This window comes from Photobacterium indicum (assembly GCF_003026215.1).
GTDB classification, from domain to species: Bacteria; Pseudomonadota; Gammaproteobacteria; order Enterobacterales; family Vibrionaceae; genus Photobacterium; species Photobacterium indicum.
In genome coordinates, this window is record NZ_PYOC01000001.1 from 288,358 (window position 1) to 346,028 (window position 57,671).

50 protein-coding genes, 1 tRNA gene and 2 pseudogenes (2 of these 53 only partly in view) are annotated in these 57,671 nt (G+C 44.0%); 31 read left to right on the forward strand and 22 right to left on the reverse strand.

Features of this window, described 5'->3' with window-relative positions; all coding sequences use genetic code 11:
- The 5 genes from C9J47_RS01190 to C9J47_RS01210 all read right to left on the reverse strand — a co-directional run.
- A protein-coding gene (locus tag C9J47_RS01190; protein WP_107251876.1) for a methyl-accepting chemotaxis protein crosses the window boundary here: on the reverse strand, positions 1–444 show its 5' portion. Its footprint begins 1,593 nt before the window's first position; 444 of the gene's 2,037 nt are visible here — the first part of the coding sequence; it begins with the start codon at positions 442–444; its stop codon lies beyond the left edge, outside the window.
- A gap of 361 nt (positions 445–805) precedes the next feature.
- Entirely contained in the window at positions 806–1,195 is a 390-nt protein-coding gene (locus C9J47_RS01195; protein WP_107251877.1) for a GFA family protein, read from the reverse strand.
- 28 nt (positions 1,196–1,223) lie between these two features.
- Positions 1,224–2,387 (reverse strand): glutathionylspermidine synthase family protein, encoded by a 1,164-nt coding sequence (locus C9J47_RS01200; protein WP_006228719.1) that lies wholly within the window; start codon positions 2,385–2,387, stop codon positions 1,224–1,226.
- A 284-nt stretch (positions 2,388–2,671) separates the two neighbouring features.
- Positions 2,672–2,980 (reverse strand): hypothetical protein, encoded by a 309-nt coding sequence (locus C9J47_RS01205; protein WP_006228720.1) that lies wholly within the window; start codon positions 2,978–2,980, stop codon positions 2,672–2,674.
- 233 nt (positions 2,981–3,213) lie between these two features.
- Entirely contained in the window at positions 3,214–3,822 is a 609-nt protein-coding gene (locus tag C9J47_RS01210) for a TetR/AcrR family transcriptional regulator (protein ID WP_006228721.1), read from the reverse strand.
- 108 nt (positions 3,823–3,930) lie between these two features.
- Here C9J47_RS01210 and C9J47_RS01215 point away from each other — a divergent pair, with 108 nt between their 5' ends.
- Positions 3,931–5,094, forward strand: coding sequence for an MBL fold metallo-hydrolase (locus C9J47_RS01215; RefSeq protein ID WP_107251878.1), 1,164 nt, complete (start codon positions 3,931–3,933; stop codon positions 5,092–5,094).
- Between the two features lie 101 nt (positions 5,095–5,195).
- Positions 5,196–5,624, forward strand: a complete 429-nt coding sequence (locus tag C9J47_RS01220) for a GNAT family N-acetyltransferase (protein WP_006228723.1) — start codon at positions 5,196–5,198, stop codon at positions 5,622–5,624.
- Positions 5,625–5,721: 97 nt separating this feature from the next.
- Here C9J47_RS01220 and C9J47_RS01225 read toward each other — a convergent pair whose 3' ends face one another.
- Positions 5,722–6,675: a LysR family transcriptional regulator gene (locus tag C9J47_RS01225; protein WP_242610776.1), complete on the reverse strand. Its 954-nt coding sequence runs from the start codon at positions 6,673–6,675 to the stop codon at positions 5,722–5,724.
- 156 nt (positions 6,676–6,831) lie between these two features.
- Between C9J47_RS01225 and C9J47_RS01230 the strand changes: the two genes are divergently transcribed.
- The 5 genes from C9J47_RS01230 (at position 6,832) to C9J47_RS01250 (ending at position 14,079) form a co-directional block, all read left to right on the forward strand.
- Positions 6,832–8,304, forward strand: a complete 1,473-nt coding sequence (locus C9J47_RS01230; protein ID WP_245903237.1) for an aspartate ammonia-lyase — start codon at positions 6,832–6,834, stop codon at positions 8,302–8,304.
- Positions 8,304–9,662, forward strand: coding sequence for an MmgE/PrpD family protein (locus tag C9J47_RS01235; protein ID WP_107251880.1), 1,359 nt, complete (start codon positions 8,304–8,306; stop codon positions 9,660–9,662). Before C9J47_RS01230 ends, C9J47_RS01235 begins: the two co-directional genes overlap by 1 nt.
- Positions 9,663–9,687: 25 nt before the next feature.
- The gene (locus C9J47_RS01240; RefSeq protein WP_107251881.1) at positions 9,688–10,992 is read left to right on the forward strand and encodes an anaerobic C4-dicarboxylate transporter; all 1,305 of its coding nucleotides are present in this window, start codon (positions 9,688–9,690) and stop codon (positions 10,990–10,992) included.
- A gap of 220 nt (positions 10,993–11,212) precedes the next feature.
- A complete protein-coding gene (locus C9J47_RS01245; protein WP_245903239.1) occupies positions 11,213–12,415 on the forward strand; it encodes a hypothetical protein in 1,203 nt (400 codons plus the stop codon).
- A 302-nt stretch (positions 12,416–12,717) separates the two neighbouring features.
- Entirely contained in the window at positions 12,718–14,079 is a 1,362-nt protein-coding gene (locus C9J47_RS01250) for a cytochrome-c peroxidase (RefSeq protein WP_245903241.1), read from the forward strand.
- Positions 14,080–14,146: 67 nt separating this feature from the next.
- Here the strand turns inward: C9J47_RS01250 and C9J47_RS01255 are convergent, their stop codons facing one another.
- Genes C9J47_RS01255 through C9J47_RS01280 form a run of 6 tightly spaced genes read right to left on the reverse strand, consistent with a single transcriptional unit; the run spans position 14,147 to position 18,071 of the window.
- Positions 14,147–14,770: a DUF1190 family protein gene (locus C9J47_RS01255; RefSeq protein WP_006228730.1), complete on the reverse strand. Its 624-nt coding sequence runs from the start codon at positions 14,768–14,770 to the stop codon at positions 14,147–14,149.
- 11 nt (positions 14,771–14,781) lie between these two features.
- The gene (locus tag C9J47_RS01260) at positions 14,782–15,198 is read right to left on the reverse strand and encodes a DUF350 domain-containing protein (protein ID WP_006228731.1); all 417 of its coding nucleotides are present in this window, start codon (positions 15,196–15,198) and stop codon (positions 14,782–14,784) included.
- A 31-nt stretch (positions 15,199–15,229) separates the two neighbouring features.
- Positions 15,230–15,865, reverse strand: coding sequence for a YjfK family protein (locus C9J47_RS01265; RefSeq protein ID WP_107251883.1), 636 nt, complete (start codon positions 15,863–15,865; stop codon positions 15,230–15,232).
- 44 nt (positions 15,866–15,909) lie between these two features.
- Complete coding sequence (locus C9J47_RS01270; protein ID WP_107251884.1) at positions 15,910–16,935, reverse strand: ion channel; 1,026 nt, start codon at positions 16,933–16,935, stop codon at positions 15,910–15,912.
- A 51-nt stretch (positions 16,936–16,986) separates the two neighbouring features.
- Entirely contained in the window at positions 16,987–17,673 is a 687-nt protein-coding gene (locus tag C9J47_RS01275; protein WP_006228734.1) for a PspA/IM30 family protein, read from the reverse strand.
- Positions 17,673–18,071: a DUF2170 family protein gene (locus C9J47_RS01280; protein WP_107251885.1), complete on the reverse strand. Its 399-nt coding sequence runs from the start codon at positions 18,069–18,071 to the stop codon at positions 17,673–17,675. Before C9J47_RS01280 ends, C9J47_RS01275 begins: the two co-directional genes overlap by 1 nt.
- Before the next feature lie 495 nt (positions 18,072–18,566).
- On the opposite strand from C9J47_RS01280, the pseudogene C9J47_RS01285 reads away from it, so the two are divergent.
- Positions 18,567–18,677: pseudogene (locus C9J47_RS01285) on the forward strand (IS1595-like element ISCza1 family transposase); the annotation flags it as partial.
- A 38-nt stretch (positions 18,678–18,715) separates the two neighbouring features.
- On the opposite strand, the gene alr reads toward C9J47_RS01285, so the two are convergent.
- The 4 genes from alr to C9J47_RS01305 form a co-directional block, all read right to left on the reverse strand.
- A complete protein-coding gene (alr, locus tag C9J47_RS01290) occupies positions 18,716–19,933 on the reverse strand; it encodes an alanine racemase (protein WP_107251886.1) in 1,218 nt (405 codons plus the stop codon).
- A 28-nt stretch (positions 19,934–19,961) separates the two neighbouring features.
- A complete protein-coding gene (locus C9J47_RS01295; RefSeq protein WP_107251887.1) occupies positions 19,962–21,599 on the reverse strand; it encodes a methyl-accepting chemotaxis protein in 1,638 nt (545 codons plus the stop codon).
- 276 nt (positions 21,600–21,875) lie between these two features.
- A complete protein-coding gene (locus C9J47_RS01300) occupies positions 21,876–22,085 on the reverse strand; it encodes a hypothetical protein (protein WP_107251888.1) in 210 nt (69 codons plus the stop codon).
- A gap of 1,008 nt (positions 22,086–23,093) precedes the next feature.
- Positions 23,094–25,958 carry a C25 family cysteine peptidase gene (locus tag C9J47_RS01305; RefSeq protein ID WP_170107408.1) on the reverse strand — a complete coding sequence of 955 codons (2,865 nt, stop codon included), beginning with the start codon at positions 25,956–25,958 and terminating at the stop codon, positions 23,094–23,096.
- Between the two features lie 622 nt (positions 25,959–26,580).
- On the opposite strand from C9J47_RS01305, the gene C9J47_RS26965 reads away from it, so the two are divergent.
- From C9J47_RS26965 to hypB, 22 genes are all read left to right on the forward strand, one after another.
- Positions 26,581–26,672: transfer RNA gene (locus tag C9J47_RS26965), tRNA-Sec, on the forward strand.
- 94 nt (positions 26,673–26,766) lie between these two features.
- Positions 26,767–28,137 (forward strand): L-seryl-tRNA(Sec) selenium transferase, encoded by a 1,371-nt coding sequence (gene selA, locus C9J47_RS01315; RefSeq protein WP_107251890.1) that lies wholly within the window; start codon positions 26,767–26,769, stop codon positions 28,135–28,137.
- Positions 28,138–28,144: 7 nt separating this feature from the next.
- Positions 28,145–29,995: a SelB domain-containing protein gene (locus C9J47_RS01320; RefSeq protein WP_107251891.1), complete on the forward strand. Its 1,851-nt coding sequence runs from the start codon at positions 28,145–28,147 to the stop codon at positions 29,993–29,995.
- Positions 29,996–30,321: 326 nt separating this feature from the next.
- Entirely contained in the window at positions 30,322–30,936 is a 615-nt protein-coding gene (locus C9J47_RS01325; RefSeq protein ID WP_107251892.1) for a 4Fe-4S dicluster domain-containing protein, read from the forward strand.
- Complete coding sequence (locus tag C9J47_RS01330) at positions 30,933–32,873, forward strand: proton-conducting transporter transmembrane domain-containing protein (RefSeq protein WP_107251893.1); 1,941 nt, start codon at positions 30,933–30,935, stop codon at positions 32,871–32,873. Before C9J47_RS01325 ends, C9J47_RS01330 begins: the two co-directional genes overlap by 4 nt.
- A gap of 2 nt (positions 32,874–32,875) precedes the next feature.
- A complete protein-coding gene (locus tag C9J47_RS01335) occupies positions 32,876–33,829 on the forward strand; it encodes a respiratory chain complex I subunit 1 family protein (RefSeq protein WP_107251894.1) in 954 nt (317 codons plus the stop codon).
- A gap of 9 nt (positions 33,830–33,838) precedes the next feature.
- The gene (locus tag C9J47_RS01340) at positions 33,839–35,593 is read left to right on the forward strand and encodes a hydrogenase large subunit (RefSeq protein ID WP_107251895.1); all 1,755 of its coding nucleotides are present in this window, start codon (positions 33,839–33,841) and stop codon (positions 35,591–35,593) included.
- 11 nt (positions 35,594–35,604) lie between these two features.
- On the forward strand, positions 35,605–36,153 hold the full coding sequence (locus C9J47_RS01345) for a formate hydrogenlyase complex iron-sulfur subunit (RefSeq protein ID WP_107251896.1): 549 nt from the start codon (positions 35,605–35,607) through the stop codon (positions 36,151–36,153).
- Positions 36,150–36,983 carry an NADH-quinone oxidoreductase subunit B family protein gene (locus C9J47_RS01350; protein WP_107251897.1) on the forward strand — a complete coding sequence of 278 codons (834 nt, stop codon included), beginning with the start codon at positions 36,150–36,152 and terminating at the stop codon, positions 36,981–36,983. Before C9J47_RS01345 ends, C9J47_RS01350 begins: the two co-directional genes overlap by 4 nt.
- Complete coding sequence (locus tag C9J47_RS01355; protein WP_107251898.1) at positions 36,980–37,429, forward strand: formate hydrogenlyase maturation HycH family protein; 450 nt, start codon at positions 36,980–36,982, stop codon at positions 37,427–37,429. The genes C9J47_RS01350 and C9J47_RS01355 overlap by 4 nt, the downstream gene beginning before the upstream one ends.
- A 26-nt stretch (positions 37,430–37,455) precedes the next feature.
- Positions 37,456–37,914 carry a hydrogenase maturation peptidase HycI gene (hycI, locus tag C9J47_RS01360; RefSeq protein ID WP_107252687.1) on the forward strand — a complete coding sequence of 153 codons (459 nt, stop codon included), beginning with the start codon at positions 37,456–37,458 and terminating at the stop codon, positions 37,912–37,914.
- Positions 37,915–38,140: 226 nt separating this feature from the next.
- A complete protein-coding gene (locus tag C9J47_RS01365; RefSeq protein WP_107251899.1) occupies positions 38,141–38,689 on the forward strand; it encodes a 4Fe-4S dicluster domain-containing protein in 549 nt (182 codons plus the stop codon).
- 25 nt (positions 38,690–38,714) lie between these two features.
- Positions 38,715–40,859: a formate dehydrogenase subunit alpha gene (gene fdhF, locus C9J47_RS01370; RefSeq protein WP_107251900.1), complete on the forward strand. Its 2,145-nt coding sequence runs from the start codon at positions 38,715–38,717 to the stop codon at positions 40,857–40,859.
- 210 nt (positions 40,860–41,069) lie between these two features.
- Positions 41,070–43,139: a sigma 54-interacting transcriptional regulator gene (locus C9J47_RS01375; protein ID WP_107251901.1), complete on the forward strand. Its 2,070-nt coding sequence runs from the start codon at positions 41,070–41,072 to the stop codon at positions 43,137–43,139.
- Positions 43,140–43,215: 76 nt separating this feature from the next.
- A complete protein-coding gene (gene fdhD, locus C9J47_RS01380) occupies positions 43,216–44,040 on the forward strand; it encodes a formate dehydrogenase accessory sulfurtransferase FdhD (RefSeq protein ID WP_107251902.1) in 825 nt (274 codons plus the stop codon).
- A 36-nt stretch (positions 44,041–44,076) separates the two neighbouring features.
- Complete coding sequence (locus C9J47_RS01385) at positions 44,077–44,667, forward strand: HupE/UreJ family protein (protein WP_107251903.1); 591 nt, start codon at positions 44,077–44,079, stop codon at positions 44,665–44,667.
- A 52-nt stretch (positions 44,668–44,719) separates the two neighbouring features.
- Complete coding sequence (gene hypF, locus C9J47_RS01390; RefSeq protein ID WP_107251904.1) at positions 44,720–47,047, forward strand: carbamoyltransferase HypF; 2,328 nt, start codon at positions 44,720–44,722, stop codon at positions 47,045–47,047.
- A 36-nt stretch (positions 47,048–47,083) separates the two neighbouring features.
- Positions 47,084–47,341: a HypC/HybG/HupF family hydrogenase formation chaperone gene (locus tag C9J47_RS01395; RefSeq protein ID WP_107251905.1), complete on the forward strand. Its 258-nt coding sequence runs from the start codon at positions 47,084–47,086 to the stop codon at positions 47,339–47,341.
- Positions 47,338–48,456: a hydrogenase formation protein HypD gene (hypD, locus tag C9J47_RS01400; protein ID WP_107251906.1), complete on the forward strand. Its 1,119-nt coding sequence runs from the start codon at positions 47,338–47,340 to the stop codon at positions 48,454–48,456. Before C9J47_RS01395 ends, hypD begins: the two co-directional genes overlap by 4 nt.
- Positions 48,457–48,467: 11 nt before the next feature.
- Positions 48,468–49,460, forward strand: a complete 993-nt coding sequence (gene hypE / locus C9J47_RS01405) for a hydrogenase expression/formation protein HypE (protein ID WP_107251907.1) — start codon at positions 48,468–48,470, stop codon at positions 49,458–49,460.
- A 43-nt stretch (positions 49,461–49,503) separates the two neighbouring features.
- Positions 49,504–49,845 carry a hydrogenase maturation nickel metallochaperone HypA gene (hypA, locus tag C9J47_RS01410; RefSeq protein ID WP_107251908.1) on the forward strand — a complete coding sequence of 114 codons (342 nt, stop codon included), beginning with the start codon at positions 49,504–49,506 and terminating at the stop codon, positions 49,843–49,845.
- Between the two features lies 1 nt (position 49,846).
- Positions 49,847–50,818: a hydrogenase nickel incorporation protein HypB gene (gene hypB / locus C9J47_RS01415; protein ID WP_107251909.1), complete on the forward strand. Its 972-nt coding sequence runs from the start codon at positions 49,847–49,849 to the stop codon at positions 50,816–50,818.
- 112 nt (positions 50,819–50,930) lie between these two features.
- Here hypB and C9J47_RS01420 read toward each other — a convergent pair whose 3' ends face one another.
- The 6 genes and pseudogenes from C9J47_RS01420 to C9J47_RS01445 form a co-directional block, all read right to left on the reverse strand.
- Positions 50,931–52,232, reverse strand: coding sequence for a GMC family oxidoreductase N-terminal domain-containing protein (locus C9J47_RS01420; protein WP_107251910.1), 1,302 nt, complete (start codon positions 52,230–52,232; stop codon positions 50,931–50,933).
- A 129-nt stretch (positions 52,233–52,361) separates the two neighbouring features.
- A complete protein-coding gene (locus C9J47_RS01425; protein ID WP_107251911.1) occupies positions 52,362–52,664 on the reverse strand; it encodes an AzlD domain-containing protein in 303 nt (100 codons plus the stop codon).
- Positions 52,661–53,398 (reverse strand): AzlC family ABC transporter permease, encoded by a 738-nt coding sequence (locus C9J47_RS01430; RefSeq protein ID WP_107251912.1) that lies wholly within the window; start codon positions 53,396–53,398, stop codon positions 52,661–52,663. Before C9J47_RS01430 ends, C9J47_RS01425 begins: the two co-directional genes overlap by 4 nt.
- A 309-nt stretch (positions 53,399–53,707) precedes the next feature.
- A complete protein-coding gene (locus tag C9J47_RS01435) occupies positions 53,708–54,130 on the reverse strand; it encodes a sulfite exporter TauE/SafE family protein (protein WP_245903242.1) in 423 nt (140 codons plus the stop codon).
- Between the two features lie 301 nt (positions 54,131–54,431).
- Positions 54,432–55,316, reverse strand: coding sequence for an AraC family transcriptional regulator (locus C9J47_RS01440; protein WP_245903243.1), 885 nt, complete (start codon positions 55,314–55,316; stop codon positions 54,432–54,434).
- A 170-nt stretch (positions 55,317–55,486) separates the two neighbouring features.
- Positions 55,487–55,588: pseudogene (locus C9J47_RS01445) on the reverse strand (IS6 family transposase); the annotation flags it as partial.
- Between the two features lie 648 nt (positions 55,589–56,236).
- Here C9J47_RS01445 and C9J47_RS01450 point away from each other — a divergent pair.
- Positions 56,237–57,671: the 5' portion of an aerolysin family beta-barrel pore-forming toxin gene (locus C9J47_RS01450; protein ID WP_107251914.1), read on the forward strand. The gene runs 38 nt beyond the window's last position; only the first 1,435 of its 1,473 coding nucleotides appear in the window; the start codon lies at positions 56,237–56,239; the stop codon falls past the right edge of the window.

A 57,671-nucleotide genomic window follows, 5' to 3' on the forward strand; every position in this document is an offset into this window, starting at 1 on the left:
TTGAGTTTTTAGTGAGGTGGCTACTCGTAAGAAGTCACCTTGTGAGGCAAGGAATAAAGTTGCTACAGCACCGGTGTCTTGAGTGAAGCGATCAATCGTTGTTATGTTCCCCACCAAAGATTGATCATTGATAAAGGCATTAACGACCTGTTGGCCTTGATACTGGGTTAGTTCACCATTAAACGTAATCCCATGCAAATAACCATTACGAAAAGCACTTTCTAACTGCTTGGCATTGTCTAAATATATATCAAATTGACTCGCAATCGTGTCAGCCAGCGCATTAAGTTTTGACTGATGCTCTTCCATGGTTTCTTTTAACAACACATCAGAAGCGTTTTGATACACCATGGTTGCGATTGAAGAAAATGAAATAATCAAAAAGAGGCTAATCACCAACCGTAACTGGACGCTAATACTGCTATTTTTTATCTTTTTCCACATGTACATTCAGAGTAAGTCATAGTGACTTCTCCTCCACCGATAAATTTGAAAAAGAATGATGCATAGAATTTTTTGATGTGTAAATTACCAGACATGCATAAATCAAATAGAAATACAGTTACCTTGATCTAAGTTAGCTTAATGTGTGCCAATTTGGGTGATTTACGTGCGAGATGTAAAAAAATCCCCCATTCAATCATAACTAATTACCTTATATATAAGCCACTTAGCGCATATTGATTGTTTGATTAATAGGGGGGCTCTTTAGGAGAAGAATGTTTCACTGCAGGGTTTTATGGGCACTTTCGCCAATTGACGCAAGCAAAGCTGTTTCATGAAACCATGAATCGAATTGTTTACTCTATTTGCTCTGTGATTGACGATCTGCTGGGTGATTCACACCATCACTAACTGGCACTTCACCTAATTCATACGGGTTAATGCCGTCTAAACACCCTACATTGATCCCGAATTCCGTCGGATCTGAGCGGCGTTGGTGATGAGTGTAAATACCACAGTTAGAACAAAAGTAGTGTTTTGCCGTATGGGTATTGAACTGGTACAAACGTAGTACGTCTTCGCCAGCCGTGATAGTCAGGTTGGATAAGGTTACGGATGCCACGATAGCCCCTTTGCGTCGGCACATGGAACAGTCGCAGCGGCGTAATTTTTCTAGCCCATTAGGTAACTTCACGGTAAATTTCACGGCACCGCAATGGCATTGCCCGGTATGAATAGGTTTGAGATCCATTTCTTTTGTATTCCCTTGTTTGTGCTAACTACAAAATAATGTGTGGCAAATAACGAGACATATCTTGAGTGACTTTTGATTTGTCTTCTCTTATCGAGATCCCTCCCGGTTTGTCGTTAACCAGCCAACTGCCAATTAGGGTGTAATAATCACCAAATTTAGGCAAAGGGTGGTATGCCTGATAGATCACCCCTTCATCACCGTAAGGACCGTCAACTCGCAAGGTTTGCTTGCCATTTTGGACGATGGAAATGTTGGCACCTTCACGTGCAAATAACGGCTTGATAACGTAGTCCCGCAAGCTACTAAGCCCTTTGTCATCCGGGAAGTAGGCGGGCAATAGATTGGGGTGATTATGAAATTTTTGCCATAAAAGGGGCAATAGTGCTTTGTTGCTAATCACCGACTTCCACATGGGTTCCAACCAGTTAACCTTGGCATCGGTTAGGTTTTCTGCATAGTTTTCACGGAACATAAATTCCCAAGGGTACAGTTTGAACATCCAACGAATAGGGCGGCTTGCCATATCGGTGAATTCCCCTCTATTGTTCAAGCCAATATCTTCGATGTGAACAAAGGCAGTCGATAGTCCGGCTTCTTTTGCACAATCTTCCATGTATTGAACAGTGCCACGATCTTCTTCTGTATCATGACAACAAGAAAAGTGCAGTGTTTGGCCTGGCTGAGAATGCGCTAACTCTTTAAAGCGATTGATCAGCAGCTCTTGCAGTAAGTTAAATTGGTCTGCATCACGGCGAATAGCTCCGCTTTTAACTTGATCTTCAAGCCATAGCCATTGCCAGAACCCTGTTTCGAAAAGAGAGGTTGGCGTATCCGCATTGTTTTCATATAGCTTCGCATGCCCTGTACCGTCATAGGCAAAATCTAAGCGAGAATAAAGTGAGGGTTCTTTACGTTGCCATGAATCTAATACGTTTTGCCACATGGCTTCTGGTATTTGGAATTTACGTAACCAATATTCATCTCGTACGACAGTATCTACCACATCAAGACACATCTGGTGTATCTCTTCGGTTGGATCCTCGATATCACGTTCAATTTGCTCTAACGTGAATTGATAATAAGCGGTCTCATCCCAATAAGGGTCTTCATACATCGAGTGAAAGCCAAAGCCATATTCGGCGGCTAATTCACGCCAATGTTTACGTTCCTTACTGTCAATTCTGAGCATTCGTGATTGTCCTTACTGCATACAAAGGGTGTTATACACAAGTTACCTTGAGGTGGCTTGGGTATAAAGCGTTACGCTACTGAGAATATGACACTTTTCAGCGTGATAGCCAAACTTGAGTTGTAATATTTAAAGACGAATACCGAGGAGGAGCGAGTTAAACGAAGGGATCATTAAAAAGCCAAAGTAAAAGGATTTCCAATGGCTTTATGTACAGTGGTATTTCATACACCTAAATTGATTTAGAAAAGAGATACGGTGTTATGGAATATAAGAGAAGTCGGTTACATGATTTTTTGGTGCTTACTACTTACTACTGCACCATCTAGTATATTAAATTTATATACGGAGTTTTTATCTGTGCATTCAAGTGCCTTCTCCAAGAGGGTGCATGTTCCACCTGCACGGGTGAACATACTTTGAACGACCTTAACCTCGGTGCCTTTATCGATGGCATGTAATTCTTCTGTAGTCACTGGGGCAATACGACCAGATTTCACTAATTTAGGTATATCAAACATACTTGTTGTCTGGCAACCTGCCAATATAAATGGCGACAATGTTATTAGCGCAAGTAGTTTTGAGCATTTCATTTTTATTCCCTTTAAGTGTTGAACGGTGTTTTATATTTTCGTGGGAATTTACCGTCAATAGATTGGCGTGTAAACCTTTTTATATACCTATTGGGAATTTTAATCAGAAAGGTATTCAACGATTGAATGCTTACTTGCCTAAAGCTGGGATGAGGGAAAGGTATTTATTGAAATGTATTGCGGATGCGGCACTCACCAGAAGATGAGTACCGATTTTGAACTGATTTGAAATACTATTCTTTTAAATAGGTACATAAGAATTGTGTAACCGATGTTTCAATCGCTATTTGTTGTTCTTCTGCATTTGCTGGTGGAAGGTGGACTAATATTTGAGGCCAAAAGATAATCGCTTTGATTGAGGCAAAAAATTGTTCAGAAGCGACTTTTGGATAAGCGACATCAAGCTTATTGGCTGCAATCCCTGCTTCTATCCATTGAGTTAATCCAATACAACCTTCTAAATCTTGAATCTTTTCTTGCATGATGGTCGCAGATTTACTTGATCGCATACATTCAGATAAAACCATGCGTGCAAGCGAAAGAAATTCATCGCTGCAAAGCAATTTGACTTCTGTTTCTGCTATCGCGGTAAGCTGAGATTTTACCGATGTTGTGGTATTAAATTGAACGTCAGCAATGGTATGTATGTTTGAGAATAGACGCTCAATAATCATGCTAAATAGACTGTCTTTCGTTGGATAATATTTATAAAGCGTTCGCTTAGAGACTTCTGCTTTTTTGGATATTGCTTCCATGCTGGTTTGTTCTAGCCCTTTCTCAGTGAAAAGGGCTATAGCAGCCAGAATAATATTTTCTTGTTTTATTTCAGCAACTTTAACCATATATCACTCAATATTATAAATAAAAGTAAACGTATGTGTTTACTTTGTGGCGGTTCACGTTATCATTAAAAGTATACATCATCGTTTACTTTTGAGGCTAGCATAAATATGAATACCAAGTTGAAAACATCGTTGATTCCTTTAATGAGTGTACTTGGATTGGCTGCCTGTAATGATAATCCTATTACGGGGGAACATGTTCTGAGTGCTGATTTACGTCAAACGCGTATTGAACAATCAGCTCAATTCTTTGATGGCAAAGTTATTTCTCGTATTCCACAGGTTGAAAACCAAGAGGGTATTGTAAAAATGCTATGGAAATTTTTTGCCCAACGTAGCCAATATAAGCCTTCACAAGCATTACCGTATCAAGATGTTGATATTACACGATTACAAAACCCTAGTGAGCAATTACGTGTGACTTGGCTCGGGCATTCGTCATTATTTATAGAAGCCGACAAAACACGTATTTTAATTGATCCTGTATTTGAATATGCAGCCCCTGCTTTTTTTGCCCGAATGTTTCAGCGTAATGTTGCGGCCCCTGTAAGCCGTGAAGATTTACCATTACCTGATGTGATTGTGATTTCGCATGATCATTATGACCATTTAGAAGAAAATACAGCCCGATTTTATGCCAACAAAGATGTGATGTTTTTTGTGCCGCTAGGGGTTGGACGTCACCTTGAAAAATGGGGTGTTCCACCAACAAATATTAAAGAATTTGATTGGTGGGAAAGTCAGAAAATAAATTCAGTAACCATTACTGCGGCACCAGCCAACCACAATTCAGGTAGAGGGCTGTTTGATTCAAACAAAACGCTATGGGCTTCTTGGGCAATTCAGGCTGATACTGGTAGTGTATTTTTTAGTGGCGATACTGCTTATGGTGAGCATTTTAAGCAAATAGGCGAACGTTTAGGTCCGTTCGATTTGGCTTTTATTGAAGTTGCAGCCAACTTAAAAGAAGACAGTGGTTATCCTGTTGAAGGCTGGGGGCATATGCAAGCATCTCATACCATGCTGGCACATTTAGATGTTCAAGCTGATAAATTGTTTCCTGTCCATTGGTCAACGTATGAACTTTTTATTCATCAGTGGGATGAGCCTGTAAATGATTTGATTGCAGAAGCGGCTAAATATGATGTTGAGTTAGTGACACCGATGGTAGGTGCTTCTATTGATCTGCCTTTAGCAGAGAAAACGGCGTATTGGTGGCAAGATGTTTATGACAAAGGTGCAGCAATTCCATTGGTGTTTAACTCACAATAATAAGTAACGCTGAAATTGAGATAACAGATTCATTAAAACGTCAGAAACTGTAATTATGATAGTTGGTCTTATTGCTCTTATGAAGTTGACTGGAGGGAATCATGGAAGTACATATTGCTAAAACCCAACAAGAATTAGAAAGGGCTGCCACTGTTCTTGTGCAATTACGCCCTGCATTTAATATTGCTTCATTGTGTGAACAAATTATTCAACAGCAAAAGCAGGGATATCAAGTCGCTTACGTCGAACTCGATGGGCGAGTTGTTTGTGTGGCTGGCTTTACAGTTAACCTAAAATTGGCGTGGGGTAAATCAATATACGTTGATGATTTGGTTACCGATTCAGACACACGATCTGTTGGGGCGGGAAAGCACATGATTGAATGGCTAAAGATGTACGCTAAAAACGAAGGATGTAGAGAAATACATTTAGATTCAGGTGTACAGCGTTATGGTGCTCATCGCTTTTATCTTCGTGAAGGCTTTAATATAACATCTCATCATTTTATGCTGAACAACGTCAGTGACTGATTGTTAAGTGCTGGTTTGGTTGAAACGGTAAGATAGCATCCAATCATTCCGATGAGGAGAAGCTTGTTGACCGTTCTTCTTTATTTCATTATTGGCGCTAAAGCCCTTCGACGTTAATCCAATTCCAGCGCCTTTGCACTTCTTGTACTTTCTGGTTGAGAACAATATTCCTAATATCCTCAACAAATTCTTCAATCAAGCTGCCAAATTCCCCCTTTCGGCTGATGACGGCTAACTGTCGGGTGATGCCAGGAGCAGGTAATGGCTGGCATTCCAGTTTATCCAGTAGCTCAAGCTGTCGAGCCAAAAACGTGGGTGAGGAAAGCGACCACCCCAATCCTTCTGCCACCATACCCAGCACGTTATCGGCGCGATCAAGAGAGAATTGACTCTGTGGCTTGTAGTTACGCCAGCGTAGCCAATTGTTGGTTTGGGTTCCTGTTGGTGTCCAGTTTTCATAGGCGATATAAGGCTTGTTTCTTGCCAGCCATTGGATGTCTTTCGTTTCCCAGTTTGCAGGGGTAACAACGACGTATTGCTCTCCCAATAGTGGGAACATGGCGAGATCCTGTGGGATATCCTGATTAGCCATACTGATGATGATATCGGTTTTGCCTGACTGAAGTGAGGTTAGCAATTCTGGGGCGGTGCCAGTTATCTGGTTGATATGGGCAACTTTGGGTTGGAGATATTTGAGCAACTCTATACCCGCAATTTGGGTAACCGAATCGACCATGCCAATACGCAATCGGGGTAGCTTGCCTTTTTCTATCGAGTGCATCCAGTCTTGTAGTTTGCGCGATTCAGCCAGTAGTTTGCTGCCCTGTTCATACAGTTCACGTCCAGCCAGTGTCAGTTTGATTGGACGCTTACTTCTGTCTAGCAGTTTGCTGTCAAGTATCTGCTCTAGGCTCTGAACCAGCTGTGAAACCGCAGATTGGGTTTGATTAAGCTGTTGGGCCGCTTTGCTAAATGAGCCGGTCTCGACCACGGTAATGAAGGTTCTGAGTTGGCGAAGATCAAAGGCAATATTGTCCATATGTGGCTGCATTATAAGTTGAACTAATACTCTCTATTATATTCTCCACTGCTAGCTAAGTTCGGAGTTACGTCAAAAAATCAAACAAAGCCATGGCATAGAATCCTAGTTATTCCGAAAGTACTTAAAAAGTATTTCCAAAATATCTAAAAAATGCAGGGCTTAGCGATGAGAAAAGAAACGGATGTATTAGGCGAGATGATGTTACCCGATGAGGTTTACTACGGTATTCAGACTGTTCGTGCCCGTGATAACTTTGCTGTATCTGGTCGTACGGCGGTAGATGTACCGCATTATTTGTGGGCCGTAGCGGCTATCAAGCAAGCTGCAGCTAAAGCTAACTGCAAAATTGGTGCGCTAGACGCCACTGTGGCCAAAGCGATTGTACAGGCTTCACAGGAAATGATGGATCACCGTTTCGATGATCAGTTCCCGATTGACATTTTTCAAGGTGGCGGCGGAACCTCGACCAATATGAACGCCAACGAGGTGATAGCAAATCGCGCTAACGAAATTCTTACCGGAAAGAAAGGCTATGATGTTGTACATCCCAATACTCACGTCAATATGGGGCAGTCGACTAACGATGTGATCCCTGCAGCGATGAAGATGACTTGCCGTATTAACTTACATGCGCTGATCGCAGAGGTCGCAGCACTTGAAGTCATGCTGGAAGAGAAAACCCAAGCATTTGATCACGTGGTGAAGCTGGCGAGAACCTGCCTGCAAGATGCGGTGCCTATTACTCTTGGCCAGCAATTCAGCGGCTATTTACATCAAGTTCACCGTCTGCATCAATCGTTGAAAACAGCAAGCGAACAAACACTTGATTTACCGTTAGGTGCTACGGCGGTTGGTACGGGCTTGTCTACACATGAGGGCTACCTAGAGCAGGTATATATCGAGCTTCGGGAAATATCGGGTGAACAGTTTATTGCTGAAGATAACTTCTTCGACGGTTTGCAAAATGGCGATACCTACCTTGAAGTTGCAGCCCAACTGAAAAAGTTGGCTGCATTTTTATCTAAGATGGCAACTGATTTTCGTCTTCAGGGGAGTGGTCCGCGTGCTGGTTTCAACGAATTATTCTTACCCGCTGTTCAGCCCGGCTCTTCAATTATGCCGGGCAAAATTAACCCTGTGATGCCAGAACTGATCAATCAAATTGCCTATCAGGTAATTGGTAATGATGTGACTATCACGATGGCGGTTGAAGGTGGCGAGCTGGACCTCAATGTCTGGGAGCCGGTTATTATCAAGGCACTATTTGAGTCGTGTAACTTACTAACTAATGCTATTCCATTGTTTGTTGAAAAGTGCCTGAAAGACTTGTTACCCAACGAGCCTGTTTGCCGTGAATATGCGGAGAAAAGCACCGCATTAGCCACGGTGATAGCGACTCTGTTTGGCTACAAAGTAGGATGCCGTATTGCTGCGAAAGCCTTCGAACAAAACCTACGTGTGCGAGATGTAGTATTAGACGAGCAGTTGCTAACGCCAGAGCAGGCTGACTATTTGTTGGATCCGATGGTTATGACTGATCCCAAAGCCAGTGCGGCGGCAGTCACTCGTTATCAACAGGAAATAGCGACTCCTCAGAAAAACTTGAACTCTGAGGTTAATACTAAGGAGCCGGCATAATGGCTGACTCCTTAATACTGCAAATCGCACGTTGGTGCGTGGGTCTTCGGTTTGAAGATATTCCTGATGAAGTTATCGATATAGCCAAAACAGCATTGACCGATTATGTTGCCGTCACTATTGCCGGTAGCGATATGCCAGTTGCCAAAAATCTTCAACAGTTTGCCATTCAGCGTGCGCCACAGGGTAATTGTAGTGTGTTTGGCACTGAACAAAAAAGCAATATGGCTTATGCCAGTTATGCGAATGGGGCTGCATCTCACGCCCTTGATTTTGATGATGTGAGCTGGGCGACGATTGGTCACCCAACTGTGACTGTCGCTCCCGTGGCCTTTACTGTAGCCGAAGAGCGGAAGCTGGATGGTGCGAGCATTTTACGAGCTTATATCGCAGGCGTTGAAGCTCAACATCAGATAGCAAGATGGGTGATGCCGCAGTTGTCTGAGCAGGGATGGCATACCACCCCGACGATTGGTGTTTTTGGATCAACTGTTGCTGCTGGGATCCTGCTTGATCTTGATGAAGATACCTTAGCTCATGCGCTGGCGATTGCCGCGTCGTCGGCATCCGGCGTTCGAGGGAACTTCGGTAGTCAAACCAAAGCGATGCATGCAGGGTTGGCAGCGTTTAACGGTATCAATGCCGTTGAGTTGGCAATGATTGGTGTAACAGGGAAGCCCAATGTGATTGAGTCTGCTGATGGTTTCGCTCAGTGTTTCACCGGTATTACTACCCTCGAAGGGGCAGAGGTAACATTGGGTAAATACTGGGACCTGAAAGAAAACGGTCTGGTTTTTAAGCAATATCCGTGTTGTAGCGGCAGCCATCCTGCCATTGATTGTTGGGATGCTTTTTTGCAAGAAAGGTCACTAGGTGCTGATGACATTGAGTATTTACAGGTTGGCGTGAGCTTACTGGGGCCAAGAGAGCTGGTGTGTAATTGCCCCCAAAATGCCATTGAGGCTAAGTTTTCAATGCAATATGCCCTTGCTGCTCGATTGATTCATGGTGGGGTGGGTTTGACTGAATTTACCGATGAAGCGGTATTGGATCAGCGTATTCAGGCGCTGATGCTGAAGATTCAGATGCGTATTGATCCCGAACTCGAAGAACTGGGATTTATCGGTACGGCTCCTGTCAAAATCAGGGTTTATCTAAAAAATGGCGAGATGATCAGCCTCGATAACGATCTCGCGAAAGGTAACCCAGAAAAGCCCTTTTTACAGGAAGAAATAGACCGGAAGTTTATGGCCTGTGTTGTAGCCAAATATGGCGAAAATCGATGCCTGTACTGGCTAACAGTATTAGCGCATTTAGAAACTGCAACGTATGAAGAACTTAACCAACTCCTGAATTAATAACGGGAGTGGAAGGAGGTATCCAATGATTATATTTCAAATAGTATTGTTATTAAGCGCGATTATTCTTGCTGCTCGTTTAGGTGGTATCGGGGTAGGGTTGGCGGGGGGTTTAGGAATGGCGATTGCTGTTTTTGGGCTTGGCTTACCACCGGGAGATATTCCGGTCTCGGTGATTTTGATCATTATGTCCGTGATCTTGGCGCTATCGGTGATGCAGCAAGCGGGCGGTATGAACTACATGGTAAATTGCGCTGAAAAAATGCTGCGTAATAACCCTAAGTACATCAATATTCTGGCTCCAGCCACTACTTTTGTGCTAACGACACTTGCGGGCACGGGTTATACGGCAATGTCGGTATTGAATGTTATCCAGCAAGTCGCCAAGGAAAACGGGGTTCGTCCTAGCCAGCCGCTAAGCTCGGCAGTTGTTGCCTCTCAAATCGCGATTACCGCTTCGCCGATTTCGGCAGCGACCGCTGCGATGTACGTCGTGGTTGAAACGATGGGGGTAAGTTTTGGCACTGCGCTAAGCGTGATCATGCCTGCTGCCTTGTTTGGTACTGTTGTTGCCTCATTCGTAGCAAGTCGGCAGGGGTGTGAGCTGAAAGATGATCCAATCTTCAAAGAACGTGTCGAGAAAGGGTTGGTAAACTTTACGCCGGAAGAGCAGAAACAGATTGAACCGACGATTGAAGCCAAGCGTTCGGTGTGGTTGTTCCTTGGCGGTGTGTTATTTATTGTCGCCTTGTTGTTGTTTAAACCGCTGCTAGGTCATGCCTTGGGTTCTCGTGACATCATCGTTATTGTGATGCTGCTAACCAGCTTTATTATGGCAATGGTGTGTAAGGTTCAGCTTACTTCAATCAAGAAAGCGCCGATTTTTGCTGATGGTGCAGAAAGCTTAGTCGTGATCCTCGGTATTGTTTGGTTGAGCTCAACCATTATTGGGGTGCATATCCCTGAGATAAAAATACTGGCGGGTGATGTACTAAATGAGTATCCGGCGCTGCTGGCGGTCGTCTTCTTTGGTACATCGGCTTTGCTGTTTAGCCAAGGAGCAACCAGTGCTTTGTTAGTGCCAATTGCAGCGTCGCTAAATGTTGACCCAGCTACAATCTTGGCCAGTTTTGTTGCGGTGAGTGCGCTGTATATGACCAATATTTATCCAACAACGGCTTTCGCCATTGCAACGGATGACACTGGCTCTTTCCTCAGCAGTCGGTGGAATGGCTCCTTCATTGTTAACCATCCGTTCTTCCTGCCGGGCATGTTGGGTATCGTGGCTGCTGTACCGTTCGGTTTTATACTGGCGAATATTTTTGTCTAGCAGGCTCAAAAGATGGTGTTTGGCATTATTGCCTTTGTAAGGCTGGTTATGATAGTTAAACCCAGCCTTATATTAGTGGTAATGAAATGTTGAACGTTATTTGAGCGCTTCAAAAAAGCCCTAAATGCAAGTTTAGCTAACGACTTTTTTCTTATGTATTAGTCTTATCATACTCGAATTATTTTTAGGCTGAGAGTAAGTACATGCTGAGATGTAGAGTATGACTGGCGAACAAATAGGGTATTTTAGCGCTAAATATTTGTTAATCATTATCTTATTTTGTTCTCATGTTGGACATGCAGAAGATCGTGACCTTCGTGCTTTTCAGCATGGCTTAGATATTCTGCCGTTACCGAATGGCCACTATGTGTCAATTTGGTCTTCTGTTGTATCAGAGAAATTACAATTATCAAATAATGATAAGGAATGGAGCCATGACGTATATATGGCTTCATTTTCCAATCTCTCTACGCGACTCTCTCCTGAATTATTAATTTCTGCACCTGATCATACTGCTCAAGAGCCTGCAAGCTCAGCAATAAGCCGTGATGGTCATATCATGGTGACGATGGAAGATGCTTATCAGGCTAAGCATGAATTAATGCAATCTTATGCCGTGTTTGATACTCAATTTAAATCGATAGCCCCTTACCAACAAGTTGCTTTTGATGGCGGGCATTCGGGGCATGTTGCTGCTGTTGATAATCTCTTTGTTATATTCTTTTCTGAAGGGTGGGTAGACGGAGGCGGGGTTGATGATCTTGGCTCGGGTGATGATGTATTGCTTAAAACTTATAATTCAATAGGAAAAGAGCTAGGGCAGCTTTCTGTATCTGTTGGTGACAATCATCGTGATTGGTGGCCAATATTAGCGGGTTCTCAGCATGTTGCACTATTGCTATGGCAGAGATTTGTTGATGATAAAACAGATGCTCAATTAATGTATTCGATTTATGATCCAATAAAAAACACCTTGCTTAAGCAACCAGTGGCACTTCGTGACGATGTTCAGTACTACACGTATGATGTGCAATTTTTGCCTACCGTGAATCGATTCTTAATTACTGGCACGAAGGAAAATAATACAGGTTTCGCATACTTAATTGATGAGCAAGGGTCCGTTGTAAATGCACTCAGCATGTTACCTCCTTTTGTGCGTGAAGCTCAGCCTGCGATTATTGATTACCAAAATGAAGTGGAGCCACATAAGGTAGTGGAAAGAGTTGTCTATCCCATTGCCCCGTCGGGTTTGGTTGTACTTGATGTGAATAAAACCAGTATTAGTATCAAGCAGCGATTATACGATCCTTATTTATGGCAATACATCGGTACTGATGGGGTGTTTTTAGATGAGCAAACCGTTTATTTTCACACATTGTCGCAATATGGATTAAAAGAGCTACGTTGGCATATTCAAAAATAAAGCTTTGTTGATGAAGTATTGATTCTTCGATCTTTTTATCATTCTATTTTTATGCTGCGTAGATATATTACGCATCAATTACGACAACAGATACTAGCAACATATTGATACTGCTTTAACTATCTCATTAATCAGAATTAAGACCTGCCATTTAAATATACCCTGAATTATAGGGTAGCTACGGTAATAAATATCAGCGTTTTTGACTGTCTTTACAGTTAGAGGAAATATGCGACTTACCTTTGTTGAGGTAGTTACCTGTATAAATTAATAATAATGAGTTTGCTAGGTTTTGGTATCTTATGACTACTTCCAATGTATTGGTTATGGTCGTTATTTTGACTACTGTTGTTGCCTGCAATGATAGTTCTGATGACACATTGAATAACGACGAGCTAAACAATGAAACTCCCACTGTCGTTTCCGATAGTACTGTAAATGCAGAAGAAAGCACTGAAAATTCTGAGGAAAATAATACCTCACCGCCTGATGATACTATTGATCTATCACCAGCAGACCCTCCACCAGAAGATCCGACAGTACAGCTATTCGATAAGGATGGTTTACCACTGCCAGATTTGAGTATTCTCCACGACTACGAAGCTTATTTAAATGCGAGACCAAGCTATTACATGGACGCAGGTGCGCGTTTTGGTAATGTGGTCGATCAAGATAATACGCCTGCAGATAACAATGTTTCGAATGCGGGGGCAATGCTTGGTCGAGTGCTTTTCTACGATATTCGCTTGTCGGCTAACAATACTGTGGCTTGTGCGTCTTGCCATATTCAGCTACATGGGTTCTCTGATCCTGAAGTGCTGAGCAATGGCTTTGATGGCGGTAAAACAGGTCGTCATTCTATGGGGTTAACCAATGCCACTTATTATTCTAGAGGCCGTTTCTTCTGGGATGAGCGAGCGGGTACGCTAGAAGAGCAGGTGCTAATGCCCATTCAAGATAGTGTTGAAATGGGAATGAACTTACTCGATCTTGAAGTTAAGTTAGGACTAACCAGTTTTTATGCTCCTCTATTTTTAGCTGCATTCGGTGATGATGCAATTACCAGCGATCGTATATCAAGAGCACTAGCACAGTTTATTCGCTCTATGGTGAGTTATGGTTCTAAATATGACCAAGCCTTTACGGTAGGTGGCTCTGATACTCCGGATTTTAGCGCCGTTTTTTCTGAGCAAGAACTACGAGGCTTAGAGCTTTTTTCTGGTGTGCCAGATGATAATTCAGATTCACTTGGCTGTGATACTTGTCACCAGACATCAGCGCATGCGGCCGACAATAAACACGTAAATGGTTTAGATGCCAATACAAGTGCTGATCAAGGTGTGGGAGGTGGTTTCTTTAAAGTGCCCTCACTGCGTAATGTCGCGGTAAGAGCCCCCTATATGCATGATGGTCGTTTTAGTAACTTAGACGAAGTGATTGAATTTTATAATAGCGGTGTTCAGGCGCACCCTAATTTAGCCCCTGCGCTAAGGCGAAGGAATTCTTCTAATGGTCGTCCGGTACGTTTTGATCTTAACGAAGAAGAGAAAGAGGCGTTGGTCATGTTTCTTGAAGCATTAACTGACGAAGCGTTTTTAGTGAATCCCATTTTCAGTAACCCTTTTCCTGAGGTTATAAATGAAGAAAGCGAGCCTGAATCATAAATAATGACTCGACTCGCTAGTGTGCTATTAATGCTTCATTAATGACGTTTGGATTGCGGGGGAGGGTTTATCCACCCCATCCTTTACTACCGGATGATGATTTGCTGCTGTTCCAGCTCGACTTCGCTGAAACCGTTGAGCCAAACCCACCACGAGAGATCGTACGGTTGACTGTTGCCTTGGGTTTCATCTGATCTTTCGATACTCGGACTTTGGTTTTTTTATAGCTACTACGGCCGTAATCATTACCATCTGCCGTCGTCCAGCGATCATAAAAAATACTTCCTGGGTATGATGAGCGGAACATTGGCTGTGAATAATAGCCACGGTTGTTGTTGTTAATCATTCGGCTGAACATGAAGCCTGCCATTGCTGGCATAAACCAATTATTCTGTTGCGACTGTACACAAGCATTGTTACCAAACTCTGCTGCACAGTCGTATTGGGTTTGATATTTTGGTGCTGTGCGCTCTGCTTCTGCTAGCGCATTCTGATAGGCAGCTTGGCACTCACTGGTGTAGCTAGGGTTGTCATCGACACAGTCGTTTAACCCTTGATAAATGGATGCTTCACTGCTGTTATCAGTACATCCAGATAACACACCTGCAAAAGCGACAGTAACTGGCGCAACAGAATATGTGCGCCAATTTTTTCGCATACTGGCTAGTACAACCTGATTACTTCGTTTCATTTTGGCTGCTCCTAGTAAGTCATACAAGCGGCATTCAGTAGACCAACAGATACAGAGGTTGCCGCCATAAGAATACCTGCCGGTATTTCGCCAGCTTCAATACGTTCAACAATTTTTGGCATAAAACCAAAGCGAACGATAACGAAAGCAATAAGCTGAGCAAGAAGCGCCACAATGCCCCAAACGGCAAAGTCGACTAAGTTTACCGAGTTACTTGCAGCCCCAGCAATGGCAATGCTGTAACCAATAATTGAACCCGCCAACGCGATTGCAGCCGCGATATTTTTATCTTCTTTAACCAGTTTCCATTCGTCGTGTGGCGTAATGCGAACATAGACAAATTTAAACAACATCAAGAAAGCCAATGACATTGAGAAATAGAGAAGAAAAGAGCCAAGGCCTGCCAGCGAATTTGCTAAAACATCCATGTGGATTCCTAAATAAGTAAGTTATTACAAACTAGCCAATGAGCTTAAAGTCTGTAGGGGATAGATTTATACCAGTGCTCGTGGCTAAGCAGCGTTCGGCACGGTTATGGATTATCTTTTCTTCACCTGATACTAAAACAGATTCAAAAATGTCATTGCCCACTTCACGTTCATAGATCATAACAAATTGATCGGTCTCGCTAATTGAACCATTTTCGAGCCAGGTTTTTTCTGTCATCGCGACGGGTTTACTGTTGTCCCATACTTTATCAAACGTATGGCCTTCGAGTTCCCACGTTGGCTGTACAATTTGGTTATGGAGCAAATGCTTCCATTCCGATTCCGTATCAATCGGTTTGGTATCGTAGAAGTAATACAGTTTCACTTCACTGACATCGGCTTCTGTTTCACCTTGGGTTAGCACTTGAATAAAGCCTTCGTCATCCGTGTAGTAGCGGATTAAACGCGTTTGCTCATCAAGCTGAACGACGCCAACGGCTTTGATAAGCTGAGTACGTGATGCACCCTCGATAACAAGATCCGGTTCAATAAGGCGAAGTTTAAGATCATCTAGTTCAAACGCTCCACCAAGCCTTAATCCTAAGATTTCAGGGCTTTTAGGTACGCTAACTTCAGGCGTTGTTTTCTTTTTAAACCAATTAAACATGTTGCTTCCTAAACGGTTTCAGAAGAATATCAAATAGAGATTTATTATTTCCAATTGAACTTGTTAATACGTTCATCAGAGATATAAAAAAGTTTAGCCTCTGGTGGTACTTCACGCTGTAGCGAAGGGTTTAGCTCTACGCCATCCCCCGTATCAATCGCAATGAGAGTCGCCTCGTGTTCTTGCTTAAAGAGCGTGAATAAAATATCGATAGTCGTAATGGCTGAACCACTTGGGTAAGTAACAGAGTATTGAGTCATGCCCTGATCCGTACTCAGCAATTCGTGGTGTAACTCGCTTGAACCAGGGTCAACCGCTGCTTTTGCTAACATCTCTACCGCGACAGAGGGAATGCATTCAGCATTCGGACAATGCTGCTTAAGCAACTGGCTTAAGGATTCGTCATTGAAATAGGCAAGTAGGTGTGCGGTAGGGTTTTTATTGGCACAGTATAAAGCTGCCGATAGCGTTACGTCGTCTTCGGGATTATCAATCACAATACAGCTTGCTTGTTCAATGCTTGCTCGTGCCATCCCTTCATTATCGGTAAAGCTCGCCACACGGACAAACTCCACTTCACCCGGTAATGGATTTTCTATTTCAGGGCGAACGCATAATACGATAGGGCGGTTGCCTCTTTCTTCATGTTGCAGCATTTTTATCAGATGCAAGGTGCGCTGTGCATTCCAGCCAAGCACTAAAATATGATTGTCCACTTTAAGACTCCGTCTTCCCAACAGGCCACTTTTCCAATAAGTAATGAAAAATCCTGCAATACGCCCAACACCGAGTGCAAATAACCCAAGTCCACCGGGAATAATGAATAAAGAAACGACCCACTTACCCATCACAGTGGTTGGTGACATGTCACCATAGCCAACTGTTGATGCTGTTACGAATAGATAATAAACAAAATCGGTAAGTGAGTGCGTAAGTGCACGCTCACCGGCCATCATAAGTAATAGCCAGCTTATTGCACTATAACCAAGCAAGGTAAGTAAAAGGTTTCGTCCATTCAACTGCCCTAAGTTTTTTACGGCCCAACGTTGAAAGAGAATCCATATCGACATTAATTACCTCCTTGTCGCTATCCTTCAATATTATAACGAAGGATAGTCTAATTACTTACCTAAAATACGCGCAAGTTCATCTTCTGCCGATGATTTTCCGCCAGCGGTGATACCCGCTTCAGCCAGTTTTTTATCAAGGCTACTACCAGATTGCTCTTCAGCCATTTCTGCTGCAGCTTCAAGCTGTGCTGATTTCTCTGTTTGGCGTTGTTTAATACGCTCTAGTGATTCAACAGCTGTATGCATTTTAGCATTGGCACCCACGTTAGTCGCTGATACTGCTGATTGTGCTTTTTGTACTGCTTCGTTCGCTTTCACAACATCAACCTGTTGTTCTAGCTGGCGTAGTTTGTCTTTTGCTTGTGCAATATTAGTGCGCATGCTTTGCTCTGATTTTACAAACTGATCAAGGTATGTTTGCTCAGCTTGCTGTTCGTTACGCAGTGCAGCCACTTTTTGTGCGCATTCAAGAGCCAGTTCTTGCTGACCTTTTTCCATTGCGCCACGTGCATGGCCTTCATATTCTGTAATGCCGTTGTTGAATGCTTCTACTTTCTGCTGTGACATTTTACGTTTTGCAACAATGCTAACAAGTGCTTCATCTGAACGACGAAGTTCCTGTTTTGCTTCACGGATTTCTTGATCAAGAATACGCAGTGCTTGACCATCAGCTACAGATTCAGCTGCGTCGTTTGCTCCGCCTTTAATTGCGGTAAATAATTTTTTCCAAACGCTCATTATACTGTCTCCACTAGGTGTTCTTGGTAAAGCTCGATAAATGCTTCTACATTTCGGAATAAAGTTGCTACTTCAATAACAACACTCTGTGCATTGGATTGAGAAGATAAAGAACCAAATGCAATGTAATAGCTGTGACCATCAATAGTATTAATACCAATGGTAGATAATGGGAACATCATGTGTGTACGTAATATTTCATCATTCAGCGCGTTTACGTCTTTAACTTGATCGTGAGGAAATAATAATACTTCAACAAGAATCTGCTCACCTGCAACGGCAAGGTACGCTTCGATGTTATCTTCATTACGTAGAACAAGTGTTTGCTCATTGGCTTCAACCTGCCAACCTTCATGCTCATTTAGAATTGGAAGAAGATCTAATAATTGCCACGCCATAGTCGATACCTTATATGTGAGTAGTAATACTTACTTTACGTCTTTTTGCCTGTACATAGGCATAATAACCAGTTGTTTTATTAGGTTCGTTAAATACGTAAATGTTCAATCTGATATTCAATATACCTGAAAGATGTAGAGCATATCCTACAGTATGAATTTATAGCGTTAAAAAATCAGAGTATTTTTGCAATTTTGATGATTTTTTGTGACCAAATGTGAAGTTTGAGTTGGATGGAAACATAATACGGTGCGTTATTCCGTTACTGATGGATGTATCATCAATTGTGTTGGTTTTTTGAATGATATTTCTTGGGTGAATGTATTTGATGAGCATAGCCGGAGAAGAACTGAGTGTGGACAGTATAACGAGAGTAAAAAAAGCTATGTCTGAGCAAACTGTTGTAGGTCGATCATACTTAATTTATGTGTGAGAAACTGCAATGATTTACCTCGATACCGGTGTACCTCTTGCCTTAAGACATGTATTAGGGGAATTATTTAGGCTGGCGTCGAATGCTAGAGCGTTATCAAACAGGAATAACCCCAGAAGATTGCTTATTAGAAGCTGCTGGACGCATGCCGCAACAGCTTATTCAGACATAGCCTTTTTAGTTCCCTAAAATTTTTATCCCGGGTTCAGGCTATTTTAAGTAATAACGAGGGTTTGCTTGCCCCCACATGGTATATAACTCAGGGAAAATCAATTTTGAGTAATCTTCCATTTCAGCCACACTAATCTGTGCGTTTTTTTGTTTGCCAAATAGTGTAACTTCTTGACCTTGCTTCACTCCTTTTATGTCTGTGATATCAACAATGGAGGTATTCATTGATGTGACACCGACGACTTTCGCACGTTGTCCATTGATAATGACGTCGGCCTGATTTCCCATTCTACGAGGGTAACCATCTGAGTAGCCAACGGGAAGGTTTGCAAGTACGCTATCTCGCTTGGTTATATACGTACTGTCATAGCCCACGGTCTGGTTGGCAGGGAGTTGGTGTATAGAAGCAATTCGAGTTTTGAAAGAAACAATCGATGGGTATTCTGGATTGGTCGGCAGATCGCCATACAATACACCGCCAGGACGTACCATATCTAATTGCGCTTCCGGTACATTTAGTGAAACATAAGAATTAGCCACGTGAAGAGTTAATTCGTCACGTTTTAAATCAGCTTGTTTGATGAGCCAAGATGAATCTGTTTGAAAGTTCTTTAATTTTGCTCGTACTTCATCAGCATTGTAGTTTGGAAAGTGCGTCATTATGCCGACAATGTTTAAGTTAGCTTGCGTTGCAATATCAAGAGCTTCTGCTTTTCCTTGCTCAGTGGACATGTCAATACCATTTCGACCCATTCCACCGTCATTTAATGCTAAATGGACGTTGATTTTTTGATTGCGCTCTACTCCTAACTCAGCAATGAATTTTGCTTGTTGGTGGCTACCAATCAACTCTTCGATGTTGAGATCTAAACTCTGTTTGATCTCTCCTAAACTTGCAGAGCGAACACGGAGCAACTGCCCTTTAAAGCCGCTTTCTCGTACTGCTCGAGCTTCTGCATTACTCGCAATCGCCACGCAAGGAATCTGTTGTTCAAGAATGGTTGGCATTAAGCCAAATATGCCATTCCCATAAGCATCGGCCTTCATCACAGCACAAATTTTAGTGTCAGCTTTAATGTGTGATTTGAACTGTTCTATATTGGATTTAAACTGACCCAAGCTTACTTCTAGCCAAGAATTTGATTGTTGAATTGATTGCTCACTTGGTAGGTTTTGATCAATGACTAGTGGCGCACTGTAAATAGAAAACGATGGAAAAGTAATCGCCAACGATAATAGCGTCATTTTAAAATTCATGGTGTCTCCATAAGGTAAATTAATGAGATTAATTGAGTTTGAAACGATTCATTGCTTCATGTAATGAGGAAGATAATTGACTAAGTTCATTGCACGCTAACGCCGTTTGTTTTGACCCTTCGGCGACTTCTTGAGAGGCAACATGGATTGTTTCTATATGGCGACTTAAATCTTCCGCCACAGAATCTTGTTGACTACAAGCACTTGCGATCTGTGTGCCCATATCAGAGATGTTGGATACGGAATGCTCAATCGAATTCATTAACTGAAGAGAACGGTGGCCTTGTTCTGAATAGGTTTCAATACATTCACAGGATTTCACTGTTGCTACTTTAGCGTGTTTGGCAAGTACTTGTAGTTTTTCAATAACCGCTGTTATTTCTCCAGTTGAGTCCTGAGTGCGCCCTGCAAGAGTACGAACTTCATCAGCCACAACAGCAAAACCTCGGCCAGATTCGCCAGCTCGTGCTGCTTCAATGGCTGCGTTTAATGCAAGAAGGTTGGTTTGATCGGCAATGCCACGGATCACATCAACGATAATGTTAATTTGGTGAGACTGCTCTTCTAACGCTGATACCGTATTGCCTGCATCATCAATAACTCCGGCGATTTCTTTAATAGAATCTACCATCGCTTTGTTGTCTTTCGCTCCATCTTTCGCTTGTTGATTAGCTTCACTAGCCTGACTTGCGGAGTGCTCTGTGTTGTAGGCAACATCGGCAACTGACGCTTTCATTTCTGTCATAGCTGCTGCGATTTGAGCAATTTGATGCTGTTGGCCGTGCATTCCTTTTGTGGATGTATCTGAAATGTGAGTCATTTCTTCTACTGCACTGCTTAGTTGTGTTACAGCCGAAATAATTTCATCGATCAATTGACGCAAGTTATTTTGCATTTGTGATGAGGCGTCTGCTAACGACCCAAGTTCATCATTCCCAATTGCTTCACGATCTAACTGGGTTGATAAGTCGCCTTTTGCAATCGCATTAGCTTGTTTTACAATTAGAGATAGTGGCCCACAAATTAATTTAGAAAGTAATAAGGTAATAACAATCATGAAAATAAAAATGGCTAGGTTGCTGTAAGTTGACATTTGAGACAAGCGACTAATCGAGTCAAGAATTTGTGCGCGGTTGCTATTCATTGCTTGTTTTAGGATGTCAGTTAAGACACTAACTTCAGCTTCGATGATTTTAAATGAAGGATAAGAGTCGGTCAGAAGAATTGAGCGAGCCACTTTCTTATTATTAAGTAACATAGCGCTGTTGAAATTATCTATATAATTAATGTAACGCTGCCAACCACTCATAAGACGTTTGTACGATTCTTCCTCTTCTCCAGGCCAAACGGTTTGCCCATAAGCACGGAGTTCTACTTCAATGTTTTTACGAATTTCTTTATTTTGATTGATCTTTTGGGCAATAGTTTCTTTGGATCCTTCCATGATGAATACCAAAAATTGGCTACGTCGTAAGTTCGCAATTTGATCATGTATACTGTCAACTTTTTCAGATGCAGGCAGGGTATCATCAGTATAATTTAGGAGATTACTGTTGATATTTGTTAGCTCATTATGTAAGAAAAAGGAAAAAAGAAGAATCATCATCGCAATGATTGAGAATGCACCCGCAATTTTTTTACCAATTGTTAAGTGTTTTAGGAACATGAATGTATTACCTATGATCTAATGTGTTTGTTGATGAAAAAACAATTTTTATTCATTTTATTTGACCATCAAAGGCCAGTGGAAATGTTATCGAGTGGTTGATAAATACAGCGATAATATTTGAAAAGGTAATGATGGATAAGAGTGGTATTAATGCGCTAGTGCTAACACTATATTAATCCCCAGCTCTGATTAACAGGGGAAGTGTTCAGCCTTGTTGCATATGAAAATTAGTACATTGTTACTTATTACAAAATTGAATTATTTTTATTTTATTCAAGTATTATGTTTATGTAAGGCTTTGTTGTTGGTTAGATTATCTAGTGCACATGATGTAGTAGTATCAAATGCATTGGGTGGTATATCATCGGCACTGTCACAGTATTGATTGAATTCGTCAAACCCTATGAATTTACTGCCTTTTTTAATGGTAATTTTATTGTCATGAACATTTGATTTTATTGGTTCACTGTATTCGTCTTTCATCAAAAAAACACCTTTTTGCATCAGTAATTATGGGAATATTTAGTCGTTATTTTTACGATACTACTCACTGCCTCATAATATATAATTGCCATCCAGTTTTTGTTTTCTATCAGAGAGCGGGACATTACGTTACCATCTTGTTGAACAAATAAATCCACTTCATCATCAAAATAAAAACTTTTAGAATAAAAGCTCGTTAATAATGAACATAGCCTTTCGTCTAAGAGAACAAAGGTAATTATCAATAGGTAAAATACCCAGTGATGATATCGATACTGATATAGTCGATAATTTAGACCGCAAGAAATTTATGAACAAATTCCATCGGAGTTTAAATATATACAATGCCTTTGAGATTTTTAAATTGTGATGTTTATCTGTCGATTTATATCCTTTTAACTTTGACGGCGGGAAGGTTACTTATTTTTAGTGTTAATATCAATAATTAGTATGATAAAACATATGCTTATGTATTTTAAAGTAGACATTCAAGCTTGGGCGTGTGAAAGTTTTTGTTTCTAATTGTATGATTTAAAAGTATTAATTTTTCATTAATAAAATCAATATAATTTATAGATAAACTGGTACGAACAGTGATTTTAATTTTAGTCGTCGCATAGAATTATGGTAAACGTTATAAATATGACGGGGTGCCATTTATTTGTCGCCTATTTTCAAGGCGTTTTATATCAATAAATCGTCTGATTTTCACCATAAGTCTACTCACATTTAATAATGGTTTATATTTATATTGTTCACCTAGTCGTGTGAACTTGGTTACCACCGAACCTTAGCTAGTTTAAGAGGGACTGTTACAACTAATTACATAAGGTTGTACTAGCCAGCGGTAGGGGAAGTTTTTACGTATAAATAACCTCAACGCTGAAGAGGTGGTTCATGACGGCGGATTTCTCGCATAAGAGTTTGAGGCTCTTATCTATATAGGAAAGGCGCTTTAATTAATAAAGCACCTTTAATTTATGCCCTCAATTTCTAGAGTTTAATCGACTAACTTTTCACCATAACTTTAGCAATCGATGAAGACGTTTTACCCTCGTTATCGGTTACTGTTAGCTTAAACGTCAGTGTGTTTTCTGCACTTGGTGTAAAGGTGTATGCATATTTGCTATCTGGATAGGCAATCTCAGTTTTTGGTCCACTAACCTGACTCCAATGGTAGCTGACTATTTTACCGTCAGGATCTGATGATTGAGTACCATCTAACGCGGTCCATTGACTGGTTCCACTTATCGCATCTTTAACAACGGCAATAGGCGCTTTGTTGCTATCTTCTACACCTTTTACTGTTATCGTCTGGATTGCTGAGTCAGAAGCTCCTGTTTGGTCGGTAATGGTCAGCTTAAATTTCAGCACAGAACTGTAATTAGGCGTGATCGCATAAGCAAAACGACTATCAGCATAATCGACACGGACTTTTGGCCCCGCAACTTGTTGCCACAAATAAGTTACTTGGCTTCCTTTCGGCACAACAGACTGAGTGCCATCCAACGCTACCCATTGATAAGCTTGCGCGGTGATATTTTCGACTACTCGTACCTGTGGCGCATCGCCCTCAACTTGTATTTGACCTTGATACGCTTTGGCATTGTGCTCGGTAACCGTTAGGCTCATATTTCCTTCAACAGGTACATCAAATTGCGCCACACCATTTTGATCGGTTGTTACAACATGGGCTTCACCAGATGCAGAAACCAACGCAACCCGAGCTTTCGCTAAGCGTCGCTCCCCCTCACGAACAACAACATCAAACTTGGCTTGTGAGCCTTTGGCTAACTGTGATGGATAAGTCACGGTTAATTCGTTTGGTCTTTCAGTTCTTAGCTCAAGTTCCGGATCACCAAACCAGCTAAAGAAACGCGCGGTTAAAATCGCGTGGCTATCTTCAGCGCCATAATGGCCAAACAAACGATCTTTGGCGCGGTTCAACGCCATTGCTGGACGCCAAGAGACAGGATAAACAGCACTAGACCACGCACCGTCATAGTCATCCCAAAGACTGTCTAAAATAGCGGCATGCATCAGATCGTTATAACCGGAGTAGCTTACTCTTACTGCGCCTGTAAACCCAACGGCACCACCATTGGCATTGCGCATCCAAGACTCAGCAAATGAATCTTTTCCGTCAAACCAACCTGTAGCGCAGTTCAAGCTAAATACAAACGGGGCCATATTGCCATTGGTTAACGCATTCACTTCTGTTGCGGTGTAATGCGGATCAGCCCAACCTGAACCATTGCCATAACCATGGTCACGGTGCATGACAAAGCCTACACCTTGGTTAATCGCATCAGCAATCTGAACTCGATCGCCATTACCTTGATCTTTCCACACTTGTGGTACTGAACTTGGAGGATTCACACGGGCACTGCCGTAGTTCCAGCCACCATATTTAAGCTCTTTGGTTAAGTCAGCATCCCATTGCAACGCAGTATGGACGCTATAACCTTTATTGAACCTGTCACCTAGACCAGAGAAAAAGTCGTAATCAGGACCTAAGAAATCGGCAGCGCGGTGCAAATCTTCCATAAACATGCGATCGGCAACCCGATTGGCGTCGCGATCTTGATACTGCCCGGCAAGAAGGACATGTTTGTAACGATCTGAATCCGTCGGATTTTGTTCGTAATTTAAGCTGCGGTTAACCATAGTGGTAATTTGAGCTTCAGTATCCCCCGGCAAACGTCCTATCACTACATCGGAGTATTTATCATCACCGTCAACAAGTGTGTACTCGTAATCGGTATGCCAGCGGTGATCTTTACCGTGGTAAGGGTGACCGACAATTTCATAACCTGGGATATCTTCATGATCACCTACCAAAAGTACATATGAGGTCATAGTACCGTTGCTATAGGCATCTTTAATATAAGCCTTTATTTGTGCTTGAGTGCTACCGACCTCTGTTATTGTCGCGACGTGCACTTGATAACCCTTCTTACGCTTCCACGCCGCAAGTGGTTCTACCGTTTGTTGAAATCGGTCTGCAGTAATGATCAAGTAATCAGCTTTTTGAGCAGGTGTCAGATCAGCCTTATTTCCTTGCGATGGTACGTTGTCCATTTTTTGCTTTGGTTCAATTTGTTCATCACGTAAGTCAATTACCGCTTTTTTTTTCGCATCAAATTCAAGCTTATCTTCACGCTTTGGCTCTGATGCATCAGACAAAATATAATTAACTTTAAAACGTACTTTCTGTGCGAAACGTACCGTTCCTTCTATTGAATTAAAATCTATGGGACGATATGAAATCACGGCGTAACTTTTACCACGAACGCGCACTGTTTCAACGACAGAAATCAGTGGCACCTCACTCTCTGTTAAAGCGTTATAGGCTGCATTATCTTTTACAAATGGCATATGCTGATCGGGACGGTTGCCATCTTCTTCAACTACGTCGGGAAATGGTAGCTGCACGGGATCAACCACCATATCGGTATAGGTTTTTGACCACTCGACACTTTCAACCACTAACTCCAGCTCTGCGCCATCTGGAATACGAACCAGTTGTCGATAGCCCGTTAAATTCGGCTTCCCCGGCTCGTTGGGAGCTGCGCCATCAGGCAACATGATTCGATTATAAATATTGCCATCGGCCATTTTGACCTTTGCCAAAGTTAGTTCGGTTAACTTCGCTTCAAACACGGCGCTGTGGCCTTGTTTCTCAAGCATTGAAATGTAGTTGCTCGTTGCTCCATTGTTTTTGCCCGAGCGAGTATCCACTGGTGGGGCGAATTGAATAACTTGCTTATCAAATACCGATGCATCGGTATGCTCTAGCGTATGAGTAGCAGCCAAAACCGAGGGTGAAAGGATCGCAAGGGTTAATAGAAGCCTAGCCTGATTTAACTTCATAATATCTCCATATTATTACAAAAAATTATTATTATTCTTAATTGGAATGTGTTGTGAAACTATTACCCTTATTAAGGGCGTGTTGATGGCCTTATTATTTTAATAAGAACTTATTGATAAAATCCTTATTTATGGTGTTCATATAAAACAATGAAAAACTAATTTATCTATCTACTAAAGCATCAATAAATAATAAAAAGACAGAACTCATCGCTCTTACTATTAATTTAGAGAAGGATAAAGCCGAATAAAATATAAGTGCCAATGGAAAGTAGAGTATAAGCAGAAATGTGTAAAGGTGAATGTGATGCATAACGACTGGTAATGTGTTTTTTTGTGTCATTCATTCAGGGAATGTTACTTTCAACAGTATTACGTTTGGGCGACAGCTGAACTGGAATGCCTATTTAATAGAAATAGATATGGGTCGTGCCTCAAACGGCTTTGGTTATTTTCATTATAATTCTGTTTTAACCTTTGTAGCCCCTGTTGGAATAGTAATTCTATACTCCTAATCGTCTAGGTTCAGTTATTGACGATCATTAATTTGCGTTGATTTGTATGATGAATGATGCAGATCAATAAAATATTCACTCCCTTCGCATAGTATGCACGCAGTTTCGGAATGAGATGAGGTCTGGTGGCCTTCTCGGTCTTCAAAACCGATGTGAGCTGAATAGGCTCTGGCAGGTTCAATTCCTGCCTCTTCCGCCATTTCAAGCGCTTAAAATGGCTCCTTCAGTACAAACTATGTTTGAAATAAAAGCATAGTCATTGTTATGTCTGGATCAGTTCAAGGAATGCGCCAATGGCTGTCAACACTGCAATTAATTATCGTCTCCCTCAAGTCGAACAACTTCTGCAACATCCTTCTCTACAGACATACATTTTGGCCTTGAGCCGACCCGTTGTGACTGAAATTCTTCGCTCTCAGTTTGCTCTTATTCGCCAGTCTGAGCGATTTCAAGTACAAGGTGTTGAAGGCGTTGATGTGCTCGCAGTGGTGATAAAATCCTGTGAGGTTCAGCAGGGTAAGCGCCAAGTGAGAGTGATTAATGCCACCGGCATTGCAGTACATACCAACTTAGGTCGATCGCCAATTGCAACGGAACTCTGGGATAGCGCACGTGATGTGAATACTGGCTACAGTAATCTCGAGCTAGAACTTGCTACGGGTAAACGTGGTGGCCGTAATGGTTTGTTACCCTCGTTAGTGAATGCATGGCTGGGTGCTGAAGATTGTGTCATCGTTAACAATAACGCGGCGTCTCTTTATTTGATTTTGCATGCACTGGCCGCAGGCAAAGAAGTGATTGTCTCTCGTGGTGAGCAAATACAGATTGGTGGTGGTTTTCGTATTCCCGATATTCTGGCGTTGTCTGGTTGTAAACTGGTTGAGGTGGGCACCACCAATATCACCACCAGCGATGATTATATCAATGCGCTCACCGATAATACCGCGATGGTATTAATGGTGCACCAGTCGAACTTTTCGATTCAAGGATTTACCGAGTCACCGGATATTCAGGATGTGGCCAAGCGCTTGCCTGAGCATGTTCAGTTGGTGGTTGATCAAGGGTCGGGCTTGTCATCAGAACAATACGCCAATAGCGAAACGTCACTTTCCCGATATTTGCATATGGGGGCTGATCTGGTGTGCTTCTCTGGTGATAAGATCCTCGGTGGTCCACAAGCTGGAATAATTGCCGGGCGTCAGGATTTAACCCAAGTGCTGTTGAAAAATCCGATGATGCGGGCATTCCGAGCTGGGCGTATTGTTTTGGCGTTGCTGGAAGAGTTGCTGGTCAAAAAGCTCAATCAAGAACCTTCAGGTGAAGGCGTTGCACAACATACCCTTCTTCGTTGCCGACATACCCGTACTTTGGCTGATCGCTTGACAGTAAAATGGTCACCGTATGCCGAGGTCGTTTCGATGGAAATGCAGGTAGGCGGGGGATCTATTCCATCCGAAACCTATGCTTGTTTCGGTCTTGCCTTGTCGCTTCCGGGTAAGGCACAGCAACATCTTGATGCCCTTCGGGTGATGCCGACGCCGATTATTGCTTATTTGCATGCTGATAGGCTGATGTTGAATTTGGCGACGCTGCTTGATGATGATCTTCCTCGCTTTGAAGCGCAAATAGAACACTACCTGCAACGTTTTCTGTCAATAGGTTGAGTACACGATGATACATGCAAAGAATGTGGTGCCTGCCTATCAGGCTGTCATTGGGTTAGCAGGCCATGTTGATCATGGAAAGACTGCGTTGATTGAAGCGCTGACAGGCATTGTTACTGCCCGGCCTCATGAACAAGCGTTGGGGATGACCCAAGATTTGGGTTTCGCTCATTTTCAAGATGATCATGGCAATACGATTGGTGTTATCGATGTTCCGGGGCACGAGCGATATTTGCGTAATATGGTTGCTGGGGTATGGCATCTCAATGCGTTAATTCTGGTGGTAGCGGCCGATGAAGGCTGGATGCCGATGACGACCTCCCATGTTCAGGTTGCCCACGCAATGGGAATTGAAGAGATCATCTTGTGCATAAACAAGCGAGACAAGGTTTCGCCTGAGCGGTTGAGTGAGGTAGAAGAACAAGCGCTGGAAAATGTCATGGAGATGACGGATCTGGTGCCGGAATTGATTTCAGTATCGGCGTTGCAGCAAGATAATATATCTGCGTTACGGCAGGTAGTGATCGAGACTGTTGCACGAACATGCAAGCTAGCAGAGTCTAGCGAACCAGAATCTGAATCGTCTGCCGATATGAATCTACCGTTACTATATGTTGACCGGACCTTTGTTGTTAATGGGATCGGCACGGTTGTGACCGGTACCTTGGCACAAGGCTGCTTGCGTAATGGCGATAAGGTGCGCTGTTATCCTCAAGGAAAAGTAGGGACTGTCCGCTCGATTCAGGCTTATCACCAACAGTTGGATTCGGTATCGGGAACCTGCCGGGTTGCAGTCAATGTCAAAGGTCTGACTCGTAAGGACGTCGGGCGTGGTCATCTTCTAACCGGCTGCGAGTCGGTGATCCCATTGACCGAACACTGCGTGGTGCGTATCAGTCAAACCAAGACGAAGTTACCCGTTAGGCGTCAACGTGAGGTCGAGGTGGCCATCGGCACTTGGCATGGTGTTGCCAAGCTTTGTTATATCCCCGATACGCAATTGGCACGGCTAGTTTTTAAGCAGCCGTTACCCCTTCAGTTTGCCCGACGTGTTGCGATTATTCTTCAAGGGGGGAGCCGCCTACTGCATGGCGGCGAGATAGTATGGTGTGATTTTATTCCATCTGGACGCAAACGACGGATCTATGATGAATTAGGCCAGTTGCCTGCGGTTTTGACTCCGGCGCTCAAATTCCAAATCCTGCTTAATCTTCAGGGGTATTTTGATACCAGTAAGGTCGGTATGAGCAAGGAATATCAAGGCCGTTATCTTGCTCCATTCATGTTTCAGCCGGAATGGTTGGCAGATATTGAGCATACTCTGCTTACCATGCTAGCCGAAGAAGGCGCTATGGGGATCGGCGAAATTGGCAGCCGACTACGGTTGGATGATGCGGTGCTATCGGTGATTGTGCAGGCGATAAAGCAACAAGATAAAGTGCACTTGAGCCAAGGTAAGTGGTGTCTCGGGCAGGGTGACAATGAGGATGATCTACCTGCAGAAGTGTTAGCACTGCTAGAGCAAATTCGAGAATTAGGTAAGGCAGGTCTAGAGCTGAGTAAGGTGTCGTTGGCAGGCGGGAAAAAATGGCTGCGTCAGCTGGCACACTACAAGTACATTACTGCGCTGGATGAATCGATTTACTATGATATGGCCCTGTACCAAGGTATCGTTCAAGCGGTGATTGCGGATCATCAAGCACTGGAGCGTATCACGATGAGTGATATTAAAACGCGTGCCGGACTAAGCCGAAAATACGCGATTCCACTCGCCAATCGAATGGAAAAAGATGGTTGGGTGAGGCGTGACGGCGACGAGCGGATTATTCTTCGCGCTTGGCAATCTGTACCTGCATAAGCGGAAGTAAGACCGATAAAAAATATCGGTAAAATGATTGAGAAAAGGTCAGGAAGAGAATGTTGAGAAAGGCGGTAGGCACATCGGTGTCTGCCGCCTTTTTTGTTGCGTGGAATATTATGCTCAACAGAGAATTAGTTGGAGAGCCGCTGTAATTCGACACTATTGTCGACATCGACTGTCGATGACAGTTGGTTGTTAAAATGAAGCCAATTATATAAATGGACTCTCTGGTTAAATTATTGATTATTAATGATTAATTGGTTATTTTTATAGGTGGCATAGTACTTGCTATTTAAAGGCTTTAGCAATTGACTAGGAATGTCATGAAAAGCTTTGTAATTGCAGATCCTATGAAGTGTATTGGTTGTGGCACCTGTATGGCAGCGTGCTCAACGGTACATAAAAAAGAAGGTCTGCAAAGCCATCCCCGACTGACGGTGATCAAGCATGAAGATGCAACAGCACCTGTGATGTGTCGTCATTGTGAAGATGCCCCCTGCGCTAAGGTGTGTCCTGTTCAGGCTATCACCAAAGAAGGCGATCGGGTTTTACTGAACGAAACCCTGTGTATCGGCTGTACGCTGTGTGCCGTGGCCTGCCCGTTTGGTGCGATTGCCTTTGATGGTAGCCGTCCTGTGGCGATGGCAAATAGTTACGATACGTTTATCCCTTCTACTCCTCGATCCAGTAACCCATCTACCTCGGTGCCCAGTACGTTCGGTCAAGACATTCTGGCTTGGGAACCAGGGGTGAAAAGCATTGCCGTGAAATGTGATTTGTGTGGTTTTCGTGACGATGGCCCAGCCTGTGTGGAGGTCTGCCCGACTCAAGCGTTGGTCGTCGTTGATGAAACGAGTATGACCAAAGCACGTCGAGTAAAACGCCAGTGTGCTGCAGAAAGTTCTGCATTAGTTACATGTGGAGTAGTAACACCATGAATCCATTAGTTTTAGTTCTATTCGCCTTAATTTGCTATGGCATTGCCGCGTTAGTTTCGTTGGTGGGGCGCAAGCAGGAACAAGAAAGTTTGCGTATTGCTGGGGTGATCAGTGCCTTTGGCGGGGTATTTGGTGTACTTGCTGGTTTAACCACCATTGTTTGTGGTGATGACCTAGCCAGTGAGGTTGGTCGTATTGTCAATATGGACATGTTGTCTGCCTTGATGGTGCTGGTGATATCCGTTGTGACCATGGCAGCTTCTGTCTATTCCATCAATTACCTCAAAGAGTATTTAGGTAAAGGTGGCTGGAAAATTAATATTCTGTTTAATGTTTTTGCTGCCGCGATGACAGCCTTAGTAGTGTCAGCCAATGTAATGATTTTTATCGTGTTCATGGAGATCATTTCACTGGCTTCTTGGCTGATTGTTATCAGTGACGGTAGCGTGGCAAGCAAGAAAGCGGGCTTACAATATTTTATTGCTGACCATGTCGCCAGCGTATTGATTATGGCGGCGTTTTTGATTTTATCGTTGCATGCTAATAGCTATAACTTCAGTGCGTTTACCCATAACCCTGTTACTGGCACCACCGCATCACTGGTGTTTTTATTAGCTTTAGCCGGTTTTGGTATTAAAGCGGCTGGTATTGGTTTTCATGGTTGGCTGGCAAAAGCATACCCGATTGCCCCTTCGTATTGTTCAACTTTGATCTCTTGCGTCATGGTGAAAATTGGTATTTACGGCATTCTAAAAGTTGGTGTGTTATTTCTGGGGGCAACCCAGTTATGGTGGGGCTTTCTGGTACTAATTTTTGGTGCTTTATCGTCTGTTCTTGGGGTTATGTATGCCCTCGCAGAGCATGATATTAAGCGTTTATTGGCTTATCACACGATTGAGAATATCGGCATCATTTTAATTGGTGTTGGGGTGAGCATGATTGGTATTGCCTCTCATCATCCGACGTTGGCATTGCTGGGTTTACTGGGCGCTTTGTACCATCTACTGAACCATGCTGTATTTAAAGGCTTATTGTGTCTTGGTTCCGGTTCTATTGTCTATCGGATGCACACTAAAGATATGGATAAGATGGGTGGTTTGGGTAAAACCATGCCAAAAACCGCTATTACATTCTTAATTGGCACCTTGGCAATTTGTGCGCTGCCTCCACTTAACGGATTTGTCTCTGAATGGTTTATTTACCAGTCGTTATTTAGCCTCGGAAAAACCGGTAGTGTAGTGAATATGCTGGCAGGGCCTTTTGGTATGGTGATGCTGGCATTAACCGGTGCATTGGCTTGTATGTGTTTCGTCAAGGTGTACGGTATCTGTTTTGCCGGTGCGCCTAAAACGGATCAAGCCGCGAAAACCCGTGAAGTGGGGCCAGCCATGATCACCGCGACATCGGTTCTGGCTGTTTTGTGTGTTGTGTTGGGAATTGGTTCGCCATGGATTGCGCCTTATTTCTCTGCGATAGCCTCTTCAATCTTGCATATCGCGCCAGTCTCTATCGCCAATGGTATGGCGGTTTATCCTGTCGTTGCCGATCAGGCGATTCTGTCTACCCCCGTTATTGCCATAGCATTGGCCTTGCTGACCTTGGTGCCTGCAACCTTGCTATATGCCTTCCGCCAACGCCGCTTGGCCAGTCGTCAGCAAGGCGACCCTTGGGCCTGTGGTTATCAATACGAACACCGCATGACCGTTTCTGCAGAAGGTGTCACGCGTCCGATGCGCCATATGTTCGGCTTTATTTATAACAACCGTCCTCAGCATTCGTTGATTGAACGCTACGTTTTACCGCGTCTTTGCCTTGCCACTGATGGCAACCAAAGCGCAGAAGATAATGGCCTTGATAGCCGTAAGGTGTATCTCTTGTGTAGCACTGTCGCGTTATTTGTCGTGTTGTTCTTTCCCTTCATGTCAGGAGTGAGTTGATCATGTCTCCACTTGAAATGCCAACTTCCGGCTGGATTGTGTTAGCCGTCGTACAAGCAATGCTCATGTTAGTGCTCGCGCCATTAGCGACTGGATTTTCTCGGGTCATTCGCGCCAAAATTCATTCACGCAAAGGGCCCGGAGTTTTGCAGGATTACCGTGATATTGCCAAGTTACTCCGTCGACAGTCTGTGGCTCCCTCCAATGCCGGATTTATATTCTGGATCATGCCGTGGGTGTTAATTGTCACCATGCTGCTGATTGGCATGGCACTGCCAACCATGACTCAGGTATCTCCGTTTCCTATTTCAGGCGACATTATTACCGATATCTATTTATTGGCAATTTTCCGTTTCTTCTTCGCGCTAGCGGGTATTGATTCCAACAGCATGTTTGGTGGATTGGGCAGCAGCCGGGAGCTCACCCTCGGTATTTTGGTTGAACCTATTTTGATCCTGTCAATTGTAGTCGTGGCGCTGGCTGTCGGTACAACTGACTTGGGGTATATCAGTCATGCGATGGCAACGACGCCATGGCACCAACCGCTAACGATGACGTTGGCTGGCGCTGTCTGTGCGTTTGCGCTGTTTATAGAAATGGGCAAATTGCCGTTTGATAGTGCAGAAGCTGAGCAGGAGCTGCAAGAAGGACCAGTGACTGAATATTCAGGTGCCAGTCTGGCGATGGTAAAGCTGGGCCTTGGTCTTAAACAGCTTGTGGTTGCTCAGCTATTTCTAGCTATTTTTATTCCTTGGGGAAAAGCAGCCAGCTTGAGTACTGAAGGGCTGTTTGCTGCCTTCGTCATTTTGTTCATTAAATTGCTGGTGGTGTTCTTGATTGCCGGTATTGCCGAAAACACCATGGCGCGTTTTCGCTTTATGAAAATTCATCGTGCAATTTTTCCTGCTTTTCTAGTGGCCGTATTGGCGCTGGTATTTTTAATTTTTGGTTGGTAAGTAATGATAATGACAAACAATACAGTTGAGCAATATAGCACCAAACCACAACAAGGTCGGATTGGTAAACAGTATGTCGATGGGGTTAATCATTTCTTTCCGTCAGCCATTATTGATGAAGAGTGGCAGACCGAAAATCAAGTGACGATTACGGTAAAAATGACGGCACTGGTCGAGGTGATGAAATGGCTTTATTACGAGCAGGGCGGCTGGCTAGCGGTGACGTTCGGCAACGATGAGCGCAGCCTTAATGGACACTTCGCGGTTTATCATTCGCTTTCTATGGAAGGTGAGGTGAAAAGTTGGGTCACAGTCAAAATATTGGTTGATGCAGACAGTCAGGAATTTATTTCAGTGACACCGACGATCCCTGCTGCCGTGTGGGGCGAGCGTGAAGTGCGTGATATGTACGGTTTACGTCCGGTTGGGCTGCCAGATGAGCGTCGTTTGGTATTGCCTGATGATTGGCCTGAGGATCTTCATCCACTTCGTAAGGATGCAATGGATTATCGTCAGCGTCCGCAACCAACGTCAGAAACTGAGACTTATCAGTTTGACAACCAGCTAGGTAATGACAGTAACCGTATTGTACCGGTAGGCCCACTGCATATTACGTCTGATGAACCGGGACATTTTCGTTTATTTGTTGATGGCGAAGATATTGTCGATGCCGATTACCGAATGTTTTATGTGCACCGCGGAATGGAAAAACTGGCAGAGACTCGGATGGGTTACCAAGAAGTGGCCCAACTCACCGATCGGGTCTGTGGTATTTGTGGCTTCACACACAGTGTTGGTTACAGTAATACGATTGAGAATGCCTTGTCGGTGGATGTCCCGTTTCGCGCCAAGATGATCCGAACGGTATTGCTTGAAGTGGAACGCCTACATAGCCACTTGCTCAACATTGGTCTGTCGAGCCACTTTGTCGGTTTTGACTCGGGCTTTATGCAGTTTTTCCGTATCCGTGAAAAAACCATGGAGCTGGCCGAATTGCTGACTGGTGCCCGCAAGACTTACGGAATGAACCTCATTGGTGGTGTTCGTCGTGATTTCTTAAAAGAACAGCGCCTAAAAGGCATCGCGTTGGTACGTGAAGTACGTAAAACCTTCTCTGAATTAGTCGATGTATTACTTGCCACCCCCAATATTGAAAGCCGTATTGCCGGGGTTGGTATTCTTGCCAAAGATATTGCCCGTGATTTCAGTCCTGTCGGTCCGCTTATTCGCGCCAGTGGTTTTAAGCGTGATGCGCGCATTGTTCACAGTCAGTCGCTGGAATCTTACGGTGATGTTCCTTTTGAACTGCAGAGCATGGAAAACGGTGATGTTCAGTCTCGTGTGATGGTGCGGATCGGTGAAGTGTTTGATTCATTAAATATTGTTGAATATGGCCTTGATCACCTGCCCGCGGGAGCGATATTGACCGAAGGATTTGATTACGTACCGAACAAGTTTGCGCTCGGTTTTACCGAAGCACCACGTGGCGAGAACGTCCACTGGAGTATGACGGGGGATAACCAAAAGCTCTTCCGCTGGCGTTGCCGTGCTGCAACCTATGCCAACTGGCCGACGTTACGCTATATGCTACGTGGCAATACTGTGGCCGATGCACCGTTGATCATCGGTAGTCTTGATCCGTGCTACTCGTGTACCGACCGCGTCACCATTGTTGATACCAAGAAAAAGCGTAGCAAAACCATTCCGTATAAAGCGATTGAGCAATACAGCATTAACCGCAAGCACTCACCATTCAAGCTTTAGCAGGAGGCCATGTGTTTAAGCTATTAAAAACGGTAATTAAAACCGGTGAGGCAACAACGAAGTATCCGTTTGCCCCGCTTGAAATCAGTGACGATTTTCGCGGCAAGCCAGAGTTGGATGCCAATCAATGCTTGTCTTGTGGGGCCTGTACCCGTGCCTGTCCTGCCAATGCCTTGATCATGGAAACCGATGTGAAAGCAGGCACCCGCCGGTGGGAACTGTCAATGGCGCGGTGTATTTACTGTGGTCGTTGTGAAGAGGTTTGTCCAACGAAGGCGATTACCTTGTCGCAGAATTTTGAGCTGGCGGTAACGCGCAAAGAAGATCTGTACGAAGAGGCCGTGTTTAGCCTTGCCGACTGCGGTCAGTGCGGGCGCCCGTTTGTCGCCCAAAAACTACTTGAGTATGTGCTAGATACTTTGGCACAAAGTGGGGTAACGGGCGAGCAGTTAAAGTTGCGTCGTCAGCAGTTAGAAACGTGCCCGGAATGCCGTCGCCGCAACAATATGCTCGACAGCGAAAATATCAGCCACCTACGGTATCTTGAGGAGGAATTGTGAAAGGTATAAAACAGCTCGTCGGGACAGCTCATACCCAAACTGTGCCTGTTGCTCTAGCACCAAACAGCCAGCAACTGAAAGATGCTCTTATCAAGCAAATCCGCCGTTCGGCCTACGTCTACCGTGTCGATTGTGGTGGCTGTAATGGTTGTGAGATTGAAATTTTTGCGGCAACAACACCAGTTTTTGATACTGAGCGCTTCGGTATCAAGGTTGTCGCTTCCCCGCGCCATGCCGATATCCTCCTGTTCACGGGAGCCGTTACCCGCGCGATGCGTGCGCCAGCTCTTCGTGCCTATGAGGCAGCACCGGATCCGAAAATTGTGGTGTCTTACGGGGCATGCGGCTGTGACGGCGGTATCTTCCACGATTTGTATTGTGTGTGGGGCGGGACTGACAAAATTGTCCCGGTTGATGTCTATATTCCGGGCTGCCCACCAACCCCCGCGGCAACCATTTACGGTTTTGCTGTGGCACTTGGCCTGCTGGATCAAAAACTTCACAGCAAAACCCACCAGCCAGAAGTACAGAAAGCGAGCCTGAAACATACCGACATTCCGCTGGATATTAAGGTGATGATTGAGCGCCAAGCCCGTCTTTTGGCGGGCTACGTGCAAGGTCAGCGTATTGCTGATGACGTCATGGATGTGCTGGCAACCTGCAGTGCAGACAATGTCGATAGCAAGATAGCGGCTTATTTAACTGAAAAAGACGATCCGCGTTTAACTGAGATCGTCAATATCCTACTGAGTCAAACCATGGAGGCATTGACTGGGCAGGCTGGTTGCTCGAAAAGCACAGAGGCTAAAGCATGCGAGGTAATGGCATGAGTGAGGTAATGGCTGAGCTGGCACAGTCACGGCATATTAAGGGGCATGTTTACTTCTATAGCCTGAGCCGTAAGTTTGTCGATGAAAACTATGATGTGCCGGAAGAAGCCAAACAGATCATGTATTACAGCTTGGCTATTGGCCACCACCTTGGGGTGGTGGACTGTTTAAATGCTGTGCTGGAATGCAGTGGCGAAGAATATCTGTCATGGATAAAGGGGTTGCCTGAAGACAGCGAAGCGTTCCGAAAAATGCAGGGGTTCTTAGGGTTTGGTGAAATTACTATTTATCCGGAGCACCTTAATATGCTGGCCTGTGCTTTTGATGCTATTTCATCAGACGAACAGACAGCAACGTCAATACGTCTGACGAAGGGGTTTATCCGTGCTCTGACGGCGATTTATCATGAGCCGAGTATGTATATGATGATTCGGGGTGGACAGTGAATAAAGCAATAATAAGTAAAGAAGCGATGAGCAAGCAGATCGTATTGACCGTGGGTAACAGCATGATGGGGGATGATGGTGCAGGACCGCTGTTGGCCGAGAAACTAAAAGAGAAGCCAGTATCTGGTTGGACGGTGATGGAAGGTGGGGCAATGCCCGAAGATTGTTTGCACCTGATACGCGCGGCAATGCCAGAGCGAGTGGTGGTGGTTGATGCTGCGGATATCGGCGAAACAGCAGGGACGGTACGGATTATCGATCCGGATACCATTGCCGATATGTTTATGGTATCGACCCACAGCCTGCCGTTGAGTTTTTTGATCGACGAACTAAAAACCTTTGTTCCCGAGGTGGTGTTTGTTGGTATTCAGCCTGCCATTGTTGCCTTTTCGTTTCCACTGACAGAGATGGTTGAAGAGGCGGTGACGGCTATTTATACCAAGTTGTCGGACTGGCAGGGAGCCGATAGTTTCGAACATTGCTGACGAAGTGTGTCGATAGCCTTCGACACTTTTGACGAAAGCTGTCGACATTGTGTGTCGACAATGATGTAAAGCCCGGCATAGGCTGGGCTTTTTTTATTTATCTCTTTGTTTTCAGTTTCTTATGGTTTTTATTTGAGTTTTTGAATTATTGGCACACTCCCTGCTACGGTAAGGGGGAGGTCACAGTTTTTGGCTTCAATGTATCGATTTCAATAAGGGATACACCATGAACCGATTTGTATTTGCAGATCCAAATTTGTGTATTGGTTGTCGAACCTGTGAAGTGGCGTGTGTGATTTCTCATCAAGCAGATAACTCGCTTGCCGCTTTGGATCCATCTGAATTTTCACCGCGATTGACGTTAGTGAAGAATGCACAAGTGACGACACCGATAATGTGTCGCCAGTGTGATGATGCTCCGTGTGCTCAGGTTTGCCCCAATAATGCGATTGTCCTTGAGGATGGTTACGTAAAAGTGGTGCAGTCTCGCTGTATCGGTTGTAAAACCTGCGTCATTGCTTGCCCGTACGGGGCGATGAATGTCGTGACGAAAATGGTTGAAGATACCAAAGGGTCTGCGTTATTTAAGCGTCAGGTGCCTGAATCTCAGGCATTGAAATGCGATTTGTGTAGCCACCGTGAAGAAGGGCCAGCCTGCGTGCAAGTTTGTCCGACGGGGGCAATACAGATAATTGAGCCCAGCACCCTGAATAAAACCAGCAAACAGAAACGTGAAGCAGCTGCTTTAAGTGCTGTTGTGGTTCCTTCTCTTTGATAAATAGATGATTTAATAGGCTGATATGAAAAAATCAATTGTTGTTTGTCCCTACTGTGGAACAGGGTGCAAACTGAAGTTGGTGGTCGAAAATGACAAAGTGGTTGGTGCCGAGCCTGCTGATGGCCGTACCAACGAAGGTCAACTTTGCTTGAAAGGCTACTATGGTTGGGATTTTCTTAATGATACCAACTTACTAACACCGCGACTCAAGCAACCCATGATTCGCCGTACTCGAGGAGCTGATCTTGAAGCGGTATCGTGGGATGAAGCTCTGGATTTTGCCAGTGAGAAGCTCCTCGCTATCAAGGATAAATTTGGCCCCGATGCGATCATGACAACAGGCTCAGCCCGTGGTCCGGGTAATGAAGCTAACTATGTTATGCAAAAATTGGCAAGGGCGGTCATCGGAACCAACAATGTCGATCACTGCGCTAGGGTATGACATGCACCATCAGTCTCCGGTCTGGAGACAACAGTAGGTAATGGTGCAATGAGCAACGCCATTCCCGAAATTCAAGATACAAAATGTTTGCTTATTTTCGGTTATAACGCGGCTGATTCTCATCCGGTTGTAGCAAGACACATTCTTAAAGCTCGTGCCAAAGGTGCGAAAATTATTGTGTGCGACCCGCGTAAAACTGAATCAGCCCGCGTGGCAGATCAATGGTTGCAGCAGAAAAATGGTTCGAATATGGCACTGGTTAATGCCTTAGCCAATGTCATGATTACAGAGAACCTATACGATAAATCCTATGTTCAAAAGCATACTGAAGGCTTTGATGACTTCCGTAAGCTGGTTGCGAACTATACACCAGAATCGGTTGAAACGATCACAGGCTTGAGTGCTGCAGAAGTTCGTCAGGCTGCACGTACCTACGCCGCCGCACCAGAAGCCATGATTCTATGGGGTATGGGTGTGACGCAATACGGTCAGGCTGTTGATGTGGTTCGTGGTTTGGCTTCGTTGGCCTTGATGACTGGTAACTTCGGTCGTCGTGGTGTGGGCTGTGGCCCAGTCCGAGGTCAAAATAATGTGCAGGGTACTTGTGACATGGGCATGCTGCCACATCAGTTTCCAGGTTACCAAGACGTTACGGATGATAGCCTTCGAGAGAAGTTTGAAAATGCTTGGGGCGTCAGCCTATCTGGCAAGCCGGGCTACCGCTTGACTGAGCTTGGCCACAAAGTTGATGAAGGGATTTGTAAGGCATTTTATGTCTTTGGTGAAGATCCTGCTCAAACTGAAGCTGATTTGTCTGCATTGCGAAAAACGATGAACAAGATGGAACTGGTCATTGTTCAGGACATCTTTATGACGCAGACCGCTGAAATGGCAGACGTCATCTTCCCTGCAACCAGCTGGGGCGAACACGAAGGGGTTTATAGCAGTGCTGACCGTGGCTTTCAGCGTTTCTACAAAGCTGTGACGCCGCCGCCGAACGTTAAACCTGATTGGGAAATCTTCAGTTTATTGGCCACCCGAATGGGCTACCCGATGTCCTATAGCAACACTGAGGAGATCTGGGATGAGATGCGCGTTCTATGTCCGCTGTATGCCGGAGCTACTTACGAAAAAATGGCAGGGCTGAAGTCGGTGCAATGGCCTTGTCCGACAGAAGATCACCCTGGTACGTCATTCTTGTTTGAAGGGAATAAGTTCACCATGCCATCGGGCAAGGGCAGGCTAATTGCTGCTGAATGGCGTTCACCGCATGAGCAACCTGATCATAAATATCCATTGGTATTATCTACTGTTCGTGAAGTGGGTCACTACTCGTGTCGTTCAATGACGGGTAACTGTGCTGCATTGCAGACATTGGCCGATGAACCGGGCTACGTGCAAATGCACCCAGATGATGCACGGGCTTTGGGTATCGACGATCAGCAATTAGTTTGGGTGTCATCCCGTCGCGGTAAGGTCATTTCCCGCGCTAATTGTAATGAACGTATTAACCTTGGCGTGGTGTATATGACCTACCAGTGGTGGATAGGGGCATGTAATGAGCTCACTATTGAGCATGTTGACCCTATCTCTGGCACGCCTGAGTTTAAATATTGCGCGGTGAAGGTCGAGCATATTGACGATCAGGCATGGGCTGAAAATTATGTACAGACTGAGTACAGTAATTTGAAAGCTCGTTTGAAAAATCATGTCGTGAATGCGTAATGATTAGTGGGTTTCCTTGGTATTGATATATCGAGGAAACCACTTTTCTAGAGTGGATCTTATAAAGATACTTAAATATCAGATAGTTGTGCTTTGTTCTTGTTGATACAGATCAATGCCTATCTTGATGGATAGCTCAGAATTGTATGATGAATAAAGCTGGTTAGTATTTAACAGCGATTTAAATGAACAAGGCGAGATGACGAGACCATGGAACATTTTGAAAATGATTTGATGAATTTATCGAAAGCCCTGCTATCGAGTAATGATATTTCAGGCTTGATGACGTTTCTAAATAATGATGATTTATCATTTATTCAGGTAGAGCGTGTCAATATTATTTTGAAAAGTGATCTTGATGCATTGCCTTGTTTATATTTTTTCGATCAAGAAAATGAGCTTCAGTGTTATCAATATAACCAGAACAGCCCTTTATTACATAGTATTGTTAATGATGATTGCACCCATCGAATACAAGGAGAAGCACTATATTTTAGTTACCCCCAATTAATTGATCACCCTGCTTATAGTAATATTAATAATTACTGCAAAGTACCGTTGGTTTCTGTCTGCAAACAGTTAGGTTCGATAGAGTTTATTAATGTTGAGCTTAAAAATGATGACTATTCAGAGAAGCAGCTGAAATTGTTCACTAATATGATTACCGCGATGGTTGAACATATTATTGAACACGAATTGGCTTCTAATATTGCTCGGCAGATAAGTGATGAACGTAATAGTTTCCAAATGTTGGTTGATGTTACTAATGCTGTAATAAGCCGTAGTACAAAAAAAGAATTAATTACATCCTTGTTGAAGTTTTTATATCAGCACTTTTCCATGAGTGACTTATCGATTATTCAGACCCATGATGGTCATTACGGGCAGAACTCTTGTAGTTATAGTCATGGAAAAATTGATTATTGCTGTCACTTTTTTTCCAATGATGATGTGATTAAAGATGCGGTGGAAAAGAATAAACCCGTTGTCTTGAGTGCTAAGACAATACAGCAGCTGAGCCTTGATAATAATGTGCCTTTTTTTCCTCTAGCGGTAAAGAGTGCATGCGTTGTACCGATGGTTTTTCGTAACAGCACAATAGGTTATATCTGCTATATGCAGCGTGAAGATAAACCTTACCTACCTCAGGACGTCGAGTTGTTCTTGCAGATAGCGGCTCGGGTTGCTTTGGCGATGCATAGTTTGAAGGTTCATGAGGCGATTTCAAAAAAAATTCCGGCAACAACCTATATCAACATTGAAGAAAGCTACATGGATCATGCGATTTTCGATGACATCATCAGCCAGAGTGAGGTGATGAACAAGGTGTTAGATCAAGTCGCAATGGTTGCTGACTGTGATAGTACGGTATTGATTTTAGGAGAGTCAGGAACAGGTAAGGAGCTTATTGCACAGGCTATTCATAAATTAAGCCGACGTAGCAATACCCGAATGGTCAAAATGAACTGTGCAGCAGTACCTGCTGGTTTATTTGAAAGTGAACTGTTTGGTCATGAACGTGGAGCCTTTACCGGAGCGATAAACCAGCGGGTTGGGCGATTCGAGCAAGCTCATAAAGGGACGCTGTTTCTTGATGAAATTGGTGATATGCCGCTTGAGTTGCAACCTAAGCTATTACGGGCACTACAAGAAAGTGAGATTGAGCGCGTTGGCAAGAACCAGCTGATCTCGGTTGATGTACGAATAGTGGTTGCGACCAATGCTAATCTTTTGTCGATGGTCGAATCCAAAGATTTCAGAGGTGATCTGTATTACCGATTGAATGTTTTTCCGATAAAGATCCCGCCTTTACGTGATCGTCCTGAAGATATTCCGTTGTTGGTTAAACACTTCACGCGGGTTATCTCAAAAAAAATGGGTAAAGATATTACCGCGATTGCTGCTGAAACACTGGATACGTTGTCTAATTTTCCATGGCCGGGAAATGTACGTGAACTTCGTAACTTTATTGAGCGTTCGGTGATTCTAACGCGAGGTCATGTATTAAATGTACCTACAGATGAATTAATTACAGCCAGTTCGGTAAGTAGTCAAAAAAATATAATTCAGTCTAAATCTGTATTGGCAGTGACCGATAACATCTTTGACCGTGATGCGGTTATTTCGGCGTTACGTGAGAGTAACGGAGTAATTGCTGGACCTAGAGGGGCAGCAGTTAAATTAAATGTAAAACGAACGACTTTATTATCGAGAATGCAAAAGATGGGAATTAAAAGTCATGACTATTTGGATAAAATAAACCAAAACTGTTCTGAATGATTATTGCTTCTGGTTAGTACTGTTATTTATTTTAAAAACCAATCTTGGTTGTAAATAATATTAATTGAGTTTAAGTATGAGCGAATTACTTTCATTTTCGGCGTTCAGTAACGCCAGTGAATTGCCTATTGTCCGTTTTCGAAAAGGAAAACAGAGTTGGCATGACATGGATTATATAATTGAAGAAATGCCAGTAGCGATAACATTTAATGGTGTTGCATACACTGTAATGATGTGTACCCCCAATGATTTGGAGGACTTCGCCATTGGCTTTTCGTTGTCAGAAGGCATTATTCAACATCATCGTGATATCCATAATATTAATATTACCTCGGGCGAGAGCGGTATTACCGTAGATGTCAGTGTTGCTAACCGTTGCTTGTTTAATTTGAAACAAAAACGCCGTTCGTTGGCTGGAATGACTGGTTGCGGTATTTGTGGTGAAGAAAAATTGGAATCAGTGTGTCGCTCTCTGACACCGCTGACCACCAATACCCAGTTTGATATTTGTCACCTTGACGGAGCATTGAATCAACTGTTGCTGAAACAGAAGCTGAACCAGCTGACGGGATCGGCACATGCGGCGGTCTATCTCGATAATAACGGACAGATTCTGGCGATTTTTGAAGATGTAGGCCGTCATATCGCGCTAGATAAATTAGTGGGGTATATCCACCGTCATCATCTCGAGGGTGGTGCTGTATTGGTAACCAGCCGAGCCAGTTTCGAAATGGTGCAAAAAGTGGGTGTGGCAGGAGTTGAAATCCTCTTTGCTATCTCGTCTGCAACCAAGATGGCTGTCGAGTTGGCTGAAAAACTCAACGTGACTTTACTGGGCTATTGCCGCCCTGGCCGCGCTGATGTCTATGCCCATCCCGAACGTATTTTCGGCAAGATTTAACGTTATTTTCTCAATTGATTAAGGAAGACATTCGACATGAAAAAGACATATTTATTATCTGGTTTGCTTACGTTGTTCTCACCATTGGCACTGGCTCATCCCGGCCATATTGGTACACATGGTTTTGAAAGTGGTTTTATTCATCCGCTAACTGGTATAGATCACCTGAGCGTCATGCTAGGTGTGGGTATGCTGGCTGCACTTTTGGGTGGTAAGGGGCGATACCGTCTGCCGTTAGCTTTTGTTGCCATCATGATTGTTGGCGGTGTTATGGGGATCTCTGGACTTGTGATGCCGGGTGTTGAAATTGGTATTGCATTGTCTGTGGTAGCTATGGGGATATTGCTATGCTCCGGTGCCCGCGTATCAGAAAAAGCCACGTTGGCCTTGGTAATGGGTTTTGCCTTATTTCATGGAATGGCTCATGGGATGGAAATGCCGCTCGATAGTCAGGCGCTGTATTACTTCTCAGGTTTTGTACTGGCGACAACAATGCTGCACATGTTTGGGATCTTTTTAGTACAGGTTGCTGTCAGTTGCATGAAGAACCGAGTGATTCTAAATGCGGTTGGATTTGGTATCGGAATGAGTATGACGGCATTTGGTGGCGCATTACTTTTTTCTTAACTGGGATCTCATGTGAATCTATCAACGGTTGGTCAGTAAGCGAGTGGCAAGTATGAGGCTGCGTAGGTTTATCCATATTACAGGCATTGTACAGGGAGTCGGATTTAGACCGTTTGTCTATCAATTGGCAATCCGCCATCAGTTGGCTGGATCTGTGATTAATGATTCCGAAGGCGTCAAAATAGATGTGCAAGGGAAACTTGAACAGCTAGATGTATTCATTTCTGATTTAACGTTGCAAGCTCCGCCACTCAGTCGAATTGATCAGGTGGCTGTCTGGCCACGCCCGTTGCACCAAGTGACCTCGTTTTGCATCAAGCAAAGTAAAGGGCGGGCATTGACCAGTGTGTGTCTTTCGCCAGATCAGGGAGTATGTAAGGAGTGTCGTGCAGATATTGCCGATTCAGCCTCGCGTTATTACCGTTATCCGTTTACCAACTGCACCCATTGCGGGCCCCGATACACCATTGTTGAAGCACTTCCCTATGATCGGGCGGTTACCGGAATGCGATCATTTTCGCTGTGTCAGCCTTGCCAGCAAGCTTATCAAAACCCGCTGGATAGACGCTACCATGCTCAGCCAATCAGTTGTGAGCACTGCGGCCCATCGGTTCGCTATGTGTCGGGTTCCGGCGAGGTACTGGCACACCAAGCGTTAGCTATTGATAGGACAGCGAAAACCCTGCAACGAGGTGGAATTGTTGCCATTAAAGGTCTTGGTGGTTTTCATCTGGCTTGTGATGCCAGTAATCGTGATGCCGTTGTGCGCTTGCGCCAAATCAAACGTCGCCAGCGCAAGCCGTTTGCGGTCATGGTGGCTGATGGTGATGTTGCCAGGCAACTGGTACAGGGAGAAGCAAAAGAATGGGATATGTTGCATTCTCAAGCTAGCCCGATTGTTTTAATGAAGAAAAAGGCCGTACCTCAATCCTACTTGGCTGCCAATGTTGCACCCAGCGTACCGTATTTGGGGGTAATACTCCCTTATACACCGTTGCATGTTTTGCTATTAGAACATCTTGATCAAGCCATCGTGCTTACCAGTGCTAACGGTTCAAGCATGCCGATAGCGACGGAATATGACGAGGTCTACGATCAGTTTGACGGTTTGATTGACGGCGTATTGGATCACAACCGTCCGATCGTTCAGGCCTGTGATGACAGCGTGGTTCATTTTGCTGGTGGAAAACGCCGAGTACTGCGAATGGCTAGGGGATATGCGCCCTATAGTCAGGCTGGTAACGGTTCAGAATGGCCCATATTAGCAATGGGAGCCCAGCAGAAAGCCGCAATTGGTCTGTCTTTGGCTCAGCAATGGATCCTCTCGCCCTTTATTGGCGATATCGATGATCTTGATACCCAGCATCGCTATTTGGATGTGATCCGTCACTTTGAGTCTTTGTATCAGGTTGAGCCAGCGCAAATCATTTGCGACAGGCATCCGGGATATGTTTCAACGCAGTATGCTATTGAGCGTCAGCAGCTGGCCTCGCAAGCCATAACTCTGCATCAGGTTCAGCATCATCATGCTCATGTCTTGGCCGTTATGGCTGAGCATAAAATTAATCAGACTGTGTTGGGTTTTGCCTTTGACGGAACGGGTTGGGGCGATGACGGGACTGTGTGGGGCGGTGAGGTATTGTTGAGTTCTTCTCAGCATTTTGAGCGGGTTTTTCATTTGCGTCCATTTCGTTTGTTGGGTGGTGATCGTGCCATTAAATCTCCCGCCCGTATTGTGTTCGCGATGCTGCTTGAATGTTACTCCCTGAATGACATTAAGCGTATGGATCTCGCGGTATTTAAGAGGTGGTCCGAGAGCAAGATGGATAACCTATTTTTGCTCTGGCAGTCAGGTAATAGCTCGCCTTATACCTCTTCTATGGGGCGATTAATTGATGCTTGGGCAAGCCTGTTGGGGTTGGTTGATTCTGTTGATTATGAAGGTGAATGCGGCTTATTACTTGAACAGGCTGCTTTGGCAGCGACGGGCTCCGTCGCGATGGCGTTTCAGCTTACCAAAACCAATATGATCGATTGGCAACCTCTGCTCGATAACGCCTTGTCACTGATTGCGGCATCCCCGTCTGACTTATCGTCAGGTACGCAGCCAGATACATGGTCGCTGCTGGTGACCTTTCTCAGTCGAGGTCTATTTGAGGCTATCGCGCATAACATTAAAACCGTGGCAGCCACTTTCCCTACCTATCCCGTCGTACTTTCTGGTGGGGTATTTCAAAATCGAGTTTTGCTCGATCTGGTTTATCAACAACTGTCTACATTAACGAATTCTATTTATTGCGGTGAAACCGTCCCGGTAAATGACGGGGGGATTGCCGCAGGGCAACTTTGGTATGCCACCCATGAGCCTGAAAGGGCGTGAGCGGTTATTCCGCACTGCACATATAACGAGGCAACAATGTGTTTATGTATTCCTTCTAATGTTTTGGAAGTTTATCCGGATGAATCTTCGGCGCTGGTCGACACCTTGGGTGTTCAGCGACAAGTTAGCACCCATCTGATTTCGTCCCCTTTAGCTATCGGTGATCATGTATTGATCCATGTTGGTTTTGCCATCAGCAAAATCGACCAACAGGAGGCACAAGAAAGCCTCGCAACCTATCGCCAGCTTTTGGCTGAAATGGATGAAGATGACATAAAGGTGCTGTTGCAATGATGCCATTGAAAGAGCTGTATCAGGGGTTTCGCCAGCCGGATGTTGTTAAGGCTCTCGCTGAAAAAATTGCTCGAAGGGCCACTGAACTTCAACAGCCACTTTATATCATGGAGGTGTGTGGCGGGCATACCCACACTATTATGAAGTATGGTTTAAAGCAGCTGTTGCCAGATAATCTCCAGTTTGTGCATGGTCCCGGATGCCCGGTGTGCATTATGCCTAAAGAGCGGATAGATCAGGCGATTGCATTGGCTCGGTTGTCAAATGTTGTGCTGGTTACTCTTGGCGATATGATTCGAGTGCCTGGTTCGAAAAGTACTCTGGCCCAGTGCCGTGCCGAGGGCGGTAATATTGAAGCCATTTATGACCCGATGGATGTGCTGAAAATCGCCCGTAACAATCCTGATAAGCAGGTGGTCTATTTTGCGATTGGGTTTGAAACAACGGCCCCGATGACAGCAGTGCTGGTGGAATGTGCTGAACAGCAGCAGTTAGAGAACCTATTTTTCCACATTAACCATGTATTGGTGATGCCGGCGATGGAAGCTGTGTTGGCTGGCGGCGAGTCTCCGATCAATGCCTTTATTGGCCCGTCCCACGTTAGCGTAATAAGCGGCGCTAAAATTTATCAGCCCATAATTGATAATTACCATGTGCCGTTGGTTGTGGGTGGTTTTGAACCCGTTGATGTCTTGGAATCGGTTCTGATGCTGGTAGAGCAGGCGGTATCTCACCAAGTGGTCTTGCAGGTGCAATACAGTCGTGCAGCGACCTATGCGGGTAATGAAACGGCCCAGCGTCAGGTTGATCGTGTTTTCGATGTTCGCGATCAATTCAACTGGCGAGGGCTGGGTAATATTCCTCGATCGGCTTTACAGCTTAAACCGTCCTTCCAGCATCGCGATGCTGAAGTGAAGTTCGCTGGACATTTCACCCATATTGACACACCAGATCATAAGCAATGTCGCTGTGGCGATATTCTCAAAGGTCTAGCCACACCACAAGAATGCAAAGCGTTTGGTAAAGCCTGTAAACCCAACCGCCCGATGGGCAGCTGTATGGTGAGTTCTGAAGGTGCTTGCAATGCTTATTACCGCTATGCCGACCGATGCTAAAGGACAGAAAAATGAAACGAGTACAGCTTAGTCATGGTGGCGGTGGTCAAGAGATGAACCAACTGATCACCAGCCTGTTTTTTCGTCATTTGGGCAATGACATTCTTCTACGCAATGAGGATGCTGCGGTACTGAATTGTCAGGGTGAGATAGCTATGACGACAGACTGCTTTACCGTATCGCCGTTATTTTTTGCTGGGGGCAATATCGGCAAACTGGCTGTTGCCGGTACCGTTAATGACCTAGCGATGATGGGAGCTGAACCACAATATCTCAGTTGTGGCTTTATTATTGAAGAAGGTTTGTTGCTTGATGAGCTGGAAGCCATTGTCATAAGTATGGCTGAGGAGTTGAAAGTCTCTGGTGCCAAGATTGTGTGCGGTGATACCAAGGTTGTACCGAAAGGATGTGCAGACGGACTGTTTATTAATACCACCGGCATCGGGCATATTCGCCAGTCGGGGATCTCGGCACACAATGTTCAACCGGGTGATGCGATTCTGGTTTCTCGAGATATTGGCTGTCATGGTGCTTGTGTGCTGTCGGCGCGTGAATCCTTGAAACTGGTGAATCCGATTGAAAGTGACTGCGCTACATTATGGCCAGTTATCAATACTTGTTTTGAACAGAAAATCCCGATCCATAGCTTGCGAGATGCCACTCGAGGTGGCATTTCAGCGGTGCTCAATGAGTGGTGTGAGACCTCACATGTTCAACTGGTACTCGAGGATAAGGCTATTGCGGTGAGCGATGACGTGATGGGTGTGTGCGAGTTATTTGGCTTTGAACCTTACGATTTAGCCAACGAGGGAACCTTTATCATGGCTGTGTCAGCTGATGCTGCCGAAGATGCATTAGCTATTTTGACACAATTTTCAGAGCATGCCGCGATTGTCGGTTATGCCACTCAAGACTCACCTCATAAAACCATTCTAAATAGCCCATGGGGAAGCCGTCGTTATTTGGATTTCCCCAATGGTGAGCTGTTACCACGAATCTGCTAATTAGCGTGATGCAAGAGAAATCGGTGGAATAAGAGAGTATGTAATGCATGAATTATCTATCAGCTTGAATACCGTTGATACGGTCGTCGAGCATGCGACACGGCAAGGGTTCAAACGGGTAACAGCTGTCACTCTCGGAATAGGCACTTTGTCCTGTATTGAACCACAAGCGCTGCAAACGGGATTTGAGTTTGCCTGTCGCGGAACGATGGCTGATGGGTCAACGTTAGTGATCGATATGATTTCGGCCCGAGCATGGTGCCAGAGTTGTAAGCAGTCAGTCATATTAGCAGCTCGTGGAATATGTTGCCCGAACTGCCAAGGTTACCAACTGGTCATCGAGACCGGCGAAGAATTAATGATTAAACATATAGAGGTCGAATAAAATGTGTAATGTCTGCGGCTGCGGAGATAGCCAGATTGAAGGTCATCAACATGATCATGCCCACCACCACGAACATACACATCCTGCGCATAATCAGGGTGAACACCATATTGCTAAGGAAGTCACCTCGCAATCAGTAGTGATCCATCACCATTATCATCACCAAGGGGATGTTTATCATCATGTTCATTACGGTGTACAACCGGACGAACATCAACAGCATTCTGCGGTAGACCATCAACCGCAGATGTCACAACAGGGTGACTTACACTACGGCAAGGGAGAGGCAGAGGTGCATGTTTCCGGCGTGTCGCAGCGACAGCTACTGACATTAGAGCAGGATATTCTTGGTAAGAACAATCATCTGGCTGCGCATAATCGCGAGCATTTCAATGCAAATCAGCAGTTGGTACTGAATCTAGTTTCTAGCCCCGGCTCAGGTAAAACAACGCTGTTGACGGAAACACTTAACCAGCTGAAACATCAACATGCCTGTGCGGTTATTGAAGGCGATCAGCAGACCAGCAACGATGCTGATCGGATACGTGCGACCGAGGTGCCTGCGATTCAGGTTAATACAGGTAAAGGCTGTCATTTGGATGCCAAGATGATCCATGATGCCTATCATCAGTTAGCGATGAATGAGCCCGGTGTGTTGTTCATCGAGAATGTCGGCAATCTAGTGTGCCCTGCTAGTTTTGACCTTGGTGAAACCAGTAAAGTGGTTATTTTGTCGGTGACGGAAGGGGAAGATAAGCCGCTTAAATACCCCAATATGTTTGCAGCAGCAGAGCTAATGCTGATCAATAAAGTGGATTTATTACCGTATGTCGATGTGAAAATCGAAGACTGCATTGAAAATGCCCGCAAGGTGAATCCGTCAATTAAGGTGATTAAAGTCTCGGCCAAAACCGGAGAAGGGATGGAAGCTTGGCTAAGCTGGCTCAATGAGCAGCTTGCTAATCAACAGTAATTACTCTGAAATCGATGGATAGGAAACTAACGTTTCTTATCCATTAAATTTAATTTACTCAGATAGACTCTCCTCTGTAATCATTACAGCACCACGGGTAGAACGGTGTTATCTAATTATTTGCAACAAGCCCGTCTACATGTTTCGCTAGACGTTTTGCTAAACAGATTAATGTATACGTTGGCGGTAGTCCCCAAGCTTCTGGAATGACAGAGGCATCACAGACGTATAATCCTTGAATCTCAGACTGTAAGTTTGCATCGACGACTTCACCAATTTTAGCGCTGCCGCCTTGATGGGCAGCAAAATGATGAGTGCGATACAGGCTGGTAGCACCTGCTTGGTGTAAGATGTTTTCGGCAATCTCAGCACCCGTATTTAGCCTTTTTTTGTCATCACTACTTAATGTTTTATTAACCCATTTAGCCCCGATATTACCGCTTAATTCATCTTTAGCCTTCACCATAATAGATAGGGTATTGTTAGGGGATAATAAGTGCTGAAACTTACCGACTTGTGCGGTAAATAAGTGGAAAAAAGGTTTAGGTAAGCTTAAGTCAGAAAGCATCAAACCTTCTTGAGGAAGATGTAACCCCGCCGCCATTGGGATCTCTCCACCGGGGTAGGATTCTGGTACTTTTCCCATCACCGCAATAACGGGATCCATAAAGAAATGCTGTCCCGCATTGTGCACTCCGCTTGCTTGTAATATCTGGGCGGAACCTATTCCTCCCGCCGCTAAAATGATGTTGTTAGCAAAGGCAGATTCAATCTTGCCGTGGTGTTTGAATTGTACACCTATTGCTCGATGTTCTTTGGTCATAACCTTCAGTACTTTTGCATGTGTTAGCAGCGTACTACCTTGTTTTACTGCGGCATCGAGGAACATGCGTGCATTCCATTTTGCATCATAGGGGCAACCGTATGAACACAGATGACAAGCTGAACGACATTTGTTTATATCAATGAATTTATCGAGCTTTTTCCAATCGAGATCAAGCTGTTGAGCGGCTGAAGCAATTCTATGTGCCATCGGCCCGATAAGTTCATCAGGTAATCTTGATAGGGGAAGGGTACTTTCAACGTCAGCTATTTCTGCCGTTAAATCGATGCCATAACGCTGAAACATCTCGACGGGTGGTTTCATGGCGGTGGCATAATTTATTGCTGAACTACCACCTGCAGTAATCCCCCTAATGAGCAAAGATAAATCTGAGTTAACAAAAGCCCCTTTGCCAGGAATAGCCGCCATTTTCGCCATTTGGATGAAAGAGCCGTTGAGTGGTTCATTGTCTCCCCACTCAAGAATAAGAACACGCAGCCCTTTTAGTGCTAACTCGTTGGCGACGGTTGCACCACCAGGGCCAGTACCTACAACAATGGCGTCATAAGTGTTGCGTGTGTGTTTATACATGGCTCTGGTACCTAGAATGATGAGGTGACTGGGGTATAAAATCAGCGCCACTATACGGTAGGTGTACTTTTAAATATACGGATATCAGCCAGTTGAAGAACATAACAACCTAAACGGCCAGCTTTATTGTTATGAAATGATAAAAAATAACGCCATGCTAAGTACGGCTGTGAGCAATACATTTTTAGTTCGCCATGCCAGTAATATGGCGAACAAGGCCGCGATTAAATAAGGGTTTTTGTGCGATAACATCAATTCACCCTCAGGTAAAAAAACAATCGGGGCCCAAATAGCCGTTAATACCGCGGGACTGGAATAGCTCAATAGTTTTTGAGTTTGTGCCGTTAGCCTTAAAGGCAACTTTGGCTCTAAGAATACATAGCGACTGGCGAATACAAGCAATGCCATCGCGGCAATTGTTAACCAAATCATGCGTCACTCCTTTTGATCGTATCAATTGAATAACCACAGAACATGGCGATTAAGCTGGCAATCATTAATCCGCCATCAATGTCGAAATATTGCAGTACTACTGAAAGAGTCATCGCGACGAATACGGTGATTAATACCGATAATTTCTTGACTGTAGGTATAACGATGGCAATAAATGTGGCCGCGACAGCGAAATCTAACCCGATCGTATCAAGGTTGGGTATGAACTTTCCGGCAACAATGCCTGCGAAGGTGGCAATATTCCAGCAAATGTAAAACCACAGACCAGTGCCAAGGGCATACCAACGATTGAATGATTTTTTTGATTGGTGTCCACACAATGCAAACAACTCATCGGTTAACAGAAAGCCGAGACCTAACCGCCAACGCAGGGGTAAAGGGCTTATTTTGTCACGCATTGTCACGCTATATAATAAATGACGAGAAGTAATGAATAGCGTTGTGAGTAAAATCGTCCCTAATCCCGCCCCAACTTTGAGCAAACCGGTGGCGACGAGTTGGGCAGAACCGGCAAAAACAATGGCTGATAATGCTTGGCTTGCAAAAGGGTCGAGACCAATATCGATAGCAAATGAACCAGCTAATAACCCCCACGGGATCACTGCAATGCACAAAGGAGTAACGGCGATGGCACCTTGTCGGAATAATGTCCTCTTTTCTTGATCCGTTAGCTCACAATCTGTTGTGTCTGTCTGTTTATGAGACGTGTCCATATTCCCTTTTATCCTTCACTACGTATTTCTATACGCTTCACTTTATGTTTATCAAATTGAATTAACTTGTACATTATTGCGCTTATTATTTTTCAATTGAATACGCTGACAGATTCTGAATTTATATGGCGTCCTTTTTCCAGTAACTTGCCGGTAAATATGGAGAGGCTGTCAGGAGAATATGCTTTCGGCTGCCTGATATTGCTCAACTGCGGAAAAAGCCAGTTTTGCTGCTTCAGTGATCATCAAACTGAATGGGTATCAATGTAGGATACGGTAAATTGCAGTGGTTTGGGCACCCAATCTGCGTCAATAGTGACCAAGGTTCCACGATGAAGTGCATGACTGATGACGGCTTTTGACAGTGTTGCAATACTCACAGCGCTTTCGGCTAAACGGATACTTGCCGACAGAGAGCTGACCACAAATAACGGCAGAAAAGATGTTGTTCTTAACGCGAATAGGGCGGTTAATAAGCGTTGACCCGCCAACAATTGCAGGGAGATACAGTATAAACGCTAGTTTAAAGTTAATGTGTTGTCGCATTTTAAGACATACAGGAATAGTGATTAACCAGCCAAACACGGTGGCAATCGGGATCGCCACCTTTACGTCTAAAAATAGTGAAAGGATTGGAACTGAGACCATACCAAGTCCAAACCCGACCATACCTTGTACAAAACTACCAATGAATAATGTCCCTGCTGCTAGAGCAATGATAAGTGGCGTCATCTTAGCCTCCGATATTAATTATCATTTGTTGTTATGGTAATTAGTCAGGCAGAATAAATAGTTGATCAAACAAGCTAGAGTTGAGCAGATAGGTGATGGGTTGATTGATGTCTCTGTTTTAAGAAGCGCGGCTGAGTATTGTGTGATGGACTTCACTAAATAACGGCATTATTCACCCCTAATGAGGGGGCGTTTGGTTGCGGATAATCTGCATATGCACAAAATATCCCTAGAGAAAGCAGGAGATGAGCAAATAGGCGAGCTCATTGTGAGTTAAAGAGTAAATCATGCCGGAATATTGCTACTTACTTTTTAACTGTAAGTGTTTAGCGAATTGCCCAGGGGTAATACCAATCGCTTTTTTGAAATGGCGGTGTAGGTGGCTTTGATCATGAAAACCTGCTTCTTGTGCGGCATCAGAGATTTTATGTCCTTGGCGAATGAGTTTTTTAGCCAATCGTAACCGAGACTGAATTTGATAAGCATGCGGCGGCAAACCAAAGGCTTTTTGAAACGACCGCACTAAGTGAAAAGGGCTTATTGAGGCTAATTGCGCCAATTCCAGTAAGGTAATATCAGCACTGGGGAAGTCATCTAAAAACTCTTTAACAAGCGCAAGTTGACGCTGACTTTTCGGTGGCTCACTCAGCGTTGTTCGACCTTTACCGTGCTTACACATTAACTTTGTGAGTACGCTATACAATAAGGTTTCACGCAATAAACGGTTAGACGATTTTTCTAAGGTATCGAAAACTAAACGTAATTGATTAGCGAGTTCGAGATCGTAAACGACAGGATCAGAGAAGTAGGGTGCACTTGAGCATGGTGCGTTCAATTCTTTTCGTATTTGCTCAAACTGTGCAGGCAAAGGGTACATAGCCTTGTATGACCAACCTCCTTCAGCAGCTGAATGACCACTGTGAACATCATCGGCGTTAACCAATATAATACTGCCTTGGGGAGCGACATGGTTCCCACCTGTTCGATAGAATTTTTGCGCACCTTTTTCAATCACTCCAACGGTATAGCCTTCATGGCTATGACGGGAAAAATTTTGATGATGGTACTGCGCATCCAATACTTCTAAGCCGCCGAGTTCATCCGCGAAGCGGTAGGTGGCTTGTTCCTTGATGGTTGGTGATTTTTTGATACGGGTTTGTTGGCTTGTACTTTTTGATTCAGACATCATCCACCGCCCAGTAAAATGGAAAAAGAAACACAGCGATAATTTGCTACGCCTTTCATCATAACCTACTCGGAAAACCTTTTTTTGTACAAAATTGCTCAAAAAAATGCAGTGCTATTTCCTCTTTGCTTGGACATAGTCTCATCGAGCTACCACGAAGAATCTGCCTAGATGAATTGATAACGACGTAACTTCTTGCGTAATGCCAAGGCATATTCAATAAGCCAACGATAAATGGTCGAACCATACCAACGCAGACACCAAAGAATGATTTCAGAGGCAAAGTGTTTCTATTTGAATTCGGGGTTGATCATTGAGTCGCTAGATTAGATGGGAAAGGTGGAATTCTGAGTATTGGCTGATCTTTTTCAACAGAGCCGATTCGAGTGTTTTTGATTACCGCCACTTTATATGCAGGCTAATGAGTATTTATTCTTTGAAATAAAATCACAGATATTAAATTTGCACCGGTATGTACAGTAATCCATACATATAAGGTGACCCAGATCACTTCGTGAAAGCAAAAAATTGCTGTACATTGGGCTCAGTAAATACGGCAAATATAATTCTTCATCATTTGCAATACACAAACGAAATGCCTTAAATCATTAAAATACTCAACAATATGCTTAAAGTAGTGGTGTGAAAGACAAAGGTGTGAGTAACGAGTTCAATAATAGTATTTGTTATTCTGGCCACTCTGGGGTTGAACGTGCTGCCCAGGTAGGTAGGCAGAGAACGAGCCCGGTTGTATTAACGGAAAACAGCTAAAGATATACGTATGTCTAATAACCTCAAGGAGAATTAATAATAATTAAAATCGATAACCATAAAATCAAAGATTATGACCTATTGCTGGTCTCGGCCAAAACTCCTAATTATCAACGGTAATTAAACTCGAAGTTTAGGGAATTATATAAATGAAAAAACTTAGCATGTTAGCTCTAAGCATCATGGGAGCATTTGCATACCCCAATATTGCAAGTGCGCAAATAACTATTTACGATTTAGATATACAAGGTCAAACCTGTAATTCAGAATATCGCCCCGTTACTCGCAGTGAAGCTCGTTTTTTAGGAACTGCTTTAACAAATAAAATGGGTGAATGGCAAATTACTAATCTTGCTGATGGATATGTAATTATGGGTTCTGGTTATGGATACGAAATTAAACAAGATGGATTATGGCATACGACTTTCTGTGTTCCGACTAAAATAGAAACACCTCAAATTTATGATATGTCTCCGATTAACATTCCTGAAAATGATGTTCTTACTGTTGAATGGGATTTAATAAACCAAGTTGAATTCTATCAGCCATGGGCTCGACTGGCTAACGCGCTGGGATTCGCTTGGGCTGGAGGCACTCGTAGTAAATACGCAGGTGAAGACATGATAGTTACGCGACAAAGCGATCATGACTTCCTTGTTACAGGATACAATAATGGTAGTTGTAACGGCTACCGTTGCGATGAACGGTTAAAGATGGAGTTCACTAATTTTAACTACGAAGTCGAACCTTCAACTCTTTGGGTTGGTAAAAAAGTTGAATCAGATAAAGAATCCTATGGCTATATCGTTGGTTACGCCAAGAATGCTTCTAGTACAATGCAGCAGCGACGACTAACATATAGTTACTCTGAATCCACTAACTGGTCGAAGACGGATACTTATAAATATTCTGAAAAAGTAACCTCGAAAAGTAAATTTAAATTCCCTCTTATCGGTGAAACAGAATTATCGCTTGAGCTAGGTGCAGAACAATCATTTGCGACTACTGATGGTAAAAGTTCGCAAAAAACAATTTCTGATGTAGCTGTTGTTAACGTTCCCCCACACACGCAAATTCCTGTTTTCCTGAAAATTGAAAAGGCGACCGTTGATTACCCTTATAAATTCAATGCACAAGTTAGCTATGACGTAACTCTGACATCATTTATGCGGTGGGGCGGAAATGCATTGTTAAGTCATGATGAAAATCGACCAACTAAATCAATTACCTACACTGTTGGCCGAGGTTCTTCACCCGCCAAAAATTTACTTTACCAATATCAGCATCCACATACGCCACTGGGTACGGATTTTTGGGATTGGTCGTGGCTTGTTGACAAGCATGGTAAAGACGCTCTGAAATGGGCTGTAAGTGATGCTCTTCGCCCGATTAAGACTAAAGTTTCAGGTGATTTCCATGCCGACTCTTCATACGTTGCTGATGTAACGTACTTAGCAGATGAACCATTCTATGGTAATGATGAACGCGCTGGACGAGTACGAAGAAGTGTAGACTCAGCTCCTATTGCAACAAAAGAAGAGCTAGAACAACTAGGCATTAAGGACTTTCAGCTAAATATAGAAC

Excerpts from the sequence above, each read along its gene's own strand:
- C9J47_RS01195 (WP_107251877.1), bottom strand. The coding sequence starts at position 1,195 with ATGGATCTCAAACCTATTCATACCGGGCAATGCCATTGCGGTGCCGTG.
- C9J47_RS01200 (WP_006228719.1), bottom strand. The coding sequence starts at position 2,387 with ATGCTCAGAATTGACAGTAAGGAACGTAAACATTGGCGTGAATTAGCC.
- C9J47_RS01205 (WP_006228720.1), bottom strand. The coding sequence starts at position 2,980 with ATGAAATGCTCAAAACTACTTGCGCTAATAACATTGTCGCCATTTATA.
- C9J47_RS01210 (WP_006228721.1), bottom strand. The coding sequence starts at position 3,822 with ATGGTTAAAGTTGCTGAAATAAAACAAGAAAATATTATTCTGGCTGCT.
- C9J47_RS01215 (WP_107251878.1), top strand. The coding sequence starts at position 3,931 with ATGAATACCAAGTTGAAAACATCGTTGATTCCTTTAATGAGTGTACTT.
- C9J47_RS01220 (WP_006228723.1), top strand. The coding sequence starts at position 5,196 with ATGGAAGTACATATTGCTAAAACCCAACAAGAATTAGAAAGGGCTGCC.
- C9J47_RS01225 (WP_242610776.1), bottom strand. The coding sequence starts at position 6,675 with ATGCAGCCACATATGGACAATATTGCCTTTGATCTTCGCCAACTCAGA.
- C9J47_RS01230 (WP_245903237.1), top strand. The coding sequence starts at position 6,832 with ATGAGAAAAGAAACGGATGTATTAGGCGAGATGATGTTACCCGATGAG.
- C9J47_RS01235 (WP_107251880.1), top strand. The coding sequence starts at position 8,304 with ATGGCTGACTCCTTAATACTGCAAATCGCACGTTGGTGCGTGGGTCTT.
- C9J47_RS01240 (WP_107251881.1), top strand. The coding sequence starts at position 9,688 with ATGATTATATTTCAAATAGTATTGTTATTAAGCGCGATTATTCTTGCT.
- C9J47_RS01245 (WP_245903239.1), top strand. The coding sequence starts at position 11,213 with ATGACTGGCGAACAAATAGGGTATTTTAGCGCTAAATATTTGTTAATC.
- C9J47_RS01250 (WP_245903241.1), top strand. The coding sequence starts at position 12,718 with ATGACTACTTCCAATGTATTGGTTATGGTCGTTATTTTGACTACTGTT.
- C9J47_RS01255 (WP_006228730.1), bottom strand. The coding sequence starts at position 14,770 with ATGAAACGAAGTAATCAGGTTGTACTAGCCAGTATGCGAAAAAATTGG.
- C9J47_RS01260 (WP_006228731.1), bottom strand. The coding sequence starts at position 15,198 with ATGGATGTTTTAGCAAATTCGCTGGCAGGCCTTGGCTCTTTTCTTCTC.
- C9J47_RS01265 (WP_107251883.1), bottom strand. The coding sequence starts at position 15,865 with ATGTTTAATTGGTTTAAAAAGAAAACAACGCCTGAAGTTAGCGTACCT.
- C9J47_RS01270 (WP_107251884.1), bottom strand. The coding sequence starts at position 16,935 with ATGTCGATATGGATTCTCTTTCAACGTTGGGCCGTAAAAAACTTAGGG.
- C9J47_RS01275 (WP_006228734.1), bottom strand. The coding sequence starts at position 17,673 with ATGAGCGTTTGGAAAAAATTATTTACCGCAATTAAAGGCGGAGCAAAC.
- C9J47_RS01280 (WP_107251885.1), bottom strand. The coding sequence starts at position 18,071 with ATGGCGTGGCAATTATTAGATCTTCTTCCAATTCTAAATGAGCATGAA.
- alr (WP_107251886.1), bottom strand. The coding sequence starts at position 19,933 with ATGAATTTTAAAATGACGCTATTATCGTTGGCGATTACTTTTCCATCG.
- C9J47_RS01295 (WP_107251887.1), bottom strand. The coding sequence starts at position 21,599 with ATGTTCCTAAAACACTTAACAATTGGTAAAAAAATTGCGGGTGCATTC.
- C9J47_RS01300 (WP_107251888.1), bottom strand. The coding sequence starts at position 22,085 with ATGAAAGACGAATACAGTGAACCAATAAAATCAAATGTTCATGACAAT.
- C9J47_RS01305 (WP_170107408.1), bottom strand. The coding sequence starts at position 25,958 with ATGAAGTTAAATCAGGCTAGGCTTCTATTAACCCTTGCGATCCTTTCA.
- selA (WP_107251890.1), top strand. The coding sequence starts at position 26,767 with ATGGCTGTCAACACTGCAATTAATTATCGTCTCCCTCAAGTCGAACAA.
- C9J47_RS01320 (WP_107251891.1), top strand. The coding sequence starts at position 28,145 with ATGATACATGCAAAGAATGTGGTGCCTGCCTATCAGGCTGTCATTGGG.
- C9J47_RS01325 (WP_107251892.1), top strand. The coding sequence starts at position 30,322 with ATGAAAAGCTTTGTAATTGCAGATCCTATGAAGTGTATTGGTTGTGGC.
- C9J47_RS01330 (WP_107251893.1), top strand. The coding sequence starts at position 30,933 with ATGAATCCATTAGTTTTAGTTCTATTCGCCTTAATTTGCTATGGCATT.
- C9J47_RS01335 (WP_107251894.1), top strand. The coding sequence starts at position 32,876 with ATGTCTCCACTTGAAATGCCAACTTCCGGCTGGATTGTGTTAGCCGTC.
- C9J47_RS01340 (WP_107251895.1), top strand. The coding sequence starts at position 33,839 with ATGACAAACAATACAGTTGAGCAATATAGCACCAAACCACAACAAGGT.
- C9J47_RS01355 (WP_107251898.1), top strand. The coding sequence starts at position 36,980 with ATGAGTGAGGTAATGGCTGAGCTGGCACAGTCACGGCATATTAAGGGG.
- hycI (WP_107252687.1), top strand. The coding sequence starts at position 37,456 with ATGAGCAAGCAGATCGTATTGACCGTGGGTAACAGCATGATGGGGGAT.
- C9J47_RS01365 (WP_107251899.1), top strand. The coding sequence starts at position 38,141 with ATGAACCGATTTGTATTTGCAGATCCAAATTTGTGTATTGGTTGTCGA.
- C9J47_RS01375 (WP_107251901.1), top strand. The coding sequence starts at position 41,070 with ATGGAACATTTTGAAAATGATTTGATGAATTTATCGAAAGCCCTGCTA.
- fdhD (WP_107251902.1), top strand. The coding sequence starts at position 43,216 with ATGAGCGAATTACTTTCATTTTCGGCGTTCAGTAACGCCAGTGAATTG.
- C9J47_RS01385 (WP_107251903.1), top strand. The coding sequence starts at position 44,077 with ATGAAAAAGACATATTTATTATCTGGTTTGCTTACGTTGTTCTCACCA.
- hypF (WP_107251904.1), top strand. The coding sequence starts at position 44,720 with ATGAGGCTGCGTAGGTTTATCCATATTACAGGCATTGTACAGGGAGTC.
- C9J47_RS01395 (WP_107251905.1), top strand. The coding sequence starts at position 47,084 with ATGTGTTTATGTATTCCTTCTAATGTTTTGGAAGTTTATCCGGATGAA.
- hypD (WP_107251906.1), top strand. The coding sequence starts at position 47,338 with ATGATGCCATTGAAAGAGCTGTATCAGGGGTTTCGCCAGCCGGATGTT.
- hypE (WP_107251907.1), top strand. The coding sequence starts at position 48,468 with ATGAAACGAGTACAGCTTAGTCATGGTGGCGGTGGTCAAGAGATGAAC.
- hypA (WP_107251908.1), top strand. The coding sequence starts at position 49,504 with ATGCATGAATTATCTATCAGCTTGAATACCGTTGATACGGTCGTCGAG.
- hypB (WP_107251909.1), top strand. The coding sequence starts at position 49,847 with ATGTGTAATGTCTGCGGCTGCGGAGATAGCCAGATTGAAGGTCATCAA.
- C9J47_RS01420 (WP_107251910.1), bottom strand. The coding sequence starts at position 52,232 with ATGTATAAACACACACGCAACACTTATGACGCCATTGTTGTAGGTACT.
- C9J47_RS01425 (WP_107251911.1), bottom strand. The coding sequence starts at position 52,664 with ATGATTTGGTTAACAATTGCCGCGATGGCATTGCTTGTATTCGCCAGT.
- C9J47_RS01430 (WP_107251912.1), bottom strand. The coding sequence starts at position 53,398 with ATGGACACGTCTCATAAACAGACAGACACAACAGATTGTGAGCTAACG.
- C9J47_RS01435 (WP_245903242.1), bottom strand. The coding sequence starts at position 54,130 with ATGACGCCACTTATCATTGCTCTAGCAGCAGGGACATTATTCATTGGT.
- C9J47_RS01440 (WP_245903243.1), bottom strand. The coding sequence starts at position 55,316 with ATGTCTGAATCAAAAAGTACAAGCCAACAAACCCGTATCAAAAAATCA.